At 67.1% G+C, this 51,246-nt stretch carries 45 protein-coding genes and 1 tRNA gene (1 of these 46 only partly in view); 26 read left to right on the forward strand and 20 right to left on the reverse strand.

Annotation, left to right across the window (positions count from 1 at the left end; translation table 11 throughout):
* Window positions 1-1,056, forward strand: the 3' portion of a protein-coding gene (locus E1832_RS12830) for a M16 family metallopeptidase (RefSeq protein WP_133360163.1). It extends 258 nt beyond the left edge of the window; the window shows 1,056 of its 1,314 coding nt (coding positions 259-1,314); the start codon falls outside the window, past its left edge; its stop codon occupies window positions 1,054-1,056.
* A gap of 136 nt (window positions 1,057-1,192) precedes the next feature.
* On the opposite strand, the gene E1832_RS12835 is transcribed toward E1832_RS12830, so the two are convergent.
* The 4 genes from E1832_RS12835 to deoC form a co-directional block, all read right to left on the reverse strand.
* Window positions 1,193-2,044, reverse strand: coding sequence for a glycosyltransferase family 2 protein (locus tag E1832_RS12835; RefSeq protein WP_133360164.1), 852 nt, complete (start codon window positions 2,042-2,044; stop codon window positions 1,193-1,195).
* Window positions 2,041-2,742, reverse strand: a complete 702-nt coding sequence (locus E1832_RS12840; RefSeq protein WP_133360165.1) for a polysaccharide deacetylase family protein — start codon at window positions 2,740-2,742, stop codon at window positions 2,041-2,043. The genes E1832_RS12835 and E1832_RS12840 overlap by 4 nt, the downstream gene beginning before the upstream one ends.
* A gap of 3 nt (window positions 2,743-2,745) precedes the next feature.
* Entirely contained in the window at window positions 2,746-5,088 is a 2,343-nt protein-coding gene (locus E1832_RS12845) for an aldehyde dehydrogenase family protein (RefSeq protein WP_133360166.1), read from the reverse strand.
* A 77-nt stretch (window positions 5,089-5,165) separates the two neighbouring features.
* Window positions 5,166-6,149: a deoxyribose-phosphate aldolase gene (gene deoC, locus E1832_RS12850; protein ID WP_245513972.1), complete on the reverse strand. Its 984-nt coding sequence runs from the start codon at window positions 6,147-6,149 to the stop codon at window positions 5,166-5,168.
* A 164-nt stretch (window positions 6,150-6,313) separates the two neighbouring features.
* On the opposite strand from deoC, the gene E1832_RS12855 reads away from it, so the two are divergent.
* From E1832_RS12855 to E1832_RS12890, 8 genes are all read left to right on the forward strand, one after another.
* Complete coding sequence (locus E1832_RS12855) at window positions 6,314-7,279, forward strand: metal ABC transporter solute-binding protein, Zn/Mn family (RefSeq protein WP_133360168.1); 966 nt, start codon at window positions 6,314-6,316, stop codon at window positions 7,277-7,279.
* Window positions 7,280-7,282: 3 nt separating this feature from the next.
* Window positions 7,283-8,089, forward strand: a complete 807-nt coding sequence (locus E1832_RS12860; protein ID WP_133360169.1) for a metal ABC transporter ATP-binding protein — start codon at window positions 7,283-7,285, stop codon at window positions 8,087-8,089.
* Window positions 8,090-8,092: 3 nt separating this feature from the next.
* Window positions 8,093-9,298, forward strand: coding sequence for a metal ABC transporter permease (locus E1832_RS12865; protein WP_133360170.1), 1,206 nt, complete (start codon window positions 8,093-8,095; stop codon window positions 9,296-9,298).
* Window positions 9,295-10,224: a metal ABC transporter permease gene (locus E1832_RS12870; RefSeq protein ID WP_133360171.1), complete on the forward strand. Its 930-nt coding sequence runs from the start codon at window positions 9,295-9,297 to the stop codon at window positions 10,222-10,224. Before E1832_RS12865 ends, E1832_RS12870 begins: the two co-directional genes overlap by 4 nt.
* A 157-nt stretch (window positions 10,225-10,381) precedes the next feature.
* On the forward strand, window positions 10,382-12,277 hold the full coding sequence (mutL, locus tag E1832_RS12875; RefSeq protein WP_133360172.1) for a DNA mismatch repair endonuclease MutL: 1,896 nt from the start codon (window positions 10,382-10,384) through the stop codon (window positions 12,275-12,277).
* Between the two features lie 85 nt (window positions 12,278-12,362).
* Complete coding sequence (locus E1832_RS12880; RefSeq protein ID WP_245513973.1) at window positions 12,363-13,799, forward strand: DNA recombination protein RmuC; 1,437 nt, start codon at window positions 12,363-12,365, stop codon at window positions 13,797-13,799.
* Window positions 13,800-13,811: 12 nt separating this feature from the next.
* The gene (locus tag E1832_RS12885; RefSeq protein WP_133360173.1) at window positions 13,812-15,110 is read left to right on the forward strand and encodes an adenylate/guanylate cyclase domain-containing protein; all 1,299 of its coding nucleotides are present in this window, start codon (window positions 13,812-13,814) and stop codon (window positions 15,108-15,110) included.
* Between the two features lie 368 nt (window positions 15,111-15,478).
* Window positions 15,479-15,793 (forward strand): DUF3775 domain-containing protein, encoded by a 315-nt coding sequence (locus E1832_RS12890; RefSeq protein ID WP_133360174.1) that lies wholly within the window; start codon window positions 15,479-15,481, stop codon window positions 15,791-15,793.
* Window positions 15,794-15,966: 173 nt separating this feature from the next.
* On the opposite strand, the gene E1832_RS12895 is transcribed toward E1832_RS12890, so the two are convergent.
* The 4 genes from E1832_RS12895 to E1832_RS12910 are packed head-to-tail and all read right to left on the reverse strand — an operon-like array spanning window position 15,967 to window position 19,098.
* Complete coding sequence (locus E1832_RS12895; protein WP_133360175.1) at window positions 15,967-17,109, reverse strand: saccharopine dehydrogenase family protein; 1,143 nt, start codon at window positions 17,107-17,109, stop codon at window positions 15,967-15,969.
* 12 nt (window positions 17,110-17,121) lie between these two features.
* Window positions 17,122-17,370 (reverse strand): SemiSWEET family sugar transporter, encoded by a 249-nt coding sequence (locus E1832_RS12900; RefSeq protein ID WP_133360176.1) that lies wholly within the window; start codon window positions 17,368-17,370, stop codon window positions 17,122-17,124.
* A gap of 2 nt (window positions 17,371-17,372) precedes the next feature.
* On the reverse strand, window positions 17,373-18,422 hold the full coding sequence (locus tag E1832_RS12905; protein WP_133360177.1) for a saccharopine dehydrogenase: 1,050 nt from the start codon (window positions 18,420-18,422) through the stop codon (window positions 17,373-17,375).
* A 13-nt stretch (window positions 18,423-18,435) separates the two neighbouring features.
* A complete protein-coding gene (locus tag E1832_RS12910) occupies window positions 18,436-19,098 on the reverse strand; it encodes a histidine phosphatase family protein (RefSeq protein WP_133360178.1) in 663 nt (220 codons plus the stop codon).
* A gap of 165 nt (window positions 19,099-19,263) precedes the next feature.
* On the opposite strand from E1832_RS12910, the gene E1832_RS12915 reads away from it, so the two are divergent.
* On the forward strand, window positions 19,264-20,460 hold the full coding sequence (locus E1832_RS12915) for a Zn-dependent hydrolase (RefSeq protein ID WP_133360179.1): 1,197 nt from the start codon (window positions 19,264-19,266) through the stop codon (window positions 20,458-20,460).
* Here E1832_RS12915 and E1832_RS12920 read toward each other — a convergent pair.
* A complete protein-coding gene (locus E1832_RS12920) occupies window positions 20,457-20,738 on the reverse strand; it encodes a DUF1330 domain-containing protein (protein WP_133360180.1) in 282 nt (93 codons plus the stop codon). The two genes, E1832_RS12915 and E1832_RS12920, sit on opposite strands and share 4 nt — an antisense overlap.
* 73 nt (window positions 20,739-20,811) lie before the next feature.
* Between E1832_RS12920 and E1832_RS12925 the strand changes: the two genes are divergently transcribed.
* On the forward strand, window positions 20,812-21,723 hold the full coding sequence (locus E1832_RS12925) for a LysR family transcriptional regulator (protein ID WP_245513974.1): 912 nt from the start codon (window positions 20,812-20,814) through the stop codon (window positions 21,721-21,723).
* Window positions 21,724-21,730: 7 nt separating this feature from the next.
* Here the strand turns inward: E1832_RS12925 and E1832_RS12930 are convergent, their stop codons facing one another.
* The gene (locus E1832_RS12930; protein WP_133360181.1) at window positions 21,731-22,432 is read right to left on the reverse strand and encodes a response regulator transcription factor; all 702 of its coding nucleotides are present in this window, start codon (window positions 22,430-22,432) and stop codon (window positions 21,731-21,733) included.
* The gene (locus E1832_RS12935) at window positions 22,429-24,300 is read right to left on the reverse strand and encodes a hybrid sensor histidine kinase/response regulator (RefSeq protein ID WP_133360210.1); all 1,872 of its coding nucleotides are present in this window, start codon (window positions 24,298-24,300) and stop codon (window positions 22,429-22,431) included. The genes E1832_RS12930 and E1832_RS12935 overlap by 4 nt, the downstream gene beginning before the upstream one ends.
* A gap of 331 nt (window positions 24,301-24,631) precedes the next feature.
* Between E1832_RS12935 and E1832_RS12940 the strand changes: the two genes are divergently transcribed.
* The 8 genes from E1832_RS12940 to E1832_RS12975 all read left to right on the forward strand — a co-directional run bounded on the left by E1832_RS12940 (window position 24,632) and on the right by E1832_RS12975 (window position 33,487).
* Window positions 24,632-26,605 (forward strand): AMP-binding protein, encoded by a 1,974-nt coding sequence (locus tag E1832_RS12940; protein WP_133360182.1) that lies wholly within the window; start codon window positions 24,632-24,634, stop codon window positions 26,603-26,605.
* A gap of 75 nt (window positions 26,606-26,680) precedes the next feature.
* Window positions 26,681-27,499 (forward strand): ABC transporter ATP-binding protein, encoded by an 819-nt coding sequence (locus tag E1832_RS12945; RefSeq protein ID WP_133360211.1) that lies wholly within the window; start codon window positions 26,681-26,683, stop codon window positions 27,497-27,499.
* Between the two features lie 47 nt (window positions 27,500-27,546).
* Entirely contained in the window at window positions 27,547-28,533 is a 987-nt protein-coding gene (locus E1832_RS12950; RefSeq protein ID WP_133360183.1) for a branched-chain amino acid ABC transporter permease, read from the forward strand.
* A gap of 3 nt (window positions 28,534-28,536) precedes the next feature.
* Window positions 28,537-28,791, forward strand: a complete 255-nt coding sequence (locus tag E1832_RS12955) for a hypothetical protein (RefSeq protein ID WP_133360184.1) — start codon at window positions 28,537-28,539, stop codon at window positions 28,789-28,791.
* A 1-nt stretch (window position 28,792) separates the two neighbouring features.
* The gene (locus E1832_RS12960) at window positions 28,793-29,869 is read left to right on the forward strand and encodes a branched-chain amino acid ABC transporter permease (RefSeq protein WP_133360185.1); all 1,077 of its coding nucleotides are present in this window, start codon (window positions 28,793-28,795) and stop codon (window positions 29,867-29,869) included.
* 77 nt (window positions 29,870-29,946) lie between these two features.
* Window positions 29,947-31,230, forward strand: a complete 1,284-nt coding sequence (locus tag E1832_RS12965) for an ABC transporter substrate-binding protein (protein ID WP_133360186.1) — start codon at window positions 29,947-29,949, stop codon at window positions 31,228-31,230.
* 108 nt (window positions 31,231-31,338) lie between these two features.
* Window positions 31,339-32,163, forward strand: coding sequence for an ABC transporter ATP-binding protein (locus E1832_RS12970; RefSeq protein ID WP_133360187.1), 825 nt, complete (start codon window positions 31,339-31,341; stop codon window positions 32,161-32,163).
* 151 nt (window positions 32,164-32,314) lie between these two features.
* A complete protein-coding gene (locus E1832_RS12975; protein ID WP_133360188.1) occupies window positions 32,315-33,487 on the forward strand; it encodes a phenylacetate--CoA ligase family protein in 1,173 nt (390 codons plus the stop codon).
* 137 nt (window positions 33,488-33,624) lie between these two features.
* On the opposite strand, the gene E1832_RS12980 is transcribed toward E1832_RS12975, so the two are convergent.
* A complete protein-coding gene (locus E1832_RS12980; RefSeq protein ID WP_245513975.1) occupies window positions 33,625-34,119 on the reverse strand; it encodes a hypothetical protein in 495 nt (164 codons plus the stop codon).
* A 347-nt stretch (window positions 34,120-34,466) separates the two neighbouring features.
* Here E1832_RS12980 and E1832_RS12985 point away from each other — a divergent pair, with 347 nt between their 5' ends.
* Window positions 34,467-36,074: an ABC transporter permease gene (locus tag E1832_RS12985; protein ID WP_245513979.1), complete on the forward strand. Its 1,608-nt coding sequence runs from the start codon at window positions 34,467-34,469 to the stop codon at window positions 36,072-36,074.
* A 194-nt stretch (window positions 36,075-36,268) separates the two neighbouring features.
* Here E1832_RS12985 and E1832_RS12990 read toward each other — a convergent pair whose 3' ends face one another.
* The 3 genes from E1832_RS12990 to E1832_RS13000 all read right to left on the reverse strand — a co-directional run bounded on the left by E1832_RS12990 (window position 36,269) and on the right by E1832_RS13000 (window position 37,767).
* Complete coding sequence (locus E1832_RS12990; protein WP_245513980.1) at window positions 36,269-37,252, reverse strand: Fe(3+) ABC transporter substrate-binding protein; 984 nt, start codon at window positions 37,250-37,252, stop codon at window positions 36,269-36,271.
* 237 nt (window positions 37,253-37,489) lie between these two features.
* Window positions 37,490-37,615 carry a type B 50S ribosomal protein L36 gene (gene ykgO / locus E1832_RS12995; protein WP_132827779.1) on the reverse strand — a complete coding sequence of 42 codons (126 nt, stop codon included), beginning with the start codon at window positions 37,613-37,615 and terminating at the stop codon, window positions 37,490-37,492.
* Between the two features lie 77 nt (window positions 37,616-37,692).
* Window positions 37,693-37,767: transfer RNA gene (locus E1832_RS13000), tRNA-Val, on the reverse strand.
* Window positions 37,768-37,916: 149 nt separating this feature from the next.
* Between E1832_RS13000 and E1832_RS13005 the strand changes: the two genes are divergently transcribed.
* Entirely contained in the window at window positions 37,917-38,777 is an 861-nt protein-coding gene (locus E1832_RS13005; RefSeq protein ID WP_133360191.1) for an N-formylglutamate amidohydrolase, read from the forward strand.
* A gap of 129 nt (window positions 38,778-38,906) precedes the next feature.
* Here E1832_RS13005 and E1832_RS13010 read toward each other — a convergent pair whose 3' ends face one another.
* On the reverse strand, window positions 38,907-40,181 hold the full coding sequence (locus tag E1832_RS13010) for a DNA polymerase IV (RefSeq protein ID WP_133360192.1): 1,275 nt from the start codon (window positions 40,179-40,181) through the stop codon (window positions 38,907-38,909).
* 69 nt (window positions 40,182-40,250) lie between these two features.
* On the opposite strand from E1832_RS13010, the gene E1832_RS13015 reads away from it, so the two are divergent.
* Complete coding sequence (locus E1832_RS13015) at window positions 40,251-40,694, forward strand: NUDIX hydrolase (protein WP_133360193.1); 444 nt, start codon at window positions 40,251-40,253, stop codon at window positions 40,692-40,694.
* A 462-nt stretch (window positions 40,695-41,156) separates the two neighbouring features.
* On the opposite strand, the gene pyrF is transcribed toward E1832_RS13015, so the two are convergent.
* Together pyrF and E1832_RS13025 are read right to left on the reverse strand one after the other, a co-directional pair.
* Complete coding sequence (pyrF, locus tag E1832_RS13020; RefSeq protein ID WP_133360194.1) at window positions 41,157-41,852, reverse strand: orotidine-5'-phosphate decarboxylase; 696 nt, start codon at window positions 41,850-41,852, stop codon at window positions 41,157-41,159.
* A 119-nt stretch (window positions 41,853-41,971) separates the two neighbouring features.
* Entirely contained in the window at window positions 41,972-42,226 is a 255-nt protein-coding gene (locus tag E1832_RS13025) for a hypothetical protein (protein WP_133360195.1), read from the reverse strand.
* Window positions 42,227-42,462: 236 nt separating this feature from the next.
* On the opposite strand from E1832_RS13025, the gene clpB reads away from it, so the two are divergent.
* The gene (clpB, locus tag E1832_RS13030; protein ID WP_133360196.1) at window positions 42,463-45,081 is read left to right on the forward strand and encodes an ATP-dependent chaperone ClpB; all 2,619 of its coding nucleotides are present in this window, start codon (window positions 42,463-42,465) and stop codon (window positions 45,079-45,081) included.
* A 171-nt stretch (window positions 45,082-45,252) separates the two neighbouring features.
* On the opposite strand, the gene E1832_RS13035 is transcribed toward clpB, so the two are convergent.
* Together E1832_RS13035 and E1832_RS13040 are read right to left on the reverse strand one after the other, a co-directional pair.
* A complete protein-coding gene (locus tag E1832_RS13035; RefSeq protein ID WP_133360197.1) occupies window positions 45,253-46,869 on the reverse strand; it encodes a calcium-binding protein in 1,617 nt (538 codons plus the stop codon).
* A gap of 486 nt (window positions 46,870-47,355) precedes the next feature.
* Window positions 47,356-47,796, reverse strand: coding sequence for a DUF302 domain-containing protein (locus E1832_RS13040; protein WP_133360198.1), 441 nt, complete (start codon window positions 47,794-47,796; stop codon window positions 47,356-47,358).
* A 111-nt stretch (window positions 47,797-47,907) separates the two neighbouring features.
* Between E1832_RS13040 and E1832_RS13045 the strand changes: the two genes are divergently transcribed.
* From E1832_RS13045 to msrQ, 3 genes are all read left to right on the forward strand, one after another.
* Window positions 47,908-49,401, forward strand: coding sequence for an FMN-binding glutamate synthase family protein (locus tag E1832_RS13045; protein WP_133360199.1), 1,494 nt, complete (start codon window positions 47,908-47,910; stop codon window positions 49,399-49,401).
* A gap of 67 nt (window positions 49,402-49,468) precedes the next feature.
* Window positions 49,469-50,377 carry a protein-methionine-sulfoxide reductase catalytic subunit MsrP gene (gene msrP, locus E1832_RS13050; RefSeq protein ID WP_133360200.1) on the forward strand — a complete coding sequence of 303 codons (909 nt, stop codon included), beginning with the start codon at window positions 49,469-49,471 and terminating at the stop codon, window positions 50,375-50,377.
* Between the two features lies 1 nt (window position 50,378).
* Window positions 50,379-50,981, forward strand: a complete 603-nt coding sequence (msrQ, locus tag E1832_RS13055) for a protein-methionine-sulfoxide reductase heme-binding subunit MsrQ (RefSeq protein ID WP_245513976.1) — start codon at window positions 50,379-50,381, stop codon at window positions 50,979-50,981.
* Window positions 50,982-51,246 lie beyond the last annotated feature (265 nt).

Raw genomic sequence — 51,246 nt, forward strand, 5'->3', positions numbered from 1 at the left:
CGCGAGCTGGAATCGCTGGCGGCCTCTTTTTCCTTCGACAGCGGGCCGGATTCGGTGTCGGTCTCGGCCCGGTTCCTGACCGAGAACCGCGATTCCGTGATGGCGCTGCTGCGCGATACGCTTCTCGCGCCCCGTTTCGACGCGGACGCCATCGAACGGGTGCGGGGGCAGGTCCAGTCCGGGCTGGCCTCGGACGCCAAGGATCCCAATGAGATCGCCGGCCAGACCTTCCGCGCGATGACATATGGCGACCACCCCTATGGCTCGGACGGCAAGGGCACGCCGGAGTCCGTCGCGTCGCTCAGCCGCGACGATCTGGTGCGGGCCCATGGCGCGGTCTTTGCCCGCGACCGGCTTTATGTGGCGGCGGTGGGCGACATCACCCCCGAGGCGCTGGGCGCGCTGGTGGACCGGCTGCTGGGCGATCTGCCCCGGGCCGGCGCGGCGATGCCGGGCAAGGCCGAGGTCACCATCGAGAGCGGCACCACCGTGGTGCCCTTTGCCACGCCACAGTCGGTTGCGCTGTTCGGTCAGCCGGGGATCGGCCGGCACGACCCGGATTTCTTTGCCGCCTATGTGCTCAACACCATCCTCGGCGGCGGCAGTTTCGAAAGCCGCCTGATGACCGAGGTGCGCGAGAAACGCGGGCTGACCTATGGTGTCTATTCCTATCTGGTGCCGCGCGATCTGGCCTCGGTCTATATGGGCAGCGTCGCCTCGGCCAATGGCCGCATCGGCGAGGCGGTTCAGGTGATCCGGGACGAATGGGCGCGTCTGGCCCGTGACGGGGTGACGGCGGAGGAGCTGGACAAGGCCAAGACCTATCTGACCGGCGCCTATCCGCTGCGGTTCGACGGCAACGAGCGGATCGCCAGCATCCTCGTGGGGATGCAGATGGACGATCTGCCGATCGATTATGTGACCACCCGCAACGACAAGGTGAACGCGGTGACGCTCGGTGACGCAAACCGCGTTGCGGCGGATCTGCTGAAACCCGATCAGCTGCGCTTTGTCGTGGTGGGCGAGCCCGAGGGGCTGGAGAGCACCACCAACTAGGCTGTCGCCGTTCACAAGCCGCGCAAACGCCCCGGACCGTGGGCCGGCGCCGGCGCGGTGCGCTTCGGGCTTGATTCCGCGCTGGGGGCGCAGGTTCGAAGGCTCGCCTCGGACCGATGTCGCTGGGCAGGTGTTCTTACACGCCGCGGTCGCGGTCCCAGCGGCCGCGCGGCTGCCAGAGCGGTGTCTTCACCGTCAGCGCCACCGCCGTATAAATCGCAAACCCCAACGGGTCGCGCAGCATCAGCCCGACCTTCTGGGCCGCACCCGGCGCGGTCTGCCCGGCATTCCGTACAAGATCGGGCCGTTTTTCCCCAAGTTCGGCCAGCCCCCGGTTCTGCCGCCGCCGTACCCGCACCAGCGCGCCGAAACCCTCGGCGATGGGCCAGGAAAACGCATCCGGCACCCTGACCATCTCTTCCGCCGCGAAATGGCTGCGGATGAAGATATCGTCCGAGATCACCTCCGGAATCTCATCCCAGCGCGCCCGCCCCGCGCTATTCACCGCCGCGATGCCGCAGCCCGGCACGCCCCGGGCCATGAACGGCAGCCGTGCCCAGAACCGGGCATAGAGGCGCGAGACATAGCTGCGCGCGCGGCGAATGCGGAACTGGCCGCTGGCATAGGTGGGCGCGGGCCGGTCCACCGCGCGCGCCAGCGCTGCGATCAGACCGGGCGAGACATGAATGTCGGCGTCCATGAAGACCAGGTTCGGGTTGGCGGCGGCGGCGATACCGGCATTCAGCGCTGCGGTCTTGCTGCCCTCGGCCAGTTCGATGATCCGAAACCGCCAGCCCCGCGCGGCAAAGTCGGGGGCCAGCGCCCGCGCCTCTGCCGCTGTGGCGTCTTGGCAGCCATTGGGCACCACAATCACCTCGACCGGATGGTCCGCCTCCATCCCTGCCGGGTCGTCCGATTTCAGCAGGTGGCGCAGGCTGTCGCCGATGAACCCCTCTTCGTTGTAGGCGGGGACGAGGATGCTGATCATGTCGCTGCCCGCGCCGGCAGCAGCCGCTTGCGCATCAGCCCCAGCAGGCGTCGCGTGCGGCGCCCATAGGGGACCAGGCCGCGCAGGGCCTCTTCCAACTGCGCATTGTCCATTTCGCCCTCGATGCAGTTGCGCGGGCGCAGGAAGCGGGTGTTGCGGCACTGCCCCCGGTCCGAGGTGTAGAGCGCCTCGAACCCTTCGGCGTCGACCGCCTCGGTGACGCGGCGGTCATAGGCACCGAAGGGCGCGGCGGCGAGCGTCACCGGCGCGCCCGCCAGCTCGGCCAGCCTTTGCCGCGCATCGCGATACTCCGCCTGCCGCCCAGCCGCATCCAGTCTGCGCCAGTCGCGGTGGGTCGCCCCGTGCAGCCCGATGGTATGGCCCGCCTGCGCCAGCCTGCGCACATCCGCCTCGGACAGAGAGCCGGGCGTACCGATCCGCGCGCTCAGCAGGAAGAACGTGGCGCGCAGCCCGCGTTTCTCCAGCTCCGGCAGGGCGATCTCGGCATCCGAGGCATTGCCGTCGTCGAAGGTGATCTCGGGCGCAGTGGTGCCCATGCCGGTGATCCGGTCGAGAATCTCGCAAAACCGCGCGCGCGACAGCCAGAACACCGCTTCGCCGGGCTCCAGCTCCCGCTGGGGCTCACCGATCCCGTGGAAGATCAGGACAGAGCGTTTCTGGTCCGGGCTGCGTTCCATCCCCTATTCCCCGTAGGGCACCCAGATATTCTTCACCTCGGTCGCCGCCTCGAGGAACCGGCGCAGGTCCGCCGCCTGCCAGTCGGTCGCCTGCCCGTGGTTCACCCAGGTCCGTTTCAGGTTGCCCGCCGAGGCGCGTTCGATGGCGCCGGACAGGTCGGAGGAGGAAAAGCTCCAGACCGCGTCCACCCCCAGATGCGCGGCCAGCGGCGCGGCCAGATCCGCATGCGGACCGGTCAGGATGTTGACCACGCCAGCCGGCACGTCGGAGGTGTCCAGAACCTGATAGAAATCCGTGGCCGCCAGCGGGAACGGGTCCGAGGCCGCCAGCACCACCCGGTTGCCCATGGCGATGGCCGGCGCCAGAACGCCGACCAGCCCCAACAACGGCGCCTCGTCGGCACAAAGCGCGCCGATGATGCCCACCGGCTCTTTCATCGCCAGCGCCACGCCGCGGATCGGCACGCCATGGACCTGACCGTCGTATTTGTCGGCCCAGGCGGCGGCGGTGAACAGGCGCTGGATAGAGGCCTGAACCTCCTTCTCGCCGCCGCGCCTGCCGGTCATGGCGTCGATCCGGTGGGCGAACTCTCCGGCACGTGCCGAAAGGTTCTCTGCCAGATAATAAAGGATCTGCGCCCGCAGGTGGCCGGAGGTCCCGGCCCAGCCGGCGGCCGCCTGCGCCGCCTCGACCGCGTTGCGCACATCCTTGCGCCCCGCGATCGGCACATGGCCCAGCAGCGCGCCGGATTTCGACCAGACGGGGCGGGAATAGCCGCCGTCGGGCCGCGCCTGCTTGCCGCCGATATAGAGCTTGGCGGTCCGGTCCAGCGGATCGGCGGGGGCGCCGCCCCCCTCCGGCATCGGTGGCACCGGTGACAGCGCCTTTGTCCGGGCCTTGGGCCTGGTATAGGCCGACAAGCCCTCCCATCCGCCCTCGCGGCCAAAGCCGCTTTCGCGCACCCCGCCAAAACCCGCGGCGGCGTCGAAAAGGTTGGTGGCGTTGACCCAGACCACGCCGGCCGCCAGCATCGGCGCGATGTCGAGGGCGAGGTTCAGATTCTCGGTCCAGACCGTCGCGGCAAGGCCATAGCGCGTGTTGTTCGCCAGTTGCACGGCTTCGCCCGGCGTGCGGAAAGTGGTGGAGACGAGGACGGGGCCAAAGATTTCCTCCTGCATCAGCCGGTCCGAGGGGGCCAGCCCGGTGATCAGCGTGGGGGGATAGAAACAGCCCCCCTCCGGCAGCGCGACATCGGCGTGATAGGTCTGCCCGGCGGTGTTGCCCGCGACCATGTCCGAGATGGTCTTCAGCTGAACCGGGTCCACCACCGCGCCGACGTCGATGCATTTGTCGAGTGGATCGCCCAGCCGCAGCTTGTCCATCCGCTCGCGCAGCTTGTCGTGAAAGCGCTCTGCCACCGGCTCATGCACCAAAAGGCGCGATCCGGCGCAGCAGACCTGTCCCTGGTTGAACCAGATCGCATCGACCAGCCCCTCGACCGCGGAATCCAGATCGGCGTCGTCGAACACGATATAGGGCGACTTGCCGCCCAGCTCCAAGGTCAGCGCCTTGCCCGATCCCGCCGTCGCCGCGCGGATTTTCCGCCCCACCTCGGTCGAGCCGGTAAAGGCGATCTTGTCGATATCCGGATGGCCCACGATCATCTCGCCCACCGCGCCGTCGCCGGTGACGATGTTGACCACCCCTTTCGGCAGCCCGGCCTGACGGCAGATATCGGAGAAGAGCAACGCGGTGAGAGTGGTATATTCGGCCGGCTTCAGCACCACGGTGTTGCCCATCGCCAGCGCCGGCGCGACCTTCCACGCCAGCATCAGCAGCGGGAAGTTCCACGGGATGATCTGGCCGCAGACGCCGATGGCCTGCCGGTCGGGCAGCTCCGCCTCCATCAGTTGCGCCATGCCCGCGTGGTAATAGAAATGCCGCTGGGCGAGGGGGATGTCGATATCGCGGCTCTCGCGGATCGGCTTGCCGTTGTCCAGCGTCTCCAGCACCGCGAAAAGCCGCGCATGTTTCTGGAGCAGCCGCGCGATGGCATAGAGATAGCGCGCGCGCCCGGGCCCGCCCAGACGCTCCCACTTGTGCTGCGCCCGGCGGGCGGCGGCGACGGCGGCGTTCACCTCTTCGCCACTGGCCTGGGTCAGCGTCGCCAGCACCTCGCCGGTGGCCGGATTGCGGCTGTCGAACCCCGGCCCGGGCGCTGTAAAGGCGCCGTCGATGAAATGGCCGAACCGGTCGCCCTGATCCACCAGCCAGGTCAGCGCCTCTGCCGCGCTCTCGGGGGCGGGGCCGTAGTCCATCGTGTCGAGGATCTCTTTGACGGTCATGGCTTCTTCTCTGCTCAAATATCCATCTGCCCGAGGCGGGTCGCGCCCGTGTCAGGCGCCCGTGTCAGGCGCCCATGTCAGGCGATTGCATGGCGATAGCCGGCCGAATAGGCGCCGGTCACATGATGCTCCAACTGCCGCTCGATGTCGCCCAGCAGCGAGGAGGCGCCGAAACGGAAGAGGTCGGGCCGCAACCAGCGATCCCCCAGCTCCTCCTTGATCAGCGCCAGATAAGTCAGCGCGTCCTTGGCCTTGGAAATCCCGCCGGCGGGCTTGTAGCCGATGCGATAGCCGGTGCGCTCGTGATAGTCGCGGATCGCCCGGATCATCACCAGGCTGACGGGCAGGGTGGCGTTCACCGCCTCCTTGCCGGTCGAGGTCTTGATGAAATCGGCCCCGGCCATCATGCAGACCAGGCTGGCGCGGGCCACGTTGCGCAGCGTGCCCAGCTCTCCGGTGGCCAGGATCGCCTTGACGTGCGCCGCGCCGCAGGCCTCGCGGAAGGTCTTCATCTCGTCATACAGCGCCTGCCAGTCGCCCTCCAGCACGTGCCGGCGCGAGATGACGATGTCGATCTCCTTGGCCCCCGCCTTCACGCTTTCGCCGATCTCGGCCACGCGCAGGTGAAACGGCGACAGCCCTGCGGGAAACCCGGTGGAGACGGCGGCGACCGGGATGCCCGAGCCCTCCAGCGCGTCAACGGCGGGCGCGATCATGTCGTGATAGACGCAGACCGCGCCGACGGTCAGCCCGCCGACCCCCAACGCCTCCAGCAGATCGACGTGCACCGGTTGGCGCGCCTTGGCGCAGAGGCGGCGGACCCTGTTCGCCGTGTCGTCGCCGGCCAGCGTGGTCAGGTCGATGCAGCTGATCGCCTTGAGCAGCCAGGCCGCCTGATACTCTTTCTTGACGCTGCGGCGGCCGGGCAGTGTGGCCGCGCGGCGTTCGATGGCCGAGCGGTTGGCTTGCGCGCCATGCACCCAGTCGAGGTCCAGCGCCATGCCGGGATTGCGCGGTTCGGTCACCTGCGGAAGATGCGCGGTTTGCGCGGTGTCGGTCATGTCCATGCGGTGGGTCCGGTGGCTGATTTTCGGGCAGGCTGGCACGGGGGCCGCGCCTTGGCAAGCGATGCGTCCGGCGTTTAGTTGCGAATAATTCGCAATTGCATTGACAGTTCTGAGAATCATTCGCATATTCGCCACGAATGACGCAGGTGGGGTTTCAGATGCTTTCCAGACGCAGGGTCGTCGCTCTCGCGGCCGGGGTTGCGCTCCAGCCGCTGGCAATGCTGCCGGCATCGGCGGCGCAGCCGCTCAAGGTCGTCGCCACCACCGGCATGATCGCCGATGCCGCCCGTCAGGTCGGCGGCGACCTGGTCGAGGTCCGGGCGTTGATGGGGCCGGGGATCGATCCGCACTCCTACCGCCAGACGCGCAGCGACATCGTGGCGATGACCCGCGCCGATCTGGTGCTCTGGCATGGGCTTTATCTCGAGGCCCAGATGCAGGCGTTCTTTCAGGCGTTCGGCCGCAAGCGCCCGCTGGTCGCGGTGGCCGAGGCGCTGCCGCGCGGATTGCTGCGCCACCACGACGATTACGAGGACAAGTTCGACCCGCATATCTGGATGGTGCCCGATCTGTGGAAACACGCGGTGGCCGAGGTGCAGCGCGCCCTGACCGGGGTCCGCCCCGAGTCGGCAGAAATCTTTGCCGCCAATGCCGCTGCCCATCTTGCCGCGCTCGACCGGCTCTCGGATTATGCCGGCAAGACCCTGGCGGGTGTGCCCGAGGCGGCCCGGGTGCTGCTGACCGCGCATGACGCCTTTGGCTATTTCGGCGATGCCTATGGCTTCGAGGTGCTGGGCATCCAGGGGATTTCCACCGAAAGCGAGGCCGGGCTGAACCGCATCGGCCAGTTGGTCGATCTGCTGGTCGCGCGGGGCATCGGCGCGGTTTTCGTGGAAAGCTCGGTCTCCGATCGCAATATCCGCGCCCTGATCGAGGGGGCGGGCGCGCGCGGCCACACGGTGCGCATCGGCGGCGAGCTTTACAGCGACGCAATGGGGCCGGAGGGCAGCTATGAGGGCACCTATATCGGCATGATCGACCATAACGTCACCGTGATCGCCGGGGCGCTGGGCGCCGATGCCCCTGCGCGCGGCATGGACGGCAAATTGTCGGCGGGGAGCTGAGCGATGCTGGAACTTGCCGCGACCCAGGGACAGACCGTTCAGGCCGATACGGAGCTGGCCGCCAGCCCGCTGGCGATCCGGGGCCTCACCGTCTCCTATGGCGAGAAACCGGCGGTCTTTTCGGTCGACATGACGGTTCCGGCCGGGGCCATGACCGCGATCATCGGGCCCAACGGGGCCGGCAAATCGACCCTGCTCAAGGCCGCGCTGGGCATTGTCACGCCGCTCTCCGGGCGGGTGCGGGTCTTTGGCAAACCGCTGAAGGAACAGCTGGCGCGGGTGGCCTATGTGCCGCAGCGCGCCAGCATAGACTGGGATTTCCCGACCCGGGTGATCGACGTGGTGCTGATGGGGCTCTACCGCGAGTTGGGGCTGCTGGGCCGGGTACGCCCGCGCCACCGCGACCGCGCGCTCGGGTGCCTGCGCCGGGTCGGGATGGAGGAGTTCGCCGGTCGCCAGATCGGCCAGCTTTCCGGCGGCCAGCAGCAGCGGGTGTTCCTCGCCCGGGCGCTGGCGCAGGGGGCCGACCTCTATCTGCTGGACGAGCCCTTTGCCGGGGTGGATGCGGCGACCGAAAAGGCCATCATCGCGGTGCTGAAAGAGTTGAAACAGGCCGGCAAGACCGTGGTGGTGGTGCATCACGACCTGGCCACCGTGACCGATTATTTCGACCATGTGTTCCTGATCAACACCCGCAAGGTCGCCGAGGGGCCGGTGACCCGGACCTTCACCGTCGAGAACCTGCAGGCGGCCTATGGCGGCCGGCTGACGCTGGCGCAGCTCGACCAACTGCCGCAATCGGCGGTCTGAGCCATGCTGGCCGACGCGCTGCTGCTGAATCTGGGCTACAACGCCACGCTGGTGGCGATCGGGGCCACTCTGCTTGGCATATCGGCGGGGGGAACCGGTACCTTTCTGTTTCTGCGCAAAAGGGCGCTGGTCAGCGATGCGATCTCGCATGCGACGCTGCCCGGTGTCGGGCTGGCCTTTATCGTGATGGTGGCGCTGGGCGGCGACGGGCGCAACCTGATCGGGCTGCTCGCCGGCTCGGCGGTCTCGGCCTGGGTCGGTCTGTTGTGCCTGAGCTGGCTGACCCGCCGCACCCGGTTGGCCGAGGACGCCGCGATCGGTGCGGTGCTGTCGGTGTTCTTCGGTTTCGGCATTGTGCTGCTGACCGTGATCCAGACCATGGGGTCGGGGCGGCAGGCGGGGCTGGAAAGCTTTCTGCTGGGCGCGACGGCGGGCATGTTGCGCGCCGATGCGCTGGTGATCGCACTGGGCGGGGCGCTGGCGCTGGCGCTGATCGTGCTGCTGCGCCGGCCGCTGACGCTGGTCGCCTTCGATCCCGACTATGCCACCGCGCGCGGGCTGCCGGTGCACCGGCTCGACCTGGCGTTGATGGGGCTGGTAATGGCGGTGACCGTGGTCGGGCTCAAGATCGTCGGGCTGATCCTGATCGTGGCGCTGCTGATCATCCCGCCGGTGGCGGCGCGGTTCTGGACCGAGCGGGCGGGGACCGTGGCGCTGCTCGCCGGCCTGTTCGGCGGCCTCTCGGGCTATGTCGGCGCGGCGGTCTCGGCGGCGGCGCCGGGCCTGCCCACCGGGCCGATCATCGTGCTGGTGAGCTTTGCGATCTTTGCGCTGTCGCTGCTGTTCGCGCCGGGGCGCGGGGTGCTGGCGGCGCTGCTGCGCCATCTGCGCTATCGCCGGCGGGTGCATCTGCGTCAGGGGCTGCTGGCGCTGGCCCAGGACCAGCCGATCTATGAGCGTCTGACCCTGCGGCTGCTGGCCCGCGCCGGGCTGGCGCGGCCGGACGGCGTACCGACGGGGGCGGGCCGGGCGCGCGCCGCCAAGGCGCTGCGCGACGAGGCGCGCTGGGCGGATTTGCGCGCTGACCCCGAGCATGAGGCGGCCGCCGCCCTCTATGACGGGCTGCGCGACATCGAAACCGTGCTGACCCGCGACCAGATCGCCGAGATCGACCGCCGCCTGGGTGGCCCGCAGGAGGTGACGCCATGAGTGGCGCGGAGTTCGTCCCGCTGTCGCTGACGCCGATGCTGATCGGCACCTGCGCCGCCGTGGCCTGCGCGCTGCCGGGCAATTTCCTGGTGCTGCGGCGCCAGGCGCTGATCGGCGATGCGATCAGCCACGTGGTGCTGCCGGGTATCGTCGTCGCCTTTCTGCTGACCGGCGCGATCGCCGCCTGGCCGATGATGCTGGGCGCGGGCGGCGCGGCGGTGCTGGCGGTGGCGCTGATCGAGGCGATCCGCCGGCTGGGCCGGATCGAGCCAGGCGCGGCGATGGGGGTGGTGTTCACCTCGATGTTCGCCGGGGGCGTGCTGCTGCTGGAGCAATCGGACACCTCCAGCGTGCATCTGGACGTGCAGCACGCGCTTTATGGCAATCTGGAAAGCCTGATCTGGCTGGACGCGACCGGCTGGGCCTCGCTGCTCGACCCCGAGGCGCTGGGCGCCCTGCCGCCGGAACTGATCCGGATGGCTGTCACGCTGCTGGTGGTCATCGGTTTTACCTGGCTGCTCTGGCGGCCGCTGAAACTCTCGACCTTTGACGAGGGGTTCGCGCGCACGCTGGGGATGCGCACCGGTCTGCTGGGGCTGGCGCTGGTCATCGTCGCGGCGGTGGCCGCCGTCGCCGCCTTTGACGCCGTGGGCTCGATCATCGTGATCGCCATGTTCATCTGCCCGCCCGCCGCCGCGCGGCTGATGACCGACCGGCTGGAGCATCAGGTGGGCTGGAGCGTCGCCTTCGCCGTGCTCTCGGCGGTGCTGGGCTATGTTCTGGCGGGCTACGGGCCGCTCTGGCTGGGGGCGCAGGACGCGGTGAGCGCGGCGGGGATGATCGCCACCGTCTCGGGCGTGATCCTGGCGCTGGCGGCCCGCTTCGGTCCCTGCCGCAGCCGCACCGGCGCCCCGCAGGAAATCTAGGGACAGCCACTAAAGCTCCGTACTGCCCGGCCGCTGGCCGGGCTGCGCCCGCCTGCCCCTCGGCAGGCGCGGCCGGTCTCGTTTCCGACCGGCTTGTGGCCGCAGCCCGCATCATCCGTCTGGCAGAATCGCCCGCCGCCATGCTAGATCTGGCGTTATGGGATACCAGAACCGCAATATCGGCGACGACCGCCCGGTGATCCGACAACTTGACGAGGCCGCGATCAACCGGATCGCGGCGGGCGAGGTGGTCGAACGCCCCGCCTCGGCGGTCAAGGAACTGGTAGAAAACGCCATCGACGCCGGGGCCACCCGCATCACCGTCGAGATCGCTGATGGTGGCAAGACCCTGATCCGCGTCACCGATGACGGCTGCGGCATCGCGCCCGGCGACCTGCCGCTGGCGCTGTCGCGCCATGCCACCTCCAAGATCGACGGCTCGGACCTGCTGAACATCCACACCTTCGGCTTCCGGGGCGAGGCGCTGCCCTCGCTGGGGGCGGTGGGGCGGCTGAGCATCACCAGCCGCGCGCCGGGCGAGGAGGCGGCGACCATCCGTGTCGCCGGTGGCAGGATGGAGCCTGTGCGCCCCGCCGCGCTGCGCGCCGGCACGGTGGTGGAGCTGCGTGATCTGTTCTTCGCAACCCCTGCGCGGCTCAAATTCATGCGCTCGGACCGGGCCGAGACCCAGGCGATTTCCGACGTGGTCAAGCGCCTCGCCATGGCCGAGCCCTCTGTCGGTCTCACCCTCCGCGACGTTTCCGGCGGCGGCGAGGGGCGGCTGACCTTCAGGGCGGACGCCGAAACCGGTGACCTGTTCGGTGCGCTGGAGGCGCGGCTGGCCCGCGTCATGGGGCGCGAGTTCACCGAAAACGCCCTGCCCATCGACGCCACCCGCGAGGGCATCCGCCTGTTCGGTTATGCCGCGCTGCCGACCTATTCGCGCGGCGCCGCGGTGGCGCAATACCTTTTCGTCAATGCCCGGCCGGTGCGCGACCGGATGCTGACCGGGGCGCTGCGCGCGGCCTATTTCGATTTTCTCAGCCGCGACCGGCATCCGGCCGCCGCGCTGTTCCTCGATTGCGACCCGCAACTGGTTGACGTCAACGTGCACCCGGCCAAATCCGAGGTGCGGTTCCGCGATCCCGGCCTGCCGCGTGGGCTGATCGTCTCGGCGCTGCGCCATGCGCTGGCCGAGGCCGGGCACCGCGCCTCATCGACGGTGGCCACCGCGACGCTGGGAGCGATGCGTCCCGAACCCCCCGGCGCGCCGCCGCGCGTCTATCAGATGGACCGCCCCTCGCCGGGCGCGCGCATGGCCGCCTATCTGGCGCAGGCCCCGATGCAGCCCGCGCCGGCCTATGGCGAACGTCCCGCACCCGATCCGGGCTTTGCCGAGCTTTCCACGGCCTACAGCGGCCGGGTGGTCGAGGAACCGGAGGAAGGTCCGGCCCCCGAAACCGCCGCCGAATCCCTGCCGCTGGGTGCGGCGCGCGGGCAGGTGCATGAAAACTACATCATCGCCCAGACCGAAACCGGCATGGTGATCGTCGATCAGCACGCCGCGCATGAGCGGCTGGTCTATGAGAGGCTCAAGAAACAGATGGCCGAAACCGGCGTCGCCGCCCAGGCACTGCTGATCCCCGAGATCGTGGAGCTGTCCGCTGGCGATTGCGCCCGGCTGCTGGCGGTGGCCGAGGATCTTGCCCAACTGGGCCTCGGCATCGAACCTTTCGGCGGAACGGCCGTCGCCGTGCGCGAAACCCCCGCCATCCTGGGCGAGGTCAATGCCGGCGCGATGCTGCGCGACATCCTTGACGAGCTTGACGACCAGGGCGAAAGCCAGCTTGTCCAGGCCCGGATCGAGGCGATCCTGTCCCGCGTGGCCTGCCACGGGTCCATCCGCTCTGGCCGCCGCATGCGCGCCGAGGAGATGAACGCGCTGCTGCGCGAGATGGAGGCGACGCCGCATTCCGGCCAGTGCAACCACGGGCGGCCGACCTATGTCGAGCTGAAGCTTTCGGATATCGAGCGGCTGTTCGGGCGCAGCTGACCCAGGCCCGCGGGCTTGCCTTTTCCGGCCGTGTGGGTCAACTGGAACGGGAAAGAACTAAACAGGAACAGGGGCTCTGGCCGAGATGACAGTGGATGACGTTCTGAACGCGATACGGGCCATCCCGCCGCAACAGTTGCTGACCTGGGCGACGGTGGCGCTGTCGCTTCTCGTGCTGGCGCTGCTGCTGCGCTCGATGGCCCTGCGCCGCATGGTGGGCGCGCTGCGCCCGCTGGAGGAAGAGGCCCGGACCCTGCGCGAGGATCTGATCGAACAGCGCGCCCAGGCCGGGCGCATCCCCGAGCTGGTGCAGTCGATCGAGGATCTGCGCCGCCTGCACGGCGACGAGCAGCAGTTGCGAATCACCGCCGAGACCGAGCTGAAGACGCTGAAATCCGAACACGCCGCCCGGCTGGAGGAGCTGCGCGGCATGAAAAAGGAGATCGAGGATCGCTTCTCGGTCCTCGCCTCCGGGGTGCTGCAACAGAACTCCGAATCCTTTCTGAAACTCGCCTCCGAACGGTTCAAATCGCATGAGCTGACCGCCAGCGAGGATCTGGAAAAGCGCAAGACGGCGATCGAGAATCTGGTCAAGCCGCTGAACGAGAAACTCACCGTCTTCGACACCCGGATCAAGGAAATCGAAAAGGCCCGCAACGACGCCTATGGCGCGATCCGCGAACAGGTGCGGCAACTGGCCGAGGGGCAGGCCAGCCTGGGCACCGAGACGCGCAAGCTGGTGCAGGCGCTGCGCGCGCCCAAGACCCGCGGCCGCTGGGGTGAGATGCAACTGCGCCAGGTGTTCGACATGGCCGGCATGGCCGAGAACGTCGATTACACGCTGGAGCATCACATGGACACCGACGACGGTGCCCGCCGCCCCGACGCCATCGTCCGGATCCCCGGCGGCAAGAGCATCGTGATCGACGCCAAGACCCCGCTGGAGGCCTATCTCGACGCGCTGGAATGCGAAACGCCGGAACAGCAGCAACACCACCTCTCCCGCCACGCCGCCCAGGTGCGCCAGCATGTGAAGCTGCTGTCGTCCAAGGCCTATCAGGACCAGATCCCGACCACGCCGGACTTTGTGGTGATGTTCATCCCCGGCGAAACCTTCGTCTCGGCGGCGGTGGAGGCGGACGCCGCGCTGATCGAATACGCCTTTGAACGCAAGGTGCTGATCGCCACGCCGACCACGCTGATGGCGCTGGTCAAGGCGATCGCCTATGGATGGCAGCAGGAGAAGATGGCCGAGAACGCGGTCGAGGTGCAGAAGGTGGCGAAAGAGCTTTACGACCGGCTCAACACCTTCGGCGGCCATCTGGACGCGGTGGGCAAGGGGCTGAACCGCTCGGTCGATCACTACAACAAGGCGGTCGCCTCGATGGAAAGCAGGGTTCTGCCGTCCGCCCGCAAGTTCGAATCGATGGGCGTGGTCACCCAGGGCTCGGAGATCGAAACGCCCAGTATCGTCGAAAGTCAGGCACGCGGCTTTGCCGCCCTGACCGACGACCGCGAATAAGGCGAGCCGGGGGTGCGGTTGCCCGCCGTCACCGCGGCGCTGTTCCGTCAGGCCGAACTGAGGGCCGAGGGGCTGGTCGGGCTGCTGCGGATGATCGCGGTTCTGGCGCTTCTGCTGTCCTCCGTGCTGGCCACCCGGGAGGCTGTCGCTCACGAAGGCTCGGAGGTGATGGCGCGGCAGTGGTTCTATGCCGGGACCATGATGGCCGGTTATTTCACCCTCGGTGCGCTGGCCTGGTGGGGGTACCGGCGCGGCTGGCTGCGGATCTGGATGATCTGGCCCGCCGCGGCCGCCGACTGCCTGTTCTTTCTCTACGGTGTGTGGATGAGCATGGTGAACATCGGCCTGCCGGGGGGCCATGCCTTTGTCTTTCCCGCCGTCTGGCTGGCGCCGGTGGTGCTGGCCTTTGGCGTGCTGCGGTTCAATCCGGGCATCCAGGCGTTCATCGCGGCGCTGACGGTGGGCGGCCTCGCCCTGCTGATCGGCCTGCCGCCGGGCGAGGGATTCGCGCCGCGCTCCGGGGCGGCGGCGATCTTTCTCTCCTTTCCGCCCAACGCGATGCGGGTGGCGATGCTGGGGCTGGCCGGCGCGGTTCTGGTGGTGGCGGCGGTGCGCACCAGGCGGCTGTTGCTGCGCTCGATCACCGAGGCGCAGAACGCCGCCAACCTCACCCGCTACCTGCCGGGGCAACTGGCTCCGCGCCTGGCCGCCGGCGGTCTGGACGAGCTGCGCCGCGGAGGCTGGAAGCAGGCCGGCGTGCTGTTCATCGACCTGCGCGGCTTTACCCGGCTGTCGCAGGGAATGACGGCGCAGGAGCTGGCGGATTTCGCCACCGAATACCGCCGCCGCATCACGGCTGCGGCGCAGCAGACCGGCGGTATCGTCGACAAGTTCATGGGCGACGCGGCGATGATCGTGTTCGAAGAGGGCGGCGATCGCGCCGCCGCCGCCCGCGCCTGTGTCGACTGCGCCTTCCGCCTGCGCACCAGCGTCGCCGACTGGTCCGGGGTCCGCGTCGCCGCCGGTGCGCCGCCGCTGCGGGCCGGCATCGGGTTGCACTGGGGCGCGGTGTTCAGCGGCGTGGTGGGCACCAGCGACCGGCTGGAATATTCGGTCTTCGGCGACACCGTGAACATCGCCGCCCGGCTGGAAGAGGAAACCAAGCGGCTGGAGGCGGATATCCTCGCCTCCCGCGATATCCTGGCGCTCGCCGGACAGGGCAGCGACGGTGCGCCCTGGGACATCTCCGCCGAAACCGAACTGCGCGGCCGCGACGGCGTTCTGCATCTGGGCGGAGTTCGGCGGAGCTAGAGCGGGCCTCCGAAAACGAGGCAGAAGGCAGCCCCCTCCGAGCCTATTCCCCCTGCGCGGGATCAAGGCCGCAGGCCGCCGCGCAAGCGCCGGACCGTCCCCGCGGTCAGGCGCTTGGTCGATGTAGGCGCATCGTTCAGATGTCGTCCGGACTTGGCCACCATAAAGCGCGCCGATCGGCGGTTGCTGCGCCAGACCACGGTCCGGCGCTTGCACGGCTTGCTCTGTGGGGTAAACGGTGGGACCGTCAGGCCGGTTCGGATTCTATGGACCACGTTCCAGCCCGCCCGGTTTGCGCAGGATCAAAGACCGCACCCCGCGCGCCGCTATCAGATGATCCGATCAACGCGAACAGAAGGACGACGAAAATGGAGATTTCCCCCCGCAAGGTGGCGCAGGTGGCGATGATGGCCCGGGAACTGGACCGGGCCGAGGGCGAATTGCGCGCCTTCGTCGACCGCATGAGCGAGGACGAACAGGCCGAACTGGTGGCGATCATGTGGATCGGCCGCGAAAGCTTCTTCGCCGAGGATTGGGACGAGGCCCTCGCCACCGCCAGGACCGAGGCCACCACCCCCTGCGCCGACTATCTGATCGGCACCCCGCACCTGGCGGACAATCTGGAAAACGGGTTGGACGCGCTGGGCATCTCCGCCGAGGACGTGGAAAACGACCTGATGTAAGGCGGGCCGAGAGGCTGGCGTAACAAGATCCGGTGGATCTTTTCCTGCCGTGAACGGGCGGAGCCCATTTCGGCAGGGGAGAAGGGGCAGGGCGCGTCTTGCGCCGGCTGCGGTGCGACATGAAAAAGGGGCCCTTGCAGGGCCCCTTTTTGCCTTTGTCGGTCAGGGTCCGATCACGCCAGGTGATCGACCACCTCAAGATGCTGGGCCAGCTTGCCGATCTCGCCCATCCAGTCGCCGACCAGCTCCGGCGCGCTGGGGGCGGCGTGTACGCCGGGCTCGATCCGGCCGGCGATCACCGCCTCGACCGCCAGCGCCACGGTGACCGAGACCAGCCGCGCCATGGCGGTGCCCTGCGCATCCCCCCATGCGTCCATCACATAGGTCTTGTGCCAGACCTCTTTGCCGTCTTTCTCGGCCGTGAGCCCGACGCAAAGAACCACCCGGTCCGGCTCGCCCTCGTCATAGGCGTTCTCGTCCCAGAACTGGTCGGACATCTCCTTCAGCCGCGCGTCGCCCTCGGGGCCGGTCAGCGTCTCGACCTCGCGGAACACATCGGCCCAGGCCTCTGCCCAGCCGCCCAGCCGCAGCGTACCGCGCACAAAGTCCTTCACCGGCCAGTCCGCCTCGAACCCGTAGTCCGCCATGAAGGGCAGGCTGTCGCGGTTAGGATAAACCTCGAACTCCTCGGCCTCCGGCAGCGGCGCGGTATAGCTGCTGATCGCGTCCCAGGGGCGGTCGACCCTGAGTTCCGAATAGTCGCGCAACGACCGCGACGGCGAGCGCAGCGCCTTGAGCACGCCCAGCGGCGACCAGCTGAACTTGTAGCGGAAATCGTTGGGGATCTTCGGCACCCCGCCGCAATAGGAGATGAAGCTGAGGTTATTGGCCGGATCGAAGGCCCCGGACGCGCGGTAATCGGCCATCAGCGCATGCGCCATCAGGTGATCGATGCCCGGGTCCAGCCCGACCTCGTTGACCAGCGCGACGCCGGCCGCCTTGGCCTTGTCGTCCAGCGCCCGCATCTCAGGCGCGATATAGGACGAGCTGACGAAATTCGCGCCCTTCTCGATCGCCAGTTCGGCCAGCGGCACATGCCAGTCGCCCGGCAGCATCGAGACCACCACGTCCCCCGCCTCCAGCGCCGCGCCGATGGCGCCAAGGTCGAAGGCGCGAATGTCGTCGGTCAGATCGCCCACCGCCTCGCGGGCCTTGTCCACCGTCCGGTTCCAGACGATGACATTCTGGCCCGCTTCGATCAGCCTGCGCAGGCCGGGAATGGCCGACAGGCCGGTGCCGCACCAGTGAATTCTCATGGGTCGTTCCCCCTATTTGTACTTCAGTTTCGCCGCCACGATGCTCAGCACGATCACCAGCGCAGAGCCATTCGCAAAAATCAGCGGCCAATCGGTGACCAGCAGACCATAGAGCAGCCAGAGTGTCACGGTCAGCAGGAACAGAAGGTTCGCGATCAGCGACAGGCCAGAGGTGTCGCGGCTCGACCAGGCCTTCCAGGCCTGCGGCATCCAGCAGACGGTGCCGAGCATGCCGGCGACATAGCCAACGTAGATTTCCATGCTCAGCCCATGTGACTGTCAAAGGTGGCCCTGGCCCGGCCCCAGACACCTGACTCGATCCCGTCGAGCGTCAGCAGCGAGGGCAGCAGTTGCGCCGCGTAATCCTGCGAGCTTTCCACCGGCAGCATCGAGGGCAGGTTGTCGATCGCCATGACGTCCAGCACCGGATTTTCCGCCACCCGGACGACCGGCGCCTCCCATGTGGTGGCGCGGTCGTAAACCGGGACCGGATTGTAATCGCTGTCCGGATCGCAGGCCACGTCGCCGATGGCGGTCAGCCGGCGCGGCTCGGTCAGCGCCGATTTCGGCACAAAGACCGGGGTGCCGGGCCGGGCGAAGATGCAGTTGAGAAAGATGTCGTGGTCGAGGATTTCAGGGAACGGCCCGCCGCTCGCGGTCTCGGCCATGTCCCATTTGGTCACGGTCACCCCCATCGCCTCGCACAGATCCGCCGCGCCGCTGCCGACGCGGCCCAGTGCGCCGATCACGATGGCGCGCGGGCGCGCGGCGCTCAGTGCGTCCAGTTCCGCACCGAGATCGGCCAGCAGCGCCGTCTTTCCCGGATAGACGCCGACGGGGCCGCAGATGTCGCCGCGCTGCTGCGCCGCCCAGGCCTTCAGCGTGACGGCGGCCCCCGCATAGCCCGCCCAATAGCCGAAGGCGGCGACCCGGCGGCCGGCCTCGTCCACCAGATATTCCAGATCGTAGAGCGTACCGCCCCCCGCCCCGAACCGGCGCAGCAGTTCCTTGCCGGAATGCTGCCCCTTGAAGGCATGGCCGAACATGATGTGCTTATGCGGCAGCGGGCTGCCGTCCTCGGGCAGTTCCTTCAGCCCGAAGATGATCGCATCCAGCGGCGCTTGCGGCCAGGAATTCTCCGCCGCGATGGTGCAGCCAGCGGCGCGGTAGCCGTCGATCGGGATCGCCCGGACCGCGCTTTCCTCGACCGTCACTTTGATCCCCCTGGCGATCAGCGCGGCGGCCCCCTCGGGGGTGAGGCCGACGCGGTCTTCGTTCGGGCGCTGTTCGGCGCGGACCCAGAGATGCGTCATCGAAGGGTTCCTTTCACAGATGGGTTTGCGCGTAATGCCGCTCTGGCGTTTCCAGATGCGGCACCGCGTTGAACAGGGTCGGGCTCAGGGAGTCGCCGATGGGAAACAGCCGATGCAGCGAGGTGTTCATGATCGCCAGCGCCATCCGCGCCATCGACGGGATGCCCAGGCCCAGCACCTGACGCATCGCCATCGCGATCAGCCCGCCCGATGTCACCACCAGCGCGGGCCCCGGACCGGCGGCGATGTCGGCCAGCGCCTCGCGCACCCGGGTCTCGAAGGCCTCGAAGCTTTCGGGCGGGGCGTCGATCTCGCCGCGCTGCCAGGCGTCGAAGACTTTCGGCAGATGCGCGACAAAGCCTTCGCGGTCCTGCGGGATCACCAGTCCGCGCTGTTGCTCCATCAGCCGGGCAAGGGTGAAATATTCCAGCTCGTTCAGGCGCGGATCGCGCAGGGCCGCGCCCAGTCCCATCGCCTGCGCCGTCTCCACATGCCGGGTCAGCGTGCCGCAATAGATCCGCCCGTGGATCTGCCGGTGATCGGGGGCCGAGGCGCGCAGATGCTCGCCCAGCCATTGCGCCTGCTGATGGCCCAGCGGGCTGAGACGGTCATAGGAGATCTCGTCGCGGGCGCCGGAATTGGCCTGGCCGTGACGGATAAGGGTGATGTGGGACATGAGGCGCCGCCTGTGATGTTCCCGCCCGTCATATGCCAGCGCCGCGCGGGGGGAAAGGGAGCGTGCCGCGGACCGTGGCGAAATTTTCATGACAGCGGGGCGGTTGCGGTTTGCACCGCCGCGCCGCTGTGCGATGTCTGGGCGAACCCTGACGGAGGATTGACGATGAAGGTGGATGCGGAACGGTTTCTGGCGGATCTGCACCGGCTGCGTGCATTCGGCGCGGCGGGCGTCGGCAAGGGTGTCGTCCGCCCGGCCTATTCGGCACCCGACATCGCGGCGCGCGACTGGCTTGCCGAGCGGATGCGCGAGGCCGGGCTGCGCCCGCAGTTCGACCCCGTCGGCAACCTTTTCGGTCTGACCGAGGGGCCGTCGCTGCTGCTGGGCTCGCACAGCGACAGCCAGCCCGAGGGCGGCTGGCTCGACGGCGCGCTGGGGGTGATCGCCGCGCTCGAGGTGGCCCGCTCCGCGCGCGAGGCCGGCGGCCCGGCGATTTCGGTGGTCAGCTTCCAGGACGAAGAGGGCCGTTTCGGTGTCACCACCGGCAGCGCGGTCTGGGCCGGCACCACCCCGCTGGAGGCGGCAGACGGGCTGACCGACCGCGACGGTGTCAGTTTTGCCGAAGCCCGCAGGGCGATGGGCGCACGGACCGGCGATTTCGTCGACCCGGCCCGGTTTCGCGGCTTCATCGAGATGCACATCGAACAGGGACCGGTGCTGGACGGGTCGGGCGAGAAGGCGGGCGTCGTCTCGGGCATCGTCGGCATCCGCGACATGCGCATCACCTTCACCGGCCAGCAGAACCACGCCGGAACCACGCCGATGCAGCTGCGCCGCGACGCCTTTCAGGCGCTGGCCGCCTACAATGCCCGGATCAATGACCGGCTGCGCAACGTCGTGACCCCGGCGACGGTCTGGACCATCGGCCATGTGGTGCTGCATCCCAACGCCTCCTCCATCGTGCCGGGGCGGGTCACCTTCTCGATGCAGTGGCGCGACGGCGACAGCGACCGGCTGGGCCGGATGGAACGGATCGTCCGCGACACCGCCGAAGAGGTGGCGGGAGAGATGGGCATGGATCTCACCTTCGGCCCGATGCTGGGGCTGGAGCCGGTGGCGATGGACAGCGGTTTGCGCGCCGCGCTCGAAGCCGGCGCCGAGGCGGTGGCGCCGGGCAACTGGCGCACCATGCCCTCGGGTGCGCTGCACGATGCCACCAACGTTTCGCGGCTGATGCCGGTGGCGATGCTGTTCACCCCGTCGATCGGCGGCATCAGCCACGCCTTCGAGGAGGACACCGCCGAGGCCGATCTGGTCACCGGACTGAAGGTGCTGGCCGAGGCGGTGGCGCGGCTGGGCTAGACCAGCAGCAGGATCTCGGTCTGCCCGGCGTCGCGGCGCAGGTCATGCACCGGGGCCAGGTCGGGGTCGTTGATCCAGGCCCGCGCGGCGTCGGCATCGGGAAACGACAGCGTCGCGATCATCTGCGGGAGGTCGGGATTGCCGTCCAGCACCTCGGGGCTGGTGCTGGCCTGTTCGACCTTTCCGCCATGCTTGGTCAGTGCCGCCGCCGCGTGGTCGCGATAGCTCGCCAGGGATTCGGGGTTGGTGATGTTCGCCTTGAAGATTGCATAGACCATTTTCGGCCTCCTTTGTTTTACGCGGGGAAGCGGTAACCTGGTTGCCCCTTTGCGAAAACGCGTGTTTTTGCGAATGGTACATGCAATTATGCATGTCATGCAGGTGGATTGGGACGATCTCAAAACGGTTCTGGCGCTGGTGCGGGCCGGGTCGCTGGCCGGAGCCGGGAATGCGCTGGGGGTGAATTACACAACCGTGGCGCGGCGGATTCAGCGCGCCGAGGCGGCGATCGGCATCAAGCTGTTCGAGCGGCTGGCCGACGGCTACAGGGCGACCGAGACCGGGCGCATGGTGGCGGATCACGCCGCCGCGATGGAGGTCGAACAGGACGCCATGTTGCGTCTGCTGCAAGGCCAGGATCAAACCCTGTCCGGGGCGCTGGTGATCACCGCGCCGCAATTGCTGATCGGGCCCTACCTGGGGCCGGTCCTGGATCTGTTCAGCCGCCGCCACCCACAGGTCCGGCCGTGGGTCAGGGCCAGTAACGACCTGCTCGATCTCAGGCGGCGCGAGGCCGATCTGGCGATCCGCATCAGCCGCGCACCGGGCGATACGCTGACCGGTCTGCGCCTGTGCGCCCAGAACACCGCCGCCTTTGCCAGCCCGGACGTGGCAAGGCGCATCGCCGATGACCCGGAGGCCGCAATCGACTGGATCGTCTACCATCAGACCCCCGAGGTGCCGGCGGCGGCCCTCGCCGCGCGCCCGAACGCCCGCGTGCGCATGGTGTTCGACGACATGGTCGCCATGGTCGGCGCGGCGCAGGCCGGGCTGGGGGTGGTGCGGATGCCGATGTTCCTGGGCCGAAGCACGCCCGGGCTGGTTCAGGTTCCGGCCATGCCGCCCCAGCCCTATGCCGATATCTGGGTGGTCGCGCACCCGGATGTCTGGCCCGGGGCCAAGCCCAAGGCGTTCCGAGACCTGCTGGTGCCGCATTTCCGGGCGCGCTGGCGGGATTTCGTCGCGACGCCAGGCCCCGGATGATTCCCGCTCACCCCCAGCCCACATCCCCGAGGAAAATATACCCCGCCCCATAGATCGTCTTGATCAGCCTCGGGTTCTTGGGATCCTCGCGCAGCTTGGTGCGCAGGCGCGAGATGCGCACATCCATCGCCCGGTCGAAACTTTCGCCGGCCGCGCCGCCCAGCGCGTCCTGCATCTGCGCCCGGCTGATCAGCCGCTTGGGGCTGTCCAGGAACAGCCGCAGCACCTCGCCCTCGGCATGGCTGAACGGGGTTTCGGCGCCGCTGTCGTCCTCCAGCACATAGCGGTCGAAATGGGCGGTCCAGCCGTTGAACCGCGCGGTCTGCCCCGATTGCGGCGCGGCGCGTCCCGCGCGCAGCCGGGCGCGGATGCGGGCGACCACCTCGGCCGGGTCGAACGGTTTGGTGATGTAATCGTCGGCGCCCAGCTCCAGCCCGGTGACCCGGTCCTGCACCTGGGCGCGGCCTGAAATGATGATCACCTTGGCGCCCCGCTCCAGCGCCAGCCGGTGCACCAGCGCCAGCCCGTCGGTGTCGGGAAGCGACAGATCGACCAGACAGACGTCCGGCGTCACCCGCTGCAACGCCGCCTCGAACTCCCGCGCGCGGGAAAAGCTCTGGGTGCGGAACCCGGCCTCCTCCAGCGCCTCGGTCAGGATGGCACGGATCTCCGGTTCGTCGTCCAGGATGCTGACCAGCGGCGCGCTCATGCGGCGGCCTCGGTTCGGGTCAGCGCCGCCAGCTGGCGGCGGGTGAAGGGTTTGCGCAGCACCGGCACCCGGGCCAGCGCGGCGCGGTGCAGCGGGTCCGAGGGCGGCAGCGAGGTCATCAGGATGCAGGGCAGTCCGCTGCCCTCGATCCGGTCCAGCAGGTCGAGCCCGGTCGCCGTCCCCTGCAGCCGGATGTCGGACAGCACCAGCCTGATGTCCTCCAGATCCGCCAGCAGCGCGCAGGCCTCGTCGACCGAGACCGCCTCGATCACCGTATGGCCCAGTTTGACCAGCATGTCGCGCACCGCCTCGCGCAGATCGTCGCTGTCCTCGACCAGCAGCGCCAGCCCCCCCGCCACCGCCGGCGCGGCGCGATAGGGCAGGCGCATGGTCACACTGGCGCCGCTGGGCGTATTGGCCAGCCGCAGATCGCCGCCGCCCAGCTTGACCATGTCATAGACCATCGGCAGACCGAGGCCCGAACCCTCGCCGCCCTTTGTGGTGAAGAACGGGTTCAGCGCCTGCTCCAGCGCCTCGGGGGAAAAGCCGGGGCCGGTGTCGCTGACCACGACCTCGATCCAGATCCGCCCGACCGAATGGGCGCTGACTGTGATCTGGCCGCTCGCCCCGCAGGCATCGCGCGCGTTCAGCACCAGGTTCAGAAGTGCGTCCTGGAACATGCCCGGGTCCATCATCACCGGCCCCTCGGGCGTATGGTCCAGCACGCTCAGCCCTACCCCCTGCGGCAGGCTGGGGGTGGCGAGGATCTTCAGATCCTCCAGCAGCGCATGCAGATCGGTGGCCTGCAGCCTCAGCCGCCGCTTGCCGGTCATGTCGGCAATCCGGTCCAGCAGCCGCCCGCCGCGCCGCGCCGTGGCCTGGGTCGCGGCGACCAGATCCCGCGCCTCGGCCGGCAGCTCCATCTTGGCCAGCTTGCCCTGCATCCCCAGAATGATCGTCAGCAGGTTCGAGAAATCATGCGCCAGCCCGCTGGTCATCTGCGCCGCCAGCGCCCGGCGGCGGGTCTGTTGCAGCGCGACGCGGGCCTGTGTCTCTTCCGTCACGTCCATCGACAGCAGGTAGACGCCGCCCTGCTCGTCGGGGGTAAAGGCGGCGCGGATACGGCGCGAGTCGTGATCCTCGGTGAATTCGAACACCGAGTTCCGCCCCGCATAGGCATCGTTCAGATAGGGCTCGATCCGCGCATAGCTGCTGGCCCCAAGCGCCTCTGCTATATGCATCCCCAGAATGTCCGAGGGCCGCCCCGGCAGCACCGAGCTGAGCCGCCGGTTGGAATAGGTATAATGTCCGGTGCGGTCCACATGGGCGATATGGGCCGGCATCATCTCGGTGGTCAGACGGGTGCGCGCCTCGATCGCGGTCAGCTGCCGCTTGGCCTCCTCCAGCGCGGTGATCGTCGCGGCAAGCTCCCGGTTGGTGGCCGACAGCTCCTCGGCATGGGCCAGCAGCTGATCCGACAGCTCCTCCGACCGGGTGCGCAACAACGCCTCCGACCGCCGTGCGCGGCTGATGTCGGTATAGACCGTCACCCAGCCGCCCTGCGGCAATGGCGAGCCCTCGACAGAGATGGTGCGCCCGTTGGCGCGGGTCCGCTCCATGTAATGGGGCTCAAAGGCGCGGGCCTGCTCGACCTTCTGGGCGACCAAAGCCTCGACATCGCCGACCCGGCCGTATTCGCCCGTCTCGGCGAGATAGCGGATGGTGTCGTCGAACCGCGCCCCCGGAGTCGCCAGCCGGTCGGGCAGGTTGAACATTTCCTGAAACCGGCTGTTGGAGACCACCAGCCGCAGATCCTGATCGTAGATCGACAGCGCCTGCGCGATCAGGTTCAGCCCCGCGCTGGTCATCGCCCTGATTTGCTGATCGGTCTCGGTCACGCCGGTCTCCTCATCCCCGCATATGGCTATCACCGCCGGCCGGGCGGCGCAAAGGGGCAGGTTGGCCCCCTTGCCCGGAACAAGGCCCAGGGCGCCGCCGATTGTTGCGCCTTGGGATGGACGCGGGGAAACCGCCTCCGGTTACGCCCATTCCCGCTTTTCCACCCCTTTGTAACAATTCGTAAGGTTTGGGAAAACATCACGAAAAAGTTGACGTCATGATCGGGTCTTGCCCTAATCGGGGCAGAACCGTTGGAGACGGTCGCGCCGGCCCAAGCGCCGGACAGGGAGGAGAACTAAATTGGCTCAGACTCAGTCGGGCGCCGAGGGGCTTTTGTCCCTTCCGGCGCTGCTTCATCGCAATGCGACTCAGTTCGGAACGTCCCCGGCCTACCGGGAAAAGGAATTCGGGATCTGGCAAGGCTGGTCCTGGGCCGAGACCGAAAAGGAAATCGAGGCGCTGGCGCTGGGGTTGATCAACCTTGGCGTCAACGAGGGCGACTTCATCGCCATCATCGGGCGCAACCGCCCCTATCTCTACTGGTCGATGGTTGCCGCCCAGATGGTGGGCGCGGTGCCGGTTCCGCTCTATCAGGACGCGGTGGCCGAAGAGATGGCCTATGTGCTGAGCCATTGCGGCGCCCGCTTTGTCATCGCCAGCGATCAGGAACAGGTCGACAAGGTGATCGAGGTCCAGGACCAGCTGCACCAGTTCGAACACCTGATCTATCTCGATCCGCGCGGCCTGCGCAAATACGACCATTCGCACCTGCACGAATACAGCCACGTGCAGGCCCAGGGTAGCGCCGCCTACGACGAATTCATCAACGAGCTGAAGGCCCGGCGCGACAAGCTCGACTACGACACCACCTGCGTGATGCTCTACACCTCGGGCACCACCGGCAAGCCAAAGGGCGTTGTCCTCTCCAACCGCAATGTGATCGAAAGCGCCCGGAACTCGGCCGAGTTCGACCATCTGACCCGGGGCGAGGATATCCTGTCCTATCTGCCGATGGCCTGGGTGGGCGATTTCATCTTTTCCGTCGGACAGGCCTATTGGTGCGGCTTCTGCGTGAACTGCCCCGAAAGCGCCGACACCATGATGACCGACCTGCGCGAGATCGGGCCGACCTATTTCTTTGCCCCGCCGCGCGTGTTCGAGACCCAGCTGACCAATGTGATGATCCGCATGGAGGATGCCGGGCGGCTGAAAAAGGCGATGTTCCGCACCTTCATGGAGCACGCCCGCAAAGTCGGCCCGAGTATCCTCGACGGCAAGCCGGTGGGCGCATGGGACCGTCTGAAATATGCCATCGGCAATGCGCTGGTCTATGGCCCGCTCAAGGATACGCTGGGCTTTTCCCGGATCCGGGTCGGTTATACCGCCGGCGAGGCGATCGGGCCTGAAATCTTCGATTTCTACCGCTCGCTCGGCATCAACCTTAAACAGCTCTACGGCCAGACCGAGGCGACGGTGTTCATCACCGTGCAGCCCGACGGCGAGGTGCGCGCCGATACTGTCGGCGTGCCCGCCCCGGATGTGGAGATCCGCATCTCCGAAAACGGCGAGATCTTCTACCGCTCGCCGGGCACTTTCGTGGAATACTACAAGAACCCCGAATCCACCACCTCGACCAAGGACGCCGAGGGCTGGGTCGCCACCGGCGACGCGGGGTTCATCGAGGAAGACAGCGGCCACCTGCGCATCATCGACCGCGCCAAGGACGTCGGCAAGATGGCCGATGGCGCGATGTTCGCGCCCAAGTATGTCGAGAACAAGCTCAAGTTCTATCCCGACATCCTCGAGGCGGTGCTGTTCGGAAATGACCGCGACCGCTGCGTCGCGTTCATCAACATCGACCTGACCGCCGTCGGCAACTGGGCCGAGCGCAACAACATCGCCTATGCCTCCTATCAGGAACTGGCCGGCCACCCCAAGGTTCTGGGCGCGATCCAGGAGCATGTGGAGGCGGTCAACCGCTCGGTCGCGCAGGACACTATGCTGTCGGGCTGCCAGGTCCACCGCTTTGTCGTGCTGCACAAGGAGCTTGACGCGGACGATGGCGAGATGACCCGCACCCGCAAGGTGCGCCGCCGCATCGTCGAAGAGAAATACGCCGACATCATCGAGGCGCTCTATGACGACTCCGCCACCGTCTCGACCCGCACCGAGGTCACCTACGAGGACGGCCGCAAGGGCCACATCAGCGCGACGCTGGAGATCCGCGACGCGGCGGTTCAGCCGGTCGCTCCGCACAAGGTGGCGGCGGAATGACGGGTCTGGCGCGACAGGCCGCCCGCGACACCGCCTCCGGCGCGAGAATTTGGACTAGAAAGAAGGATGGACCGCATGCTTGATCAGGCCGAGGGGTACACCACCGCGGATGGCCGCAAGATCGGCGGCGTGGTGATGGAGATGAAGAACATCACCCTGCGCTTCGGCGGCGTGGTGGCGATCAAGGACATCTCCTTCGACATCCGCGAGGGCGAGATCCGCGCCATCATCGGCCCGAACGGCGCCGGCAAGTCCTCGATGCTGAACGTGATCTCGGGCTTTTACACGCCCTCCGAGGGCGAGGTCTGGTTCCACGGCGCCAAACGGCCGCAGATGCGCCCCTTCGAGGTGGCCCGTCAGGGCATCGCGCGGACCTTCCAGAACATCGCGCTGTTCGAGGGGATGAGCGTGCTCGACAACGTGATGACCGGGCGGCTGACCCACATGAAGACCGGGGTGTTTTCCCAGGCGCTGTGGAAGGGGCGGGCCGAGAAAGAGGAAACCGAGAACCGCGAAGTGGCGGAAAAGGTCATCGACTTTCTCGAAATCCAGCACATCCGCAAGACGCCGGTGTCGCGCCTGCCCTACGGGCTGAAGAAACGGGTCGAACTGGCCCGCGCGCTGGCCGCGCAGCCCAGGCTGCTGCTGCTGGACGAGCCGATGGCGGGCATGAACGTCGAGGAAAAAGAGGACATGTCCCGCTTCATCCTCGATGTGAATGACGAATTCGGCACCACCATCGCGCTGATCGAACACGACATGGGCGTGGTGATGGACCTCTCGGACCGCGTCGTGGTGATGGACTACGGCAAGAAGATCGGCGACGGCCCGCCCGACGAGGTGCGCAACAACCAGGACGTGATCGACGCCTATCTCGGGGTCGCCCATGACTGACCGTTTCCACGGCCGCGCAGGGCCGACACAGAACAAGGGGGGCGCAGATGCCTGATCAAGTCGTTTACGCCATGGAGGTCACCCTCAACGGCCTCATGGCCGGGGTGCTCTACGCGCTGGTGGCGCTGGGCTTTGTACTGATCTACAAGGCGTCGGGCATCTTCAACTATGCCCAGGGGGTGATGGCGCTCTTTGCCGCGATGACCCTGGTGGGGATCATGGACGGACAGGTGCCGTTCTCGCATCTGATCAACGCGCTCTTCGGCACCGAAGTGCACCATTTCGGCTGGCATCTGCCCGGGCTGCTGGCGATCCTGATGACCATGGCGGTGATGGTGGCGCTGGCCTGGTGCGTGCAGCAGTTCGTCATGCGCCACCTGGTGGGCCAGGAACCGATCATCCTGTTCATGGCCACCATCGGGCTGGCCTATTTCCTCGAAGGTCTTTCCGACCTGATGTGGGGCTCGGAAATCAAGAAGCTCGACGTCGGCCTGCCGCAGGGCATCAACGAGGCGCTGGACAGCGTCACCTACGACATCTTCGGCTATGGCTTCTTCATCGACAACCTCGACGTCGTCGCCACCATCATCGCGGCGCTGCTGGTGATCGCGCTGGTCGCCTTCAGCCAGTACACCAAAGAGGGGCGCGCCATGCGTGCCGTGGCCGACGACCACCAGGCGGCGCTGTCGGTGGGCATCTCGCTGAACTTCATCTGGGTCATGGTCTGGTCGGTGGCGGGCTTTGTCGCGCTGGTCGCCGGCATCATGTGGGGCACCAAGTCCGGGGTGCAGTTCTCGCTCTCGCTGATCGCGCTCAAGGCGCTGCCGGTGCTGATGCTGGGCGGCTTCACCTCGATCCCCGGCGCCATCGTCGGCGGGTTGATCATCGGGGTCGGCGAAAAGCTGTTCGACTTCATGTTCGGCCCGATGCTCGGCGGCGCCACGGAAAACTGGTTCGCCTATGTTCTGGCGCTGATCTTCCTGGTGTTCCGTCCGCAGGGCCTGTTCGGCGAAAAGATCATCGAAAGGGTCTGACCAATGCGAAAGCTGATTGCCATCGTCAATGTGATCGCCTGGTCGGGGTTCTGGGCCTTCGGCTACATCGCCCTCACCTCGAACGATCTGTCGAACCGGCAATTGGTGATCGCCGCGGTTCTGGCCTTTGCCGGTTTCCTCACCGGGGTGCTGGCGTATCTCAAACTCAGCCGCGCCTCCGAGATGAGCGGCTACGAAAAAAGAAAACAGCTCGACGCGGCGACGCGCGAGCGGGCGCAATCGCAGGGGAGTGTCTGACGTGTTTTACCGTGAAGCGGGCGATTTCAAGACATCGTACCAGCAGGACAACCAGACCTTTCCGATCCGGTTCGACCGCTATCGCTATTATGTTGTTCTGGCGGTGGCCTTCGGGGTGGTGCCGTTCCTGATCAACGATTACTGGGCCAATGCCATTCTGGTGCCGTTCCTGATCTACGCCATCGCCGCGATCGGGCTGAACATCCTGACCGGCTATTGCGGCCAGGTGTCCCTGGGTACCGGCGGCTTCATGGCCGTGGGCGCCTATGCCTGCTACAAGCTGATGACCGCCTTTCCCGAGGTCAGCATGTTCATCCATGTGATCCTCGCCGGCGGCATCACCGCGTTGGTCGGGGTGCTCTTCGGCCTGCCCAGCCTGCGGATCAAGGGGTTCTACCTCGCCGTGGCGACGCTGGCGGCGCAGTTCTTTCTGGTCTGGATCTTCAACCGGGTGCCGTGGTTCTACAACTACTCCGCCTCCGGTCAGATCAGCGCGCCCGAGCGCGAGGTGTTCGGCATCCTGGTGACCGGCCCCAACGCGCCGTCCTGGGCGATCTACCTGTTCTGCCTGATCTTCGTGACCTTCGCCGGCATCCTGGCGCGCAATCTGACCCGCGGCACCGTGGGGCGCACCTGGATGGCGATCCGCGACATGGACATCGCCGCCGAAATCATCGGGGTGAACCCGCTGACCGCGAAACTGTCCGCCTTTGCCGTCAGTTCCTTCTTTGTCGGCATCTCCGGCGCGCTGTTCTTCTCGGTCTACCTCGGCGCGGTCGAGGTCGGCGAGGCCTTCGGCATCCAGAAATCCTTCCTGGTGCTCTTCATGGTCATCATCGGCGGGCTGGGCTCGATCTTCGGCTCCTTCGCCGGCGCCGCCTTCCTGGTGGTGCTGCCGGTGGTCCTGAAAGTGGTCGGCGTCGACCTGATGGGCTGGGCCACCGATATCGTTGCGCATTTCCAGCTCGTCATTGTCGGCGCGCTGATCATCATATTCCTGATCCTTGAGCCGCACGGGCTGGCGCAACTCTGGCGCGTCGCCAAGGAGAAACTGAGACTCTGGCCCTTCCCCTACTGACGGACGGGCCCTGGGTGAGGCGGGGAGGAGCCCGCCCCATTGACGAAATCGGACGACACCAAGGGAGGAATGACCCGATGAAGAAAAGACTGACCGCACTGGCGCTGGGCGCCCTGATGGCCGCGGGGCCCGCAGCGGCGGAACTCGTGTTCCCGTCGCTCAGCTACCGCACCGGCCCCTACGCCGCCAACGGCATCCCCTTCGCCGACGGCTATGCCGATTACTTCACCCTGCTGAACGAGCGCGACGGCGGCATCGGCGGCGAGCCGATCAAGATGATCGAATGCGAAACCGGCTACAACACCGAAAAGGGTGTGGAATGCTATGAATCGACCAAGGGCGAAGGCGCGCTGGTCTATCAGCCGCTGTCGACCGGCATCACCTATCAGCTGATCCCCAAGGCCACCGCCGACGGCATCCCGGTGCACTCGATGGGCTATGGCCGCACCTCGGCCAAGAACGGCGAAGTGTTCCGCAACATCTTCAACTACCCGGCCAACTACTGGGACGGGGCCTCGGTCGCGGTGAAGCATATCCTCGACCAGGAGGGGGGCGACCTCTCGGGCAAGAAGATCGCGCTGGTCTACCATAACTCCGCCTACGGCAAGGAGCCGATCCGCACCCTGGAGGAGCTGTCCAAGAAACATGGCTACGAGCTGACCCTGCTGCCGGTGGATCACCCCGGTCAGGAGCAGAAAAGCCAGTGGCTGCAGATCCGCCGTGAAAAGCCGGACTATGTAATCATGTGGGGCTGGGGCGTGATGAACCAGGTCGCCATTCAGGAGGCCGTGAACATCCGCTTCCCGATGGATCACTTCATCGGCATCTGGTGGTCGGGCTCGGAGAACGACGTCAAGCCGGCCGGCGACAAGGCCAACGGCTACAAGGCTCTGACCTTCCACAACTTCAGCAGCAACTACCCGATCTATGACGACCTGAAGAAATACGTCTATGACGCGGGCAAATCGGCCGGCGCCGGCGATCAGACCGGGACCGTGCTGTACAACCGGGGTCTCTATGCGGCGATGCTGGCCGCCGAGGCCGCCAAGACCGCACAGGAAATCCATGGCACCAAGGCGATCACCTCGCAAATGATGCGCGACGGTATGGAAGCGCTGGACATGACCGAGGCGAAGATGACCGCGCTGGGTCTGCCGGGCTTCGGGCCGGAGTTCAAGGTCTCCTGCGACAACCACGGCGGCAACGGCTTCGGCGCCGTGGCTCAGTGGGATGCGGCCGCTGGCGAGTTCAAGATGATCACCGACTACTTCCAGTCGGATCAGGACATCCTGAACCCGCTGATCGAGGAAGACTCGATGGCCTATGCCAAGGAAAACAACATCGCGCCGGGCTGCAACTGAGCCGCTCGGGATGAAAACCCGGAGGCGGCGGTCGACCGCCGCCTCCACCCCAAACGATCAAACCGCCCGTGACGGCCCTGTCCCGGGATGCGGATAGAAGGACACCAGATGCTGGACGCCGGACAAACCAGGGAGACCCTGCTTGAGGTCAACAATATCGAGGTGATCTACAACCACGTGATCCTCGTTCTCAAAGGCGTCAGCCTCAATGTGCCCAAGGGCGGCATTACCGCGCTTCTGGGTGGCAACGGTGCGGGCAAGACCACCACGCTCAAGGCAATCTCGGCGCTGCTGCAATCGGAACGCGGCGAGGTCACCAAGGGCTCGGTCAAATATCGCGGCGAGGCGGTGCATCACGCCGATCCCGCCGATCTGGTGCGCAAGGGCGTGATCCAGGTGATGGAGGGCCGCCACTGCTTCGAGCACCTCACCGTCGAGGAAAACCTTCTTACCGGCTATTACACCCGCAAGAGCGGCAAGGCCGAGATGATGGCCGACCTGGAGAAGGTCTATACCTATTTCCCCCGCCTCAAGGAGCGCCGCCGCAGCCAGGCCGGCTATACCTCGGGCGGCGAACAGCAGATGGTCGCAATCGGCCGCGCCATGATGGCCAAGCCCGAAACCATCCTGCTGGATGAACCCAGCATGGGCCTCGCGCCGCAGCTGGTCGAAGAGATTTTCGGCATCGTCAAGGATCTGAACGAGCGCGAGGGCGTCACCTTCCTGCTGGCCGAACAGAACACCAATGTCGCGCTGCGCTTTGCCCATTACGGCTATATTCTGGAGTCCGGCCGCGTCGTGATGGACGGCCCCGCCGCCGACCTGCGCGAGAACCAGGACGTCAAGGAATTCTATCTCGGCATGTCCGACGAGGGCCGCAAGAGCTTCCGCGACGTGCGCTCCTACCGCCGCCGCAAGCGGTGGCTGAGCTGACCGCGCACCGGGGCGCCGGGGCATGTGACAATCGGGCCGATCAGGCGCCGCGCCGGAGCAGGGTTCCGGCCCGCGTCCCGGCAGAACAGGGCAGGGGGGTGGCCCCCGGCCAACCGGGGCAGCGACCCAAGGACAAGGACGAGGCATAACGATGACCGCTCATTACGACGACCTGGAAACCCGCTCCGCCGATGCCCGCGCGGCCGACCAGCTCCAGGCACTGAACGCCAACCTCGCCCGCAACGGTCTGGATCCGCTCGACGATCTCGCGGCGCTCGCGGCGCTGCCGGTGCTGCGCAAGTCCGAGCTCAGCACACGGCAAAAGGCGCAGCCGCCCTTCGGCGGGCTGCCGGTCTCCAACGTCGCCCATATCTTCCAGTCGCCGGGCCCGATCTACGAGCCGGGCGGGATCAGCCACGACTGGTGGCGCATGGGCCGCTTCCTGCATGCCGCCGGCATCGGCAAGGGCGACATCGTGCAGAACTGCTTCGGCTACCACCTGACGCCGGCCGGCATGATATTCGAAAGCGGCGCCCGCGCCGTCGGCGCCGCCGTGGTCCCCGCCGGCACCGGCCAGACCGAACTTCAGGCCCGCGCCGCCCACGACATCGGGGTGACCGCCTATGCCGGCACGCCGGACTATCTCAAGGTCATCCTCGACAAGGCCGAGGCGATGGGGCTGGAGCTGAAGATCACCCGCGCGGCGGTGGGCGGCGGCGCCCTGTTCCCCTCGCTGCGTCAGGAATACGCCGATCGCGGCATCGCCTGCCTGCAAAGCTATGCCACCGCCGATCTGGGCAACATCGCCTATGAAAGCGCGGCGATGGAGGGGATGATCGTCGACGAGAACGTGATCGTCGAGATTGTCACCCCCGGCACCGGCACCCCGGTCGCCCCCGGCGAGGTCGGCGAGGTTGTCGTCACCACGCTGAACCCCGACTACCCGCTGGTGCGCTTCGCCACCGGCGACCTGTCCGCCGTGCTGCCGGGGCAATCGCCCTGCGGCCGCACCAACATGCGGATCAGGGGCTGGATGGGCCGCGCCGACCAGACGACGAAAATCAAGGGCATGTTCGTGCGCCCCGAACAGGTGGCGCAACTGGTCGACAAACACGCCGAGATCATCAAGGCCCGCGTCATTGCCACCCGCGACGGCGAAATGGACGCCATGACCGTGCAGATCGAGGCGACCGGCGGCGATCCGGTCGCCTATTCCGCCAGCGTCGCCGACCTGCTCAAACTCAAGGGCAGGATCGAGGTCATGGCCCCCGGCGCCCTGCCAAAGGACGGGCTGGTGATCGAGGATCAGCGCAAATACGACTGAGGGCGCCGCGCTTTTGTCGCTCCGGCCTCCGGGCCGGGGTCTATGGGCCGGGATCTTTGGCTATCGGATGTCGCCGTCCGCCCGCCCAGGCGCTGCGGCTTGGGAGGCCACCGGCGGCGCCTCCCTCCGCCCCCATGTCAATAGCGGCCGATCTCGACGCGCTGTTCTTCCAGCACCTTTCCGGCCGACGAGATCGCCTGCACAATTGCGAAATAGCGGTTTCCCTTGCCCCCCGAACACGGCGGCAAGTAGCCCTTGGACGCGTACTTGCCGGTCCCCCTTGCCGCCGAAATGACCTTTGCCTTTCCCGGCAGTTTCGCTTTGAGGCCGGGAACGGAGCGCAGCTCGGCAGAGGCGCCGCTCACGGGGTATCCGATGACGCCATGCCCGCCGTTCTTTGACAGGGGTCTATAGTCCCGATCATTGTAGGCGACGTAAACCCAGGCCGTTCCGCCCGGCAGGTTCGAGGCCGTCATCGGCGGGGTTGACCCGTTTCCCCCGAACAGGGTGCAGTGTTGGCCTTTGGGAACGTGTTTTCCGTCCCATCCGCCGCCGAGCGTGATGGACATCTCGGCGCAGGCGGCACCGGCCGCGAACATCAGCCCGGCGCATAGAGCAATGGTCGTTTTCAATTGAATCTCCTGAAAAATGAAATTTTCGATGATGCGAGGTTAGCAAACCGCACTCCTCTGTCCACCGATGGCGGTGGATTTACCTTCCCCGGCCGGCATCCTCTCGCGCGCGGCGCTGGATGTGCCGGCGCCGCGCGCTCCCCGCGCAAAGGTCCGCCGTGCCCGTGCCGCCGGGCAGGGGGCCGCACGGTCTCCATCTGCGATCAAATCGCGCTGGAATTCCGACCATTAAACTAGGATAAAGAGCGGAAACCGACCCGAGGCTCCCCTTGTCCCAGACCAGCGACACCACCGGCATCGACTACGCCCCCCACGGCAGCCACCGCCACACCGCCCGCGGCACCCGCCTGCTGGCCGGGCTGGCCACCGCGGTCGCCGCCGCCTGCCTGCTGCCGATGGTGGCCGTGGCCATTGCCGCGCTCACGGGGGGCACCGACACCGTGCGCCACCTGCTGGCGACGGTTCTGCCCGGCTATGCCGGCGCGACGCTGGTGCTGGTGGTGCTGGTGGCGCTCGGCACCTTCGCGATCGGCGTCGGAGCCGCCTGGCTGGTGACGATGACACGATTTCCCGGGGTGCGGCTGCTCGAGATCGCTCTGGTCCTGCCGCTGGCCTTTCCGGCCTATGTGCTGGCCTATGCCTATACCCACCTGCTGGATCACCCCGGCATCGTGCAGTCCACCCTGCGCGACATCACAGGCTGGGGGCCGCGCGACTACTGGTTCCCCGAGATCCGCTCGCTCGGCGGCGCCGCGGTGATGCTGGTGCTGGTGTTCTACCCCTACGTCTACCTGCTCGCCCGCGCGGCGTTCCTGCAGCAAAGCTCCGGCGCCTTCCTCGCCGCCCGCACTCTCGGCAACAGCGCCTGGACCGCCTTCTGGCGCGTCAGCCTGCCGATGGCCCGCCCCGCGATCGCCGGCGGCGTGCTGCTGGCGGTGATGGAGACCATCGCCGATTTCGGCACCGTGGCCTATTTCGGTGTCCAGACCTTTGCCACCGGCATCTACACAAGCTGGTTCACCATGGCCGACCGCGCCGCCGCGGCGCAGCTGGCGCTCTGCCTGCTGGGCTTCGCGCTTATGCTGGCGGTGGCCGAGCGCAGCACGCGCGGCGCGGCGCAGTATCACCACGCCGGCAAACGCCATATGAAGATGCCGCCGGCCCAGCTCAAAGGCGTGCAGGCGGCGCTCGCCTTCGCGCTCTGCGCCACGCCGGTGCTGCTGGGCTTCGTGCTGCCCACGGTGATCCTCTTCCTCATGGGGCTCGGCTCCGAACAGGATCTGCTCAGCCGCCGCTATACCGGCTTCATCCGCAATTCGGTCACGCTGGCGGGCACCGCCGCCGTGGTGACGCTCACCGCCGCCATCGCTGTCGGCTTCTACCAGCGCCTGCGCCCGGGCCGCCGCTCCGCCACGACCGCCTATATGGCGCGGCTTGGCTACGCGGTGCCCGGCGGGGTGATCGCGGTGGGCCTGCTGGTGCCCTTCGCCGCCTTCGACAACGCGCTGGATGCCTGGATGCGCGACACCTTCGACATCTCCACCGGGCTGCTGGTCACCGGCTCGATCTGGCTGCTGGTGGCGGCCTATATGGTGCGCTTCCTCGCCGCTGCGCTGGGCGCCTACGAGGGCGGCCAAAGCACCGTGCACGTCCACATGGACGCCGCCGCCCGCTCGCTCGGGGAAACGCCGCTGGGCACCCTGCGCCGGATTCACCTGCCGATCCTCACCCCCAGCCTGCTCACCGCGCTGCTGATCGTCTTCGTCGACGTGATGAAGGAACTGCCGGCGACCCTGATCATGCGCCCGTTCAACTATGACACCCTGGCGATCCAGGCCTACCGGCTGGCCTCGGACGAACGGCTCGAGGGGGCGGCGGTGCCATCGCTGGTGATCATGGCGGTGGGGCTGTTGCCGGTGATTCTGATCTGCCGCCAGGTCGGCCGTCGGGACTGATCCCAGGCGACTGACCCCGGTCGACTGACGCAGGCCTGCCTGGGCTGCAAGGAACGCGCGCGCCCCCGCCCCTTCCGTTCCCCGCGAATCCCCGCCATAGGCTCCGCCCCCCCCCGCAATAACCGCCGCCGCCGGACATGAAAAAGGCGCGGGAGGAGGCCCCCCGCGCCCGCTTTCCCGATACCGGTCCGGGTTTACTCCCAGCCGACCTCGTTAAAGACCTTCTGCGCCTCCGGCAGCCGCTCCGCGACCGCCGACAGGTCCACGTCGTCCGGCTTGAAGAACCCCAGCGCCGCGACGCTCGGCGACAGGCCGACACCGGGCACCGCCGGGTATTCGTCATTGCCGGCCGAGAAATACATCTGCGCCTGATCGCCGGTCAGATACTCAAGGAATTTGATCGCGTTCTCCTTGTTCGGCGCATGCACCGCCACGCCGCCGCCGGAGAGGTTCATATGCGCGCCCTCGGCGTTCTGCGACGGGAACACCCAGCCGATCATGTCGATCTGGTCGCTCACCCCGCTCACGTCGGTGCGGATGGCGCGGGCGAAGTAATAGGTGTTCGAGACCGCGATCTCGCACTCCCCCGACACGATCCCGCGCAACTGGTCGGTGTCGCCGCCCTGCGGCGCGCGCGCCATGTTGGCAACCACGCCCCGGGCCCAGTCGCGGGCGGCCTCGATGCCGTGATTCTCGATGATCGCGGCCAGCAGCGTCTGGTTGTAGGTGTTCGACGACGACCGGATGCAGACCAGCCCCTTGTACTTCGGATCGGCCAGATCGAGATAGGTGCGCGGCGGATCGCTGACCTCGGCCTTGTCGTAAAAGATGATCCGCGCCCGCTGCGAAAAGCCGAACCACTGGTTGTCGGCGTCCTGCAGGTAGCCGGGCACGCGCGCCTCCAGCACCGGGCTGTCGATCGGCTGCAGCACGCCGGCGGCCCTGGCCCGCTCCAGCCGTGAGGTGTCTACCGTCAGCAGGATGTCGGCGGGCGAGTTGCGCCCCTCGGCCTGCATCCGCGCGATCAGCTCGTCGGCCTTTCCCTCGATCCGGTTGACGGTGATACCGGTGGCCGCCTCAAAGTCGGAATAGAGCCGCTCGTCGGTGTCGTAGTGGCGCGAGGAATAGATGTTGACCTCGCCGCCGGCCAGCGTCGCCGCGGGGGTCAGCGCCGTCATCAGCGCGACGGTGCCATATGTCAGAATGTGTCGCATCTCGGATCCCGTTTTGTTGTCAGACTGCCTGTGCCCAGGCTGCGGGCAATGCCCGACTGAAACAATCAGATACCTGATTCTGCGCCGGGTGCAAATCAAAACCAACTATTTTAATCAGAAATAGGTGCTCGCCACCAACACCGCAAACGAAAAAACCGCGCCCCGAGGGGCGCGGTTTTTTGTGTTCCGTCTTCCGGTCGATCAGCCCTGACGGGCTTTGAACCGGCGCTGAGTCTTGTTGACCACGTAAACGCGGCCTTTGCGACGCACGACCCGGCAATCACGATGCCGGTTCTTCAGCGAGCGGAGCGAGTTCTTGACCTTCATGGTCTCTCTCCTGTTCCTGCGGCGCGGGCCAGCGCCTGGGTTGGCGGGTGTCCCGGTCGCCCGGAACAGTGAATTCATGGTGGGCGGTACAAGGTTCGAACTTGTGACCCCTTCGATGTCAACGAAGTGCTCTACCGCTGAGCTAACCGCCCATGAATATCGGCCCGATCCGTCCCCATAACGAAAATGGGGCGCGGATTTCCGCGCCGGTAGCGGGGTCTATAAAAGGACTCGCTTGGGTTATCAAGGGCTTTTGACGCGGCTTTTTGCAGGCTATGTTTTTCCTGACCGAGGAGTGCCGATGCCCACCACTGCCTTTCACCTGTCGCAGCCGGAACAGCGCCGGTCCAGCGTGGTTTTCGCCTCGCCGCACTCGGGGTGCGATTATCCCGACTGGTTCGTACGCTGTTCGATGCTGGACCGCCAGGCGATCCGCTCCTCCGAGGATGCCTTTGTCGACTGTTTGTTCGATTCGGCCCCCGAGTTTGGCGCGCCGCTGATCAGCGCGACCGCGCCGCGCGCCTTCGTCGATCTCAACCGCAGCCCGGATGAGCTTGATCCCGCGCTGATCGAGGGGGTGCGGCGGCATGGCCACAATCCCCGCGTCGCCTCGGGCCTGGGGGTGATTCCCCGCGTCGTCGCCAACGGCCGCGCAATCCATCGCGGCAAGATCCCGATCGAGGAGGCCCGGGCGCGAATCGACCAGTACTGGCGCCCCTATCACGCCGCGCTTCAGGATCTGCTGGACCAGGCGCATCACCGGTTCGGCGAGGCGATTCTGATCGATTGCCATTCGATGCCGCATGAGGCGATGGACGGCGTCGCCCGGACCATCGCGCCGCGCCCCGAGATCGTGCTGGGCGACCGCTTCGGCGCCGCCGCCGACAGCGCCATCGTCGACCGGATCGAGGCGGCCTTTGCCGGCGCCGGCCTGGCGGTGTCGCGCAACGCGCCCTTCGCCGGCGCCTATGTCACCCAGGCCTATGGCCGCCCCTCGCGCCGCCAGCACGCCATCCAGATCGAGATCGACCGCGCCGTCTACATGGACGAGCGGCGCATCGTGCCCAATGCCAATTTCGAGCGCTTCCGCACCCTGCTGCGCGGGGTGATCGCCGAGATCGCCGCCATCGGCTATCAGGAGATGCCGCTGGCGGCGGAATAGGGGGGGGCCCTCTCCTGTCATCCCCAGCCCGGGATCAAGGTGCGACGCACCGCCGGGCGGCGCCCGACCCCCGCCCTCGGCCGGGCGCTGCCCTCTGTTGCGCATTCGGGCATGCTGCGGGGCCGGCCCTCACCTCAACGCCCGCCCCTTCAGGATCGCATCCGCCCCGAACCGCTTGCGGATCTCGTCGGCGGCCCGTTCGGCGCCGCTGCGCCGCGCCGCGCCCGGGTCCAGCAGATCGCCGGATTTATCGGCCTCCGCCTCCGGGCAAAGCTCGGCCAGCCCCACCCCCAGCAGCCGGTAAGGCCCCGGATCGCCCAGCTGATCGAACAGCGCCCGCGCGCTGCGATACAGCCGGTCGGCCATCTGGGTGGCATCCCGCAGCGCCACCCGCCGGCTCAGCAGGCTGTGATCGGCGCGTTTCAGCTTCAGCACCACCACCCGCCCGGCCAGCCCCTTGGCCTTGGCCCGGTCCGACACCTTTTCCGCCATCCGCCACAGATGCCCGTCGAGGATATCGGCATCCCCGGTATCCTCGTGAAAGGTGGTCTCGTTCGAGATCGACTTCATCGGCGCATTCGCAACGACGCGGCGCCGATCCTGCCCCCGCGCCAGATGATAGAGCCGTTCGCCCATCGTGCCGAACCGCGCCTGCAGATCGCGCTGCTCCCAGCGCAGCAGATCGGCGAATGTGCGGATCCCGGCCTTGTCCAGCGCCGCCTGCGCCGCCGGCCCGATTCCCCAGATCATCCGCACCGGCCTGTCGCGCAGGAAATCCGCGGTCTCCGCCCGCCCGATCACCGAGAACCCGCGCGGCTTGTCCAGGTCCGAGGCAACCTTGGCCAGAAACTTGTTGTGCGAGAGGCCGATCGACCCGGTCAGCCCCAGCTCGTCCTTCATCCGCCGGATCAGCCGGGCCAGCATCACCGCCGGCGGCGCGCCGTGCAGCTTTCCGGTGCCGGTCAGGTCCAGAAACGCCTCGTCCAGCGACAGCGGCTCCACCGCCGGGGTCAGGTCCTCCATCATCGCGCGGATCTGCCGCGAGACGGCGGCATAGACCTCCATCCGCGGCCGGATCACCACCGCGTCGGGGCACAGCTTCAGCGCCTGGAACATCGGCATCGCCGAATGCACGCCCCGGATCCGCGCCACGTAACAGGCGGTCGAGACCACCCCCCGGCGCCCGCCGCCGATGATCACCGGCTTGCCCGCCAGTTCGGGATTGTCGCGCTTTTCCACGCTGGCATAGAAGGCGTCGCAATCCATATGCGCGATGCTCAGATCGAACAGCTCGGCGTGCGCCACCACCCGCGGGCTGGCGCAGGACGGACAGCGGCGCGCGCGCCCGGGGGCGGCCTCCGGCGCGTCGAACTGGGTCAGACAGTCACGGCAAAGCGCTTGCATCGGGTGGTATCTCGGCGGAATGGTGCTTACCTCTGCTGCACAATAGGACGGAACGTCGGAACAGTCAGCATGGCAGAGCAGCCCACCCCCCGGATCGCCCCCTTCGCCGGGGCCAAGCTGGCCCTGTTCCTGGGTCCGGACCTGCTGGTGATCCAGCGCGACGACCGGCCCGACATTCCCTGGCCCGGCTACTGGGATCTGCCCGGCGGCGGCCGCGAGGGGGACGAAACCCCGATCGCCTGCGCCCTGCGCGAGACCCGGGAGGAGGTGAGCCTGACCCTTTGCCCCGATCAGATCGCCTGGTCGCACAGCTATCTGCGCCCGCATGGCCGCGTCTGGTTCTTTGCCGCCCATCTGCCCGCCGCCCGCGTCACTGACGTGCGGCTGGGCGACGAGGGGCAGGGCTGGCGCCTGATGCCGCCCGAAACCTATTGCCGTCACCGGCGCGCGGTGCCGCATTTCGCCGAGACACTGGCGCTCTATCTGAGTGAAAACCCGGCCACGCTGACCTGACGCAAGCCCCCGCGGAATATACCCCAGGCGCGGGCTCTGGGCCACGGGCCGCCTCTCGGCGGATTGCTATGCAATCGTCTGCCGGCGGCACATTGCCGTGCAATGCGCGAGAGGCGCGCTGATTACAGGTCGTCCGAATTTGTCTGTGGCAAAGCGCGCTGACCGGCTGCTGCGGCGCCAGACCCCGGTCCGGCGCGCGCGACTGGTTCCGTGTCGGCAGTGGATGCGGATGCAGGGGGGGTCGGAAAGACCCCCCGCTGCTGAGGCGGGGGGGGAGGTAACGAACCACAGGAAGAAAAGGTTCGTTGGGGGAGTGTCTTGCAGATCAGACTCGCCCGAAAGCGCCCGATTTTGAAGTCTGGAATTCCAGACCGGCAAATCCTACCCGGAACATGTGCCCTTTAGGACACGGCCCCTTTGCATTCCTGCAACAGCGAGGCGCCCCTTCGGGGCCCGTCTTGCTCAGCGCGTCGGCAACTCTGCCAGGATCGCCTGCGCCGCGCGGCGCGGATCCCCGGCCTGCCAGACAGGGCGGCCCACCACGATGTGATCGGCCCCGGCCGCGATCGCGCTCGCCGGCGTCGCCACCCGCTTCTGATCGCCCAGGGCGGCACCCGCGGGGCGCACCCCCGGGGTCACGATCAGCCGGCCCTGCGCCTGCGGCAGCGCCCGGATCGCGGCGGCCTCCTGCGGACTGGCGATCACCCCGTCGGCGCCCGCCTCCAGCGCCCGCGCGGCGCGTTCCACCACCAGATCAGCGACATCGCCCGGCTTGATCAGCGCCGCGTCCAGATCGCCGCGGTCGAGCGAGGTCAGGATGGTCACCGCCAGGATCTTCAGATCCTTGCCCGCCGCGCCCTCCTTGGCGGCGCGCACCACATGCGGGTCGCCATGCACAGTCAGGAAATCCAGGTCGAACTGCGCCAGCCCCCGCACCGCCGCCTCGACCGTGGCGCCGATGTCGAACAGCTTCATGTCCAGAAAGATGCGCTTGCCGTGCTCGGCGATCAGCTCATGCGCCAGGCCCAGACCGCCCCCGGTCAGCATCCCCAGCCCGATCTTGTAAAAGTTTACGGCGTCGCCCAGCTTTTCGGTAAGTTCCAGCGCCTGGATGGCATTGGGCACGTCCAGGGCAACGATCAGGCGGTCATCGGACATCGGGTGTCTCCTCGGGTCTGCGGGCGGCCCTTCTCTAGGCCGCTCAGCCTGCCCGCACAAGAGAAAGCCGGCCTTTGCCCAACCCGTACCCACCCCGTACCCGGCCCGCTCCCGGCCAGTCAGGCCGCGGCCAGCCCGTCGGCGAATTCCAGCCGCGTGCGGCCGGCGCGAAACTCCGGCATCCGCCGCATCTGACGCAGCGCGTCGCCCAGGAACGCCGCCCGCCGCGCCTCGGCGCCGGTCTCCTCGGCCAGTTCCACGGCACAGAACAGGGTTACGATCCGGTCAGCCAGCGTCAGACAGACATGGGCCAGATGCCGCGCCTGCTTGGGGCAATAGCCGTCGGATGAAATTTCGATATCGGTGATTTGCATGCCTGCCTCCTGTTTTGCTCCGGTATCGACCGCGATTGGCGCAGGAATGAGGCGGCGCGCGGGAAAATCCGCGGCGCCTATTCCCTGGACCGTAATCCCCGGCAGTCGCGGCGAAATCCCGATCACGGGGACTTGAACTGCGCCGGCCCCTTCCCAAATTGGAATGCGAGGCCCGACCCCTGGTGCGCCGCGATGCGGGCGCTGGACCTTCCGGGCGCTTGATAAAGGAGAGACGCATGGACTTGAACAAGTTCACCGAGCGTGCACGCGGCTTCGTGCAGGCGGCACAGACCATCGCGATGCGCGAAGAGCACCAGCGACTGGCCCCCGAACACCTTCTCAAGGCATTGATGGACGACGATCAGGGGCTGGCCAGCAACCTGATCCAGCGCGCTGGCGGCGCCCCCGCCCGCGTGGTCGAGGCGCTGGACGTCGCGATCAACAAGATTCCCAAGGTCAGCGGCGACGCCGGCCAGATCTATCTCGACACCCAGACTGCCAAGGTGCTGGACGAGGCCGAGAAGGTCGCCAAGAAGGCCGGCGACAGCTTCGTGCCCGTCGAACGCATCCTGATGGCGCTCTGCATGGTCAAATCCCCCGCCAAAGAGGCGCTGGAGGCCGGCGCCGTGACCGCCCAGAAGCTGAACGAGGCGATCAACGACATCCGCAAGGGCCGCACCGCCGACACGGCGAACGCCGAAGAAGGCTATGACGCGCTCAAGAAATACGCCCGCGACCTGACCGAGGCGGCGCGCGAGGGAAAGATCGACCCGATCATCGGCCGCGACGACGAGATCCGCCGCTCGATGCAGGTGCTGTCGCGCCGGACCAAGAACAACCCGGTCCTGATCGGCGAGCCCGGCGTCGGCAAGACCGCCATCGCCGAGGGCATGGCCCTGCGCATCATCAACGGCGACGTTCCCGAAAGCCTCAAGAACAAGAAACTGCTGGCGCTGGACATGGGGGCGCTGATCGCCGGTGCGAAATACCGCGGCGAATTCGAGGAGCGCCTCAAGGCCATCCTGAAAGAGATCGAGGCCGCCGCCGGCGAGGTCATCCTCTTCATCGACGAGATGCACACCCTCGTCGGCGCCGGCAAATCCGACGGCGCGATGGATGCCGCCAACCTGATCAAGCCTGCTCTGGCGCGCGGCGAGCTGCACTGCATCGGCGCCACCACGCTGGATGAATACCGCAAATACGTCGAAAAGGACGCCGCCCTCGCCCGCCGGTTCCAGCCGGTGATGGTGACCGAGCCCACCGTCGAGGACACCATCAGCATCCTGCGCGGCATCAAGGAGAAGTACGAGCTGCACCACGGCGTGCGCATCTCCGACTCGGCGCTGGTGGCGGCCGCGACCCTGTCGCACCGCTACATCACCGACCGTTTCCTGCCCGACAAGGCGATCGACCTTGTCGACGAGGCCGCCTCGCGCCTGCGCATGGAGGTGGACAGCAAACCCGAAGAGCTCGACCAACTCGACCGCCAGATCCTGCAATTGCAGATCGAGGAACAGGCGCTTAAGCTCGAGGATGACACCGCCGCGCGCGACCGGCTGGAAACCCTGCAAAAGGATCTCGCCGATCTGCAGGAACGCTCCGCCGAGATGACCGCCCAGTGGCAGGCCGAGCGCGACAAGCTGGCCGGCGCCCGCGATCTCAAGGAACAGCTCGACCGCGCCCGCGCCGATCTGGAGATTGCCAAGCGCGAGGGCAACCTCGCTAAGGCCGGCGAGCTGTCCTACGGTGTGATCCCGCAACTGGAAAAACAGCTCGCCGAGGCCGAACAGGCCGAGGACGAGGACATGATGGTCGAAGAGGCTGTCCGCCCCGAGCAGATCGCGGCGGTGGTCGAACGCTGGACCGGCATTCCCACCTCCAAGATGCTGGAGGGCGAGCGCGAGAAGCTTCTGCGCATGGAGGACGAGCTGCACAAGCGCGTCATCGGCCAGGACGCCGCCGTCCGCGCGGTGGCCAACGCCGTGCGCCGGGCGCGTGCCGGGCTCAACGACGAGGGGCGCCCGCTGGGCTCCTTCCTGTTCCTCGGGCCGACCGGCGTCGGCAAGACCGAGCTGACCAAGGCGGTGGCCAACTATCTGTTCGACGACGACAACGCGATGGTCCGCATCGACATGTCCGAGTTCATGGAGAAACACGCCGTCGCCCGGCTGATCGGCGCGCCTCCGGGCTATGTCGGCTATGACGAGGGCGGTGTGCTGACCGAGGCGGTCCGCCGCCGGCCCTATCAGGTCGTGCTGTTCGACGAGGTCGAGAAGGCCCACCCGGACGTCTTCAACGTGCTGTTGCAGGTGCTCGACGACGGCGTGCTCACCGACGGGCACGGCCGCACCGTCGATTTCAAGCAGACGCTGATCGTGCTGACCTCGAACCTCGGCAGCCAGGCGCTCAGCCAACTGCCCGAGGGGGCCGACGGCGCCCAGGCGCGGCGCGACGTGATGGATGCGGTGCGGGCGCATTTCCGCCCCGAATTCCTGAACCGTCTGGACGAGACCATCATCTTCGACCGGCTCAGCCGCGACAACATGAGCGCCATCGTGAACATCCAGATCGGTCTGCTGCAAAAGCGGCTGGCCGGGCGCAAGATCGCGCTCGAACTGGACGAGGGCGCGCTCAAATGGCTGGCCGACGAAGGCTATGACCCGGTGTTCGGCGCCCGCCCGCTCAAGCGGGTGATCCAGACCGCGCTGCAGAATCCCCTGGCCGAGATGCTGCTGGCCGGCGACGTCAAGGATGGCGATACCCTCCCGGTCACCGCCGGGGCCGAGGGGCTGATCATCGGCGAGCGGGTGGGGGCCAGCAACCGGCCCAAACCGGACGACGCCGTGGTGCACTGAGCCTTCGGGCGATGAATTGAGCAAGGCCCGCCGGAAACGGCGGGCCTTTTTCGTGGCGTTCTGTCACCCCCGCCGCTCGCCGCTCGCCGCCCGCAGCTGTCCGGCGCTACGCCGCCGGCTCCGGTCGGGCGCCTCGGGCGGGGATATTTCCAGCCAGAAAGGGCCGCCGCCTCACAGGAATGCCAGCGGGTCGGTGACAATATCGGAACTGGCGAACAGGCTGGCGGTCAGGCTCACCGTGCCCAACACCGCGCCGCTGTCGGTATCGCTCAGCGTCAGCACGGTGGTCGGTGTGCCGGTGGCTGTATTGATGCCGATGGAATAGCCGATCCCCTCGTCCAGCAGGATGCGGTCGCCGTCGGCGCCGTTGAACCCCTTGATGTAATCGTCGCCAAAGGCCGCCTTTTCGAACAAAAAGGCATCCGCCCCGATATTGGCGCGGTAGGTGTCGTCGCCCGCGCCGCCGATCAGCCGGTTGTCGCCGGCGCCGCCGTCCAGCTCATCGTCTCCCGCGCCGCCAAACAGGATGTCGTCGCCATCCTGACCGAACAGCCTGTCGTCGCCGTCGCCGCCCTCCAGCCTGTCCTGGCCATAGCCGCCGAAAAGCTGATCGTCGCCTGCGTCGCCCCGCAGCGTGTCGTCGTCATCCTCGCCATAGAGGCTGTCGTCGCCGCCGCCGCCGGACAGTTTGTCGTTTCCATAGCTGCCGGCCAGCGTGTCCCCGCCGCCGCCGCCGCGCAGCTTGTCGCCGTCATATCCGCCGTAGAGCTCATCGGCCCCGCCGCCGCCGGTCAGGCGGTCCTTGCCGCTGCCGCCGTACAGCTTGTCATGGCCGCCGTCGCCACCCAACCGGTCATCGCCTTCGTCGCCGCTCAGCACGTCGTCATCCGCGTTTCCGCGCAGGCGGTCGTCGCCCTCGCCGCCATAAAGCGTGTCGGCACCCTCGCCGCCCAGCAAAAGGTCGCGGCCCGCGTCGCCGCGCAGGGTATCGACGCCCGAATGCCCGCGCAGCACATCGTTGCCGTAGGATCCCGAAAGGCTGTCGTCCCCGCCACCGCCGCCCAGGGTGTCGTCGCCGTCGCCACCGTTCAGGCTGTCGTCGCCGGCCTCGCCATCCAGCCTGTCGTCGCCGCTGTCGCCGTACATCGTATCGTCGCCGCTGCCGCCGAAAAGGTCGTCGTCGCCGTGGCCGCCGTTGCCGTAATCGTTGCCGGCCCCGAGGAGCAGCGTGTCGTCCAGCTCCTCCCCGTCCACACGGTCGTCCGCTTCGGTCCCGAAATAATGCGACGCCCCGCCGGACAGGTAGTACGTCAGCCAGTGGGCAAGCTGCTCCAGCGTCGCATTGGCGTCGCCGTCCTCGTTATAGACGCGGCCGTCACTGATCTCGAAGCCGATGTGAAAAATGCCATCGAACACCGTGTTGACCAGATTCCGGGCCTCCAGGTATCCGTTGCCGCCATCGTTCTGGACCAGGTGAAAGCCCCATTCCTCGCCCCCTTCGTCGTCACCGTGCAGTTCGACGAACCTGGCATAGCGGGCCGGGCGTTCGGCGTCGCGGATATAGGCGTTGATCGCATAGACGTCATCGATGTCGATCCCCCCGTCGTCGAAAAGCTTGCCGTCCTCTATCGCGGCGAGGATCAGCTTGTTGATCTCATTCGCCGCCCGCGCCCCGCCTTCGATATCGCTGGCGGAAATGCTCCGGTTCAGGCCCGCGTTGTCCAGAATTTCGGTGACGATCTCATCCAGCCCGGTCCCGGTGGTGCCGCCGGTCAGTTTCTTTGCCATGTGACGTTCTCTCGTGTTTATCCCGTGTACGTGAAATGCGCGTTGCGCGCAGATGGTCGCCCCCGAGCTTGCACGGGGGTTTGCGGCAGAAATCGAATGAATTTGTGGCGAAAACCTGGCGGACTGAACGCTCGGCGAGAGCCTGCCAAACCGGCACCGCGTCGGTGCCCTGCGTCCCCCCTCGCTCCGGTCTTGAAGGCGGGTGTTCGCGGCGTCCTGGGGGTGCTGCCCCGGGGGCGGACCCCGGCGCAGTGCGATCTCGTCGGGGTGAGCCGGCGGCGCGATTAACCTTTCGAATCGTTCGCCGGCACCGCCGGGGCCGAACCGTACAAAACCGCCCGAAATTTCCCCGAACCGGCCCGGGGCGGGTCTGGCGTTGGGGTGCAGCCTGTACGAAACCCGCCTCAAACTCCCCGGTTTGCCCCATGAAAAAGGGGCGGACCATGGCTGGTCCGCCCCTGATTCAGCTGGTTGAGGCGGCGGGCGCTACTCGCCCAGGGCCGTTTTGACGATGCCGTCCAGCATCGCCTGGACCTCCTGCATCGCCCCCTCGGGGAACTGGCGATAGCCCACGATCACCTCGCCCGGCTTGTCCGCCAGCTCGGCCACGAAGACGTCATAGGGGCAGAAGACGATGTTCATCGGGTCGGCCTCCATCACGCTGCGCGACACCTTGGCCGAGCAGAAGGAATAGACATCCGCCTTTGTAAACAACACCTTGTCAGACCCAACATCGGCGCGGGTCCGCTCCAGCATCTCGCCGACATGGCTGACGTGATCGACCACGAGGCCGGCGTCCAGGATCGCGTTCTCGACCCCGAAGGCGACGTCATCGAAACTCTGATCGGTGGTATAGCTCACCATCTCCTGCGCGGTCGCGACCTGCGCGGCCAGACCCAGCGCGGCGGCCAGAACGATTGCTCTCATCTTTCTCTCCCCTACACAAAAGCGCGACTTGCCAGCCCCGCCAATCCCTTTCACTCTCAGGCTAACGGCTTGTTGTGCCTGGCGCAAAGTCAATCATATCGGAGTTTGTGAATGAATATCGCGGTGAACGCTGTCGAGCTGCTGGCCTTCCTCTTTATCGCGCTGCTCGGCCTGCTCACGCTGGCGCTGGCGGTGCTCTTCGTGATCGACCGGCTCCAGACCGGTGACGCGATCCGGCGCAACTATCCGGTCATTGGCCGGTTTCGTTATCTTTTCAGCGCGTTGGGAGAATTCTTTCGCCAGTATTTCTTTGCCATGGACCGCGAGGAGATGCCCTTCAACCGGGCTCAGCGCGAATGGGTCACGCGCGCCTCGACCGGCGAAAGCAACACGGTCGCCTTCGGCTCGACCCGCAACCTCAGCATTCCGGGCACGGCGATTTTCGTCAATGCGCCGTTTCCGCCCCTCAACGACCAATATGCCAGGACCGAGCCGATGTTGATCGGTCCCACCGCGCGCAGCCCATATCTTGCGCCGTCCTTCTTCAACATCTCCGGCATGTCCTACGGCGCCATCTCCAAACCCGCGGTCGAGGCGCTGAGCCGTGGCGCGAAAGACGCGAACATATGGCTCAACACAGGCGAGGGGGCGCTGAGCCCGATGCACCTGGAGGGGGGCTGCGATCTGGTGTTCCAGATCGGCACCGCGAAATACGGGCTGCGCGACGCCGACGGCAAGCTGGACGATGACAAGCTGCGCGCGATGGCCGCGCATGAAACCGTGCGCATGTTCGAGATCAAGCTCGCCCAAGGCGCCAAACCGGGTAAGGGCGGCATTCTGCCGGCGGCAAAGATCACCCCCGAGATCGCCCGTATCCGCCATATCCCGATGGGTCAGGACAGCCTCTCGCCCAACCGCCACCCGGAAGTGAACAGCTTTGACGAGCTGCTGGACATGATCGAACATGTGCGCGAGGTCACCGGCAAGCCGGTGGGGATCAAGACGGTGGCCGGATCGGAGGAGGTGTTCCGCGGCTTCTTCGACGCCATCGTCCGGCGCGGCGCCGACAGCGCGCCGGATTTCATCACCCTGGACGGCGGTGAGGGCGGCACCGGCGCAGCGCCGATGCCGCTGATCGATCTGGTCGGCATGTCGGTGCGCGAGGCGCTGCCGGTGGTGGCCAATATCCGCGACGAGCACGGGCTGAAAGAGCGGGTGCGCCTGATCGCCAGCGGCAAGCTGATCAACCCCGGCGATGTCGCCTGGGCGTTGGCGGCTGGCGCCGATTTCGTCACCTCGGCGCGCGGCTTCATGTTCGCGCTGGGCTGCATCCAGGCGCTCAAGTGCAACAAGAACACCTGCCCGACAGGCATCACCACCCATGACCCCCATCTGCAAAAGGGGCTGGTGGTCGACCGCAAATACACCCGCGTCGCCCGCTATGCCCGCGGCCTGATCGGTGAGGTCGAGACCATCGCCCATTCCGTCGGCGTAGCCGAACCGCGACTGATGCGGCGGCGCCACGTCCGCATCGTGCAGGCCGACGGCCATTCGATCCCGATGAACGAGATCCTGCCAAGTTACAGCCCCGTCGCCGAAACGTGAGCGGGCGTGGTTTGGCGCGGGGCCTCCAACCGACTAGATCAGGGGAGGACAAACCAAGGGAGTGATCATGGCCCATCGCTGGACAAACGACCTGACCCGCGCCGACGCGACCCCGGAATGGGCGTTTCTGAACCGCCGGCAGCTGATGGCCGGCGCGGTCGCCGGGGCGGGGCTTGCCGCGCTGGGCGGGCCTGTACGGGCGGCGACCGAGGGGCTTGAGCCCAATTCCTGGGACGAGATCACCAATTACTGCAACTACTATGAATTCGGCACCGGCAAGACCGATCCGGCTGCCAATGCCGGCGCGCTGACCACCGACCCCTGGCAGGTCAGGATCGACGGGCTGGTGGAGCGGTCGGGAACTTATGACCTAACCCAGATCCTCGATCAGGTGACGCTGGAAGAGCGGATCTATCGCTTTCGCTGCGTCGAGGCCTGGTCGATGGTGATCCCCTGGACCGGATTCGAGTTGGCCGATCTGCTCGAGATGGCCGGGGTGCAGGAGGGTGCCCGCTATGTCGCCTTCGAGACGCTCTATCGCCCCGAGGAGATGCCCGGCACCCGCTATCCGGTGCTGGACTGGCCCTACCGCGAGGGGCTGCGTCTGGATGAGGCGCGCCACCCGCTGACCATCATGGCCACCGGCCTTTACGGCAAGCCGCTGCCGAACCAGAACGGTGCGCCGCTGCGATTGGTGGTGCCGTGGAAATATGGATTCAAGTCGATCAAGTCGATTGTGCGCATCACGCTGACCGAAGACGAACCCTATGCCACCTGGAACCGGACCAACCCCCGCGAATATGGCTTTTACAGCAATGTGAACCCCGAAGTGGACCATCCGCGCTGGAGCCAGGCCAGCGAACGGCGGGTGGGGGGCGGGCTGTTGTCCCGCCGCCAGCCGACGCTGATGTTCAACGGCTATGAAAACGAGGTCGCCTCTCTCTACGAGGGGATGGACCTGGCAAAGCTGTTCTGAGGTGATTGCCGATCGTCTCAATACCGGGTTGCGGCGCATTCCTGTCTGGGCCGTCTACCTGCTGGGGGCGCTGCCGGCGCCGGTCCTCTTCTACAGGGGGGCGACCGGCGGGCTGGGGGTGGAGCCGATCAAGGCGCTGGAGCATGAGCTGGGCGCGCTGGCGCTGCAGCTGCTGATCGCCGGACTGGCGGTCACGCCGCTGCGCCGCAGGCTGGGCGTGAACCTGATGAAGTTCCGCCGCGCCATCGGTCTGCTGTCTTTCTCTTACGTATGCCTGCACCTGCTCACCTGGCTTCTGCTGGATGTGCAGATCCCGGCGCAGATCTGGGGCGATATCGTCAAGCGTCCCTATATCACCGTGGGCATGGGGGCGCTGTTGCTTCTGCTGCCGCTGGCGCTGACCTCGAATACCGCCTCGGTGCGCCGGCTGGGACCGGCCTGGCGGCGGCTGCACCGGCTGGTCTATCCGGCGGTGCTGCTGGGCGCGGTGCACTTCGTGATGCTGCGCAAGGGGCTGCAGATCGAGCCGCTGATCTATCTGGGCCTGATCCTGGTTCTGCTGGCGCTGCGGGTGCCGGCCCGCCGCCTGACGCGCCCGGCCTGATTTGCGCCTGACAAGGCGGCGCGCGATTCCCGCGAGTCAGGGCGGCCCCGAGGGGGTGACTCGGAAGTGTGCCCGGCCAGTCTTGTTGCTCTGCCCCAGCGAAACACCACATGTAGTCGGCGAGTCTTTTCGGGCGGCGGAGTAGGGCGCGTGATTCCGATCTGAACATGCTGCCAAGGCAGAGGGGCACTGCGGCTCCTGCTGGGGTCTTCACTTTTAAAGCGTTGAAAACAGGTTGTTTTCTGTGTTTTTGAAAAAAAGATGG

Origin of the sequence: Antarcticimicrobium luteum, assembly GCF_004358185.1 — a bacterium.
Taxonomy (GTDB): domain Bacteria; phylum Pseudomonadota; class Alphaproteobacteria; order Rhodobacterales; family Rhodobacteraceae; genus Antarcticimicrobium; species Antarcticimicrobium luteum.

Excerpts from the sequence above, each read along its gene's own strand:
- E1832_RS13040 (WP_133360198.1), bottom strand. The coding sequence starts at position 47,796 with ATGAGAGCAATCGTTCTGGCCGCCGCGCTGGGTCTGGCCGCGCAGGTC.
- E1832_RS12895 (WP_133360175.1), bottom strand. The coding sequence starts at position 17,109 with ATGAGAATTCACTGGTGCGGCACCGGCCTGTCGGCCATTCCCGGCCTG.
- E1832_RS12935 (WP_133360210.1), bottom strand. The coding sequence starts at position 24,300 with ATGACCAGCGCGGGGCTGAACCTGATCGCGCAGGCGCTGTCGATCTAC.
- E1832_RS12925 (WP_245513974.1), top strand. The coding sequence starts at position 20,812 with ATGGTACATGCAATTATGCATGTCATGCAGGTGGATTGGGACGATCTC.
- E1832_RS12945 (WP_133360211.1), top strand. The coding sequence starts at position 26,681 with ATGCTTGATCAGGCCGAGGGGTACACCACCGCGGATGGCCGCAAGATC.
- E1832_RS12930 (WP_133360181.1), bottom strand. The coding sequence starts at position 22,432 with ATGAGCGCGCCGCTGGTCAGCATCCTGGACGACGAACCGGAGATCCGT.
- E1832_RS12880 (WP_245513973.1), top strand. The coding sequence starts at position 12,363 with ATGACAGTGGATGACGTTCTGAACGCGATACGGGCCATCCCGCCGCAA.
- E1832_RS13005 (WP_133360191.1), top strand. The coding sequence starts at position 37,917 with ATGCCCACCACTGCCTTTCACCTGTCGCAGCCGGAACAGCGCCGGTCC.
- E1832_RS12865 (WP_133360170.1), top strand. The coding sequence starts at position 8,093 with ATGCTGGCCGACGCGCTGCTGCTGAATCTGGGCTACAACGCCACGCTG.
- E1832_RS12920 (WP_133360180.1), bottom strand. The coding sequence starts at position 20,738 with ATGGTCTATGCAATCTTCAAGGCGAACATCACCAACCCCGAATCCCTG.
- msrP (WP_133360200.1), top strand. The coding sequence starts at position 49,469 with ATGGCCCATCGCTGGACAAACGACCTGACCCGCGCCGACGCGACCCCG.
- E1832_RS13015 (WP_133360193.1), top strand. The coding sequence starts at position 40,251 with ATGGCAGAGCAGCCCACCCCCCGGATCGCCCCCTTCGCCGGGGCCAAG.
- E1832_RS12890 (WP_133360174.1), top strand. The coding sequence starts at position 15,479 with ATGGAGATTTCCCCCCGCAAGGTGGCGCAGGTGGCGATGATGGCCCGG.
- E1832_RS13025 (WP_133360195.1), bottom strand. The coding sequence starts at position 42,226 with ATGCAAATCACCGATATCGAAATTTCATCCGACGGCTATTGCCCCAAG.
- E1832_RS12840 (WP_133360165.1), bottom strand. The coding sequence starts at position 2,742 with ATGGAACGCAGCCCGGACCAGAAACGCTCTGTCCTGATCTTCCACGGG.
- E1832_RS13045 (WP_133360199.1), top strand. The coding sequence starts at position 47,908 with ATGAATATCGCGGTGAACGCTGTCGAGCTGCTGGCCTTCCTCTTTATC.
- E1832_RS12965 (WP_133360186.1), top strand. The coding sequence starts at position 29,947 with ATGAAGAAAAGACTGACCGCACTGGCGCTGGGCGCCCTGATGGCCGCG.
- E1832_RS12900 (WP_133360176.1), bottom strand. The coding sequence starts at position 17,370 with ATGGAAATCTACGTTGGCTATGTCGCCGGCATGCTCGGCACCGTCTGC.
- mutL (WP_133360172.1), top strand. The coding sequence starts at position 10,382 with ATGGGATACCAGAACCGCAATATCGGCGACGACCGCCCGGTGATCCGA.
- E1832_RS12990 (WP_245513980.1), bottom strand. The coding sequence starts at position 37,252 with ATGACGGCGCTGACCCCCGCGGCGACGCTGGCCGGCGGCGAGGTCAAC.
- E1832_RS13010 (WP_133360192.1), bottom strand. The coding sequence starts at position 40,181 with ATGCAAGCGCTTTGCCGTGACTGTCTGACCCAGTTCGACGCGCCGGAG.
- pyrF (WP_133360194.1), bottom strand. The coding sequence starts at position 41,852 with ATGTCCGATGACCGCCTGATCGTTGCCCTGGACGTGCCCAATGCCATC.
- ykgO (WP_132827779.1), bottom strand. The coding sequence starts at position 37,615 with ATGAAGGTCAAGAACTCGCTCCGCTCGCTGAAGAACCGGCATCGTGAT.
- E1832_RS12845 (WP_133360166.1), bottom strand. The coding sequence starts at position 5,088 with ATGACCGTCAAAGAGATCCTCGACACGATGGACTACGGCCCCGCCCCC.
- E1832_RS12855 (WP_133360168.1), top strand. The coding sequence starts at position 6,314 with ATGCTTTCCAGACGCAGGGTCGTCGCTCTCGCGGCCGGGGTTGCGCTC.
- E1832_RS13035 (WP_133360197.1), bottom strand. The coding sequence starts at position 46,869 with ATGGCAAAGAAACTGACCGGCGGCACCACCGGGACCGGGCTGGATGAG.
- clpB (WP_133360196.1), top strand. The coding sequence starts at position 42,463 with ATGGACTTGAACAAGTTCACCGAGCGTGCACGCGGCTTCGTGCAGGCG.
- E1832_RS12910 (WP_133360178.1), bottom strand. The coding sequence starts at position 19,098 with ATGTCCCACATCACCCTTATCCGTCACGGCCAGGCCAATTCCGGCGCC.
- E1832_RS12975 (WP_133360188.1), top strand. The coding sequence starts at position 32,315 with ATGACCGCTCATTACGACGACCTGGAAACCCGCTCCGCCGATGCCCGC.
- deoC (WP_245513972.1), bottom strand. The coding sequence starts at position 6,149 with ATGACCGACACCGCGCAAACCGCGCATCTTCCGCAGGTGACCGAACCG.
- E1832_RS12915 (WP_133360179.1), top strand. The coding sequence starts at position 19,264 with ATGAAGGTGGATGCGGAACGGTTTCTGGCGGATCTGCACCGGCTGCGT.
- E1832_RS12860 (WP_133360169.1), top strand. The coding sequence starts at position 7,283 with ATGCTGGAACTTGCCGCGACCCAGGGACAGACCGTTCAGGCCGATACG.
- E1832_RS12870 (WP_133360171.1), top strand. The coding sequence starts at position 9,295 with ATGAGTGGCGCGGAGTTCGTCCCGCTGTCGCTGACGCCGATGCTGATC.
- E1832_RS12950 (WP_133360183.1), top strand. The coding sequence starts at position 27,547 with ATGCCTGATCAAGTCGTTTACGCCATGGAGGTCACCCTCAACGGCCTC.
- E1832_RS12955 (WP_133360184.1), top strand. The coding sequence starts at position 28,537 with ATGCGAAAGCTGATTGCCATCGTCAATGTGATCGCCTGGTCGGGGTTC.
- E1832_RS12970 (WP_133360187.1), top strand. The coding sequence starts at position 31,339 with ATGCTGGACGCCGGACAAACCAGGGAGACCCTGCTTGAGGTCAACAAT.
- E1832_RS12835 (WP_133360164.1), bottom strand. The coding sequence starts at position 2,044 with ATGATCAGCATCCTCGTCCCCGCCTACAACGAAGAGGGGTTCATCGGC.
- E1832_RS12905 (WP_133360177.1), bottom strand. The coding sequence starts at position 18,422 with ATGACGCATCTCTGGGTCCGCGCCGAACAGCGCCCGAACGAAGACCGC.